Origin of the sequence: Anaerotignum sp., assembly GCF_051877975.1 — a bacterium.
Taxonomy (GTDB): domain Bacteria; phylum Bacillota; class Clostridia; order Lachnospirales; family Anaerotignaceae; genus Anaerotignum_A.
The window spans coordinates 1-55567 of record NZ_JBJEJK010000039.1 but is presented as its reverse complement, the minus strand read 5'-3'; the positions used below and the strand labels follow the sequence as shown (position 1 = coordinate 55567).

Here is a 55567-nt window from a genome sequence, read left to right as displayed (position 1 = left end):
ATCATAGAAGGCCTTGTTATTTATGTTTTTACAGAGTTTTTTTCACAGGCTCAATGATTCAGGAATACCAGGAAATTGATAATAATAATAAATACAAAATCCTTATTCCACAGTTTTACTTCGTTTTGCAAAATACTTACCTCCTTGTAAAAGTTTCTGCGGAGAACACCGTTTTTTCTTTCGTTCGGTGCATTTCTCCGTAAAAAGTCAAAAAAGAGCTGAGAAAGAACAAACTCCTTGTCTCTTTTTCTGCTTTTCCTTTTTTCAAAACAAAAAAGTTGCTTACATGCCAACCACAATTGGATTTACGCATGTAAGCAACTCATTGCATCTATTTTTATAACATATTTTTTTGAAGATTGTAAAGTAAAATTTTTTCTTTTTTTGAAAAATACACCTCTGTTTTTACAGAGGCGCATTTTCATAGAGGTATATTTTGACAGACTAAAAAGTCTTAGTCAACCTTTACTGTCCAGCCGAAAGTATCTTCTTTCAGCCCCCACTGTACGCCTGTCAGTTCATCATAGACTTTCTGTGTGATCTCACCGATTTGATTGTGATTTACAACAACCTTTTCTTCCCCGCGAACAAAACCGCCGATGGGTGTAACAACCGCTGCGGTACCACACATGAAGGCTTCCTGTACAGTGCCATCTTTGCAGCCTTCCATCAGTTCATCTACTGTTATCTTGCGTTCCACTGTTTCCATTCCCCAGCTCTTTGCCAGTTCCAGGATGGATTTTCTTGTAACGCCGGGCAGGATAGAGCCATTCAGTTCAGGCGTTACCAGCTTGCCGTTCCAAACGAACATCAGGTTCATGCCGCCGCCTTCTTCAACATATTTTCTTTCTACGCCGTCTACCCATACAACCTGAGAATAGCCCTTCGCTGCTGCTTTTTCGCCGGCTCTTGTTGCTGCCGCATAGTTGCCGCCGCATTTTGCATAGCCTGTGCCGCCGCGAACCGCACGAACGTCGTCCATTTCGATCAGCATATCAACGGGAGCCAGACCGCTCTTATAATAGCTGCCTACTACACAGGCAATTACCATATATGTAGCATGGGAAATGCCATGCAGCGCCAAGTCTGCATCAGTACCAAACATAAAAGGACGCAGATACAGAGAAGTGCCATAGGGCTCAGGTACCCAGTCTTTTTCTACTTCTACAAACTGTCTCAGATATTCTACCGCTTCTGCTACATCCATCTGAGGCAGGCACAGTCTTTCCGCGGAATTGTTCATACGTTTGAAGTTTTCTTCGGGGCGGAACATCTGTACTGTGCCATCGGGTTTGCGGTATGCTTTCAGACCTTCGAATACTTCTGCGCCATAGTGGAACACCAGGGCACCAGGGTTCAGAGAGATGTTGTCAAAAGGAACAATGCGGGCATCATGCCAGCCATTTTCTGTATCCCATTCCATCATAAACATGTGGTCTGTGAAGGCTACGCCAAAGGGCACTGTAGCAGGATCGGGTTTTTTCTTAGGGTTTGTTGTTTTTGTTACTTTTACTTCCATCATAGCTGTTCTCTCCTTTGTTCTTTTTATTCTTTTCTTTCGTATTGTTTTATTTCTTTTCTTCTACAAAGCTGATATTGCCGCGGATGACATCGCAGGCTTTTTTGAATTCCGCTTTTTCCGCTTCATTCAAAGGAAGTTCTACCACTTCCTCCACGCCATTTTTGCCGATGACACAGGGTACGCCGACGAATACGTCTGTTTCGCCATATTCCCCACAAAGCTCCGCGCTGGCAGGCATAATCTGCTTTTCATCATGCAGCACGATCTGCACCATACGGGCTGCCGTGGTGGCAATGCCGTATTCTGTACAGAATTTACCGGAAAATGTGACCCAGCCGCCGCCGATGGATTCCTTTTGCAGCGCCTCTCTGTCAAAGCGAAAGCGTGCATCCGTTTTTGCCCATTCCTCCAGAGATTTGCCCCGGAAGGAAACGCTGCTCCATGCCGCGAACTGCTGATTGCCATGTTCCCCCAGCATATAAGCTGTAATCGATTTATGGTCGATGCCCGTCTGCCTTGCCAATGCAGATAACAAACGGGAGGTATCCAATCCTGTACCAGTGCCGAAAACCCGGCCCCAGGGCAGGCCCAAGCCCTTGGCCAGCTGCTGTGTCACAACATCGCAGGGGTTGGTGATATTGATGACTACCCCATCAAAGCCAGAAGCCTTTATTTTGCCCACATAGCTGTTGACCGCAGGAACGGTAAATTTCATCTCGTCTGTTCTGTCCTGATTTGCCCGCAGGATCTCGATCCTGCCAATGCTGTTGACGATGACATCACAATCGCCCAGATCCTCATAGGAGCCAATATGAACAGTCACTCTGTGGGGCAGATATGCCACACTGTCCCGCAGGTCCTGACATTCACTGTTTACTTTCTTTTCATTGGTATCTACCAACACCAGTTCATCGGCAATGCCCTGCACCGCCAGGCTGTATGCCACATGGGCGCCCACATGCCCCAGGCCGATGATACCAACCTTCCTTGTCTTCATTTGCATTTCCTCCAATCTGTTTGGACGATTTTCTGCAAGGTTTATTTCTCTTCGTAAATTTCTTAAAATGTTTTTTCTTTTGTACTCTCTTTTTTTGTTTTATCTTTTGTTTTTCTTCGTTTTTTGTTATTTTTCTTTTGTACTTTTTAAAATTTTATCTTTTGTAATTTACTGTGTTTTTCTTTTGTACGTATATGCAATGCTCTTTTGCATCAAAGCTGATAACAAAAAAGACCCAAGGCCAAATGCCATGGGTCTGTGAACACAAACATATCATGCAGGTTCTCTGTAAAGAGGCTTTTTATTCTGCACATGACAATTGGCGCTATTCTTCTTTTCACCCAAAATACGAATGACCAGAATAATAACGCTGATTAGCAGGACTTCAAAACCGTCTGCAGTTGTGTTGAATGCTGAACACATCATAATGCATAACCTCTTTTCAAAAACTGTTAAAAAAAAGATATCACTTTATTTTTCGCCCGTCAACGTAAAAAACAGCAAGGATTCTCTTTATTTTGCATGTTTTTTTATACATTTTTCATCATGTTCCAACAAAAATACCAAAAAGACAAATGTCCACGGCGCTCTTTCGCACACAAATAAACAACCCAAGAAAACCAAAAAATCCCCTGATACGGTAATATCAAGGGATTTTTCATTGTCTTACAAAAGTTTTTCCAGTTTTTCCTTCAAATATGCCGCAGGAACCGCCCCTACAACTGCATCGGCAGGCTCGCCATTTTTGAAAAAGATCATATTGGGAACGCTCATGATCTGATATTTCTGCGCCAGATCCATGGATTCATCAATATCTACTTTTACGATCTTCGCCTTGCCTTCATATTCTGCAGACATCTGCTCCAGCACAGGGCCCATCATCTGGCAGGGGCCGCACCATGTAGCAGAAAAATCTACTAAAACAGGAACTTTACTTTCTAAAACTTCCGTACGGAATTCATTGGATTTTACTTGTTTCATCTTCGTTTCCTCCTTCTCTTTTCTCTTCTATCTTAACCCTTTGAAGATTTCTTATGTTTGCATTCAGTATAGCACAAAAAGGAAATAAATTCAATAATTTTTCTTAAATAATAATCATTATTATTATAGAACTGCAAAACTTTTCGATTTACTGAATATTTTTTCCCAAAGGGGCAATACTGTTGACTGAGGATGTTACTCCCCCTTAGAATGGTGATAAACCACTCACCACTCTAATTAACATTCTTTCTACTTCTTCCCCTTAATAGGGTGCCAGACGGCACCCTTCGGAAAAATCAGGATTTTGACACGTTCAGAATCCTTTCTATAAACAAGAAAAGGATAAGCTGCCGGCTTATCCTTTTTGTTTTTCAATATTTCTCAATATCAATGATCTCCGGCTGATAGCCATGCTTCAGCGCCTTCTGGCAAACGAATTTGAAGGTATCCGTGCTGTCGCTGAGATAAAACTGCTTTTCGCCCATGTCTTCCTTTTCATTCAGCATATCTCTTTCTTCCAGAAAATGCTTTACCCGCTTTGCTGTGGCTTTTGCGGGATCCACCAGCTTGATGTCCTCCCCCACCGTGGTGCCGATACAGCGTTTCAGCAGGGGATAATGGGTGCAGCCCAGCACCAGGGAATCGATCCCCGTCGCCACCAGATCTGTCAGATAATTTTTCGCCGCCTGACGGGAAACCTCGTTATCTGTCCAGCCTTCTTCCGCCAAAGGCACAAAAAGAGGGCAGGCTTTCGTGAATACCTGCATTTCACTGTCCTCGGCGCAGATCATTCTTTCATAAGCACCGGAACGCACCGTACCCGGTGTCCCAATAACGCCGATTTTTTTATTTTTTGTAGAGCGCAGAGCCTCCTCCACCCCCGGCACAACAACGCCAAAGATCGGTACATCAAAGGTGGCCCGCAGCTCATCCAAGCTGTTGGAGCTGGCTGTATTGCAGGCAACGATGATGGCTTTTACATCCTTACTCAGCAAAAAGCGCACATTTTGCTTGGAATATTTGGTTACGGCCTCTTTGGATTTTGTACCATAAGGCACCCGGGCCGTATCCCCGAAATAGATGATATTTTCATGGGGCATGACCTTCATGATCTGCTTTACCACAGTCAGGCCGCCCACCCCGGAATCAAATACACCGATAGGTCTTATATCCATATTACTTCTCCTTACCCTCTGATGCCCGAATCTCTGGTCAATGCCAGCTCAATAAAACGATCCATCAGTTCTGTTTCTGTCATACCTGCGTGCACCCAAAGCATAGGATACATACTGATGGGCGTAAAGCCCGGCATGGTATTCAGCTCATTAAAAAGCACTTTTCCTGTTTTTTTATCGATAAAGAAATCTACACGGGCCAGCCCGCTGCCGTCTACGGCACGGAAAATTTTCTTGGCGATGCGGCGCATTTCTTCCACCTTTTCTTCTTCCACTTCCGCAGGGATCACCGTACGGGAATCGCTGTTGTTATACTTTGCGTCATAATCATAGAATTCCGCCGCCGCCAAAACTTCCCCCACGCCACTGACGATGGGTTCTTCGTTGCCCAAAACAGCACATTCAAATTCTCTGGCATCGATGGCTTCTTCAATGATGATCTTTCTGTCATAGCCTGCTGCGTAATCCAAAGCTCTGGAAAGCTGTTCTCTGTTTTTCGCCTTGGAAATCCCCACAGAAGAGCCGGCATTGGAGGGCTTCACAAAGCAGGGATAGCCCAATTTCCGCTCCACCTGATCCAGGATCTTATCTCTTTTCTGCGCCAAATCTGTTTTATGAACCCAAAGATACTTCGCCTGGGGAATGCGGGCAGATTTAGCGATCATCTTGGTATAGACCTTATCCATGGAAACCGCAGAAGCCAACACCCCGCAGCCAACATAGGGAATCTGTGCCATTTCCAAAAGCCCCTGAATCGTACCATCTTCCCCCCATGCGCCATGGAGCACAGGAATGACCACATCCACAGGGATCTCCTTCACGGAGCCATTTACAATCTTCAGGAAGCATTTTTTCGTTGCATCCGGGGAAAGGCACACAGGCGTGCCGTATTTTTCCCATTCGCCTGTTTTCACATGCTCCACAGGGCCGTTATAAATGAGCCACTGTCCTTTTTTCGTAATCCCTACCGGAAGGACCTGATATTTTTCTTTATCCAGTGCATGCAACATCAGCACTGCAGAGGTTCTGGAAACTTCGTGTTCAGAGGACTGTCCTCCGAAAATCACTGCGACTGTTTTCTTGCTGTTCATAGGCATCCTTCCTCTCAAACGGAATGACCGATTTTCACCAATTCTTTTCTATTATATGCACTTCGCTCCCCAATGACAATAAAAACTTGCAGGAAAGAAGAAAAATTCAATATCTTAAACGGACGGTCAGCCCGTCTCCCCGCTCACAAGGGGCTTTTTCCCCAGAAGGCACCCATTGAAAAAGGCTCCTGACGGAGCCTTATCTATCAATGAGAATACTTGCAAATCTCCCGAAATCAATGGCCTTTGATCAGATGGGAGATGGATTTATACAAGAAGAAAGTGATGGTGCAGTTGATCCCTGCTTTCAGCGCGTTGAAAGGAATGATGGCGGGAATCATCATCGCCAGAACCGTTTCCAGGGGTGCCCCCATGAACAGAGGTGTAAAGATCATATTCATCACAACCATAGCTGCCGTCTGCACGATGGCACCGCAGATCAGCGCAATTACCGCTGTTTTTCTTGTTTTATGGCGTTTATAGATATTGCCTGCCACCAAAACACAGGAGCCTGTGGCCAAAATATGCATGATAATACCGATGATGCCGCTCTGGGCGCTGACAGTCATGCCCTGGATAAAGGAAACGACCACAGCCAGCAGAAAGCCCGCCGCAGGGCCATAGGCAAAGGCACAAATGAGGATGGGGATATCCGCAGGGTCATATTCCAGAAAGGCCGCCGCGGGAATCAGGGGAAAATGCACCGCCGCCACCAGCACGATGGAGATGGCCCCCAGCATCGCCATAGATACCAACTGTCTTGTTGAGATTCTTTTATTTCCGTTTTCCATTGTCAGATTACCTCCATTTTTTGTTTCGGCTTTTCGCTCTAAATGCAAAAGAAAAAAGCCTGAACATCTTCAGGCTAAACGAGCAAAAGAAAGGACGATATTTTTCACATAAGCAAAAAAATACCAAACTTTTCTTCTTCCATCCAGACTATACTGTCGGTTTTGGAATCGCACCAAATCCTACGCTTTCGCGCTCGCGGACTTTACCGCCGATCGGGAATTTCACCCTGCCCTGAAGAAACTTCGTACAGCTATACGCCATGCGGATAAAAAGCATTGATGCATTTTTACAGCATGCATGACATCTATTTTTACAGTTCAATTATATCATTTGTTAATATCTTGTCAAGTATATTCCACAGAGTTTCACTGGGAAATTCTTTTATTTCAGGCGTTTGAAGCGGTTGGGGTCGTTTCTTCTGTCCTGTTCTCCTTTTTTTGCTGCATACCGCATAAAAAAGCCTGCAATACCGATACCGCAGATGGTGCCGATGGCAATGGGGATCAAGGTCAAAGCTGCGCCCGGCTCAATGGTTCCTTCCGCTGTCTGGGCCGCTGCATCCAGCAGGAAAGCTGTTGTCTGAAAATCAAGCATCTTCATTCCTCCTCATTGGGTTCTTGTCTCATTATGGCATAAAAAGGGTGTTTTTGCAATCATTACAACAGTTTTCCTATCTTTTTTTGAAAACGAAAAAGCCCCTTATCTGGCGACAAGAGGCTCTCTATTGACAGCAAGGTTTTAAATATCTTTCATGGTCAGGGAAATACGTTTTTTCTGTAAATCCACAGAAAGCACCTTCACCTGCACCACATCCCCCAGCTTCACCGCTTCCAGGGGATGCTTGATGAAGCGATCACAAATTTGGGAAATATGCACCAGACCATCCTGATGGACACCGATATCCACAAACACACCAAAATCAATAACATTCCGCACTGTACCCGTCAGCACCATGCCCTCCTTCAAATCTTCCATGGAAAGGACATCGCTGCGCAGGACGGGGGCAGGGGCTTCGTCCCGGGGGTCACGGCCGGGCTTTTCCAGTTCCCGGATGATATCCTCCAAAGTGGGCACGCCAATGCCCAGCTGTGCCGCTGTTTTTTCGGGAGATTTGATCTTTTTCGCCAAGCCGCTGACTTTTTTCGCTGCCACATCCTCCAAGGTATAGCCGCAAAGCCGCAGCAGCCCTTCCGCCGCCGGATAGCTTTCGGGGTGAACACCGGTTCTGTCCAGTGCCATGGTGCTTTCCGGCAGGCGCAGGAAGCCGGCACACTGCTCATAAGCCTTGGGCCCCAGCTTCGGCACCTTCAAGAGTTCCTTTCTGGTGGAAAATTTGCCATGTTCTTCCCGATATTTCAGAATATTTTTCGCCACAGTGCCATTGATGCCTGCCACATAGGACAGCAGGGCTGGGCTGGCCGTATTCAAATCTACGCCAACGCTGTTGACGCAATCCTCCACCACGCCGCCCAGGGCTTCCCCCAGGCGCTTCTGGTTCATATCATGCTGATACTGCCCCACGCCGATGGATTTGGGGTCGATTTTTACTAGTTCCGCCAAAGGGTCTTGGATACGGCGGCCGATGGAAACGGCACTCCGCAGGGAAACGTCATATTCCGGGAATTCCTCCGCTCCCAGCTTGGATGCGGAATAGACAGACGCCCCCGCTTCGTTGGCGATGATATATTGCACCTTCCGTTTGGTCTTTTTCAGCATTTCCGCCACGAAAAGCTCCGATTCTCGGGAAGCGGTGCCGTTGCCGATGGAAATCAGGTCAACGCCGTATTTTTCAATCAACCCCAACAACTTTTTCTCCGCTTCGGCGGTCTTATTCTGGGGTGGTGTGGGATAGACCACCGCCGTTTCCAAGGGCTTGCCTGTGGCATCGATGACAGCGATTTTGCAGCCGGTACGATAGGCAGGGTCCAAAGCCAGCACCACCTTACCGCTGATGGGCGGCTGCAGCAACAGCTGCTTCAGGTTTTCCCGAAAGACACCAATGGCGGATTCTTCAGCTTTTTCCGTCAAATCATTGCGGATTTCCCGTTCCAGGGAGGGCGCAATGAGCCGCTTGTAGCTGTCGGCAATGACCTCCCGCAAAAGCTCTGTAGTATCGCTGTTTTTGCGGATGATGCTGCGTTCCATGCGCTGCAGCAGCTTTTCTTCCTCCCCTTCTATCTTCACAGAAAGGAATCCCTCCTTTTCCCCACGGTTCACCGCCAAAATACGATGTCCTGCCGCCTTTTTCAGCGGTTCGCTGTAATCATAGTACATTTCATAGACGGAAGGCTCATCCTTGGCCTTTTTCGACAGCAAAACGCCATCTTTCATGGTATCTTCCCGCAAAATCTTCCGCAGATCGGCATCATCAGAAATCTGCTCCGCCAAAATATCCTTTGCCCCTTGGATGGCATCCTCCGCAGAATCCACGCCTTTTTCGCCATCGATGAATGCAGCGGCGTAATCCTCCAAGGTGCCGATGAGTTTCTGTCCCCAAATCATATCTGCCAGGGGCTGCAGGCCTTTTTCCTTGGCAATGGAGGCACGGGTGCGACGTTTGGGGCGGAAGGGACGGTAAAGGTCGTCGATTTCCGTCTGGGTTTCGGCGGCGTCCAGCTTTTTAGCCAGTTCTTCGGTCAGGTTGCCCTGCTCGGCGATGGTGGCTTTCACCTGCTCCCGCTTTTCCTCCAGATTACGCAAAGCAGTCAGCCGTTCGGAAAGCTGGCGGATGATCTGGTCATCCAGAGAGCCTGTCATTTCCTTGCGGTAACGGGCGATGAAGGGGACAGTATTCCCCTCATCCAGCAGTTTGACCGTATTTTCCACCTGACTAATTTTTATCTCAAATTCTTCCTGCAATTTCTTCAATATATCCATTTTATACTCCCTTTCTCGGGGCTTTGCCCCGAACCCCAACAGGGGAATGATTCCCCCCCATTTGCAACAACATGTACATGTTGTTGCGGTATCGGGTTCCAAGGGAGTGACTCCCTTGGCGGGGCGGTGGGGCAGAGCCCCACGGTCTTATCTGTAATTCTTCCAAAGCTCGTCTAATTTATTTTTGCATTCCTCGGCGGAAAGGGTCAGGCGGTAGACTCTGCACTCTCCTTCGTCCTTTCGCATTGCCATCCCCCGCAGCAGCAGATAATCCAAATGGGCCATAGTCTCCCCCACGGCAAACCACCGCTGGGACAAGGGGAACTCTGCCCAAGTCTTACCCCGCATGGACCATTTCAGATGGGCGGCAACCTCCGTTGCATGGCTGTCGGGATGTTCCGCCAGTGCATCCACCGTTTCCTTCAGCCGCACCAGATGATGCTCGATGATCTGGCTGATACGAACATACACATCCATATCATTTTTCCGATGGGCAGGGAAAGCCGTTTCCATCTCAAACCCGCGGATTTTCACCAGACTATCCAGATAATCCCCCAAGGAATCGGCGGCATCCTTCCAATGGGTGATATTGGGGGTGATATCAAAAAGGATATGGTCTGCCGTGAACATCAGCTTCTTTTCCGGGCAATAGAGGCACATCTGCCCGGGGGTATGGCCGGGAACAAAAACACAAACAAATTCCCATTTTCCCACCTTGATGATATCTCCGTCCGCCACATGCTCTGCTTCAAAATATCGGGTAGGCTCCAACCCACGGGCAGGGTTGGAAAGCCGCAGTTCCGCCAACTGTTCTCTGGTGAAGCCCTCCTGGTAGAAAAGCTCATCCGTTTCCTGCCAGCGTTCCCCCTTCATGTGTTCCCATAAAATAGCATGGTCTTTCTCACTGATGAAAATGTTCCCCGGCTTCTTTTCCATAATGGTAGGGGCCAGTCCTGTATGGTCGGAATGGAGATGGGTCAGGAAAAGATTGGTCTTGTTCCAATCGGCATTCAGTTCCGCCAGCCCCGCCAACAAAGCCTCTTTGCACTCGGGGCGGTTGAAGCCCGTATCGATGATAAGGGTTTCTCCCCCATCCTGAATGATATAGCAATTCAGGTTTCGCAAAGGGTTATCGGGCAGGGGTATCTCTATCTGAAAAATACTTGGTTCCTCATAAATTTTTTTGAGCATCCTATTTTCTCCCTTTCTGTTTCGTGGTATGCTTCATTGTAACATAAGAAGATGCACTGCGCCATACGAGAAAAACATCAGGAGGGAAACCCTATGCTTACCATCAGACCTGTAACCGAAACAGACTACACCGCTATCCTCCGCTGGAATGCCGGCAAGGACGAAGCCTATCTTTTCCAATGGGCAGGCTTCACCGCCTATCAGCATCCCCTGACAGCGGAACAGATCGCCAATCAGGCCAAAAAGGATGACGTTACCATCTTTATGATACTGAAAAACAACACTCCCATCGGCACAGCGGAGCTTTGCGATATTGATACCACTGCCAAAACAGGCCGTATCTGCCGTGTGCTTTTCGCCGAGGAAGCCAGAGGAAAAGGCTATGGCGAAAAAGCCCTGCAAGCCCTTTGCCGCATTGCTTTTACAGAAATGGGGCTGGTGTCCCTTTCCCTGCGGGTATACTGCTTTAACATCGGTGCCATCCGTTGCTATGAAAAAGTGGGCTTCCGTGTGGCAGCATATTTTGAAGAAAAAGACCCCCGCTGGAACAATTATTCCATGGAATATAAACGATGACTCTCAGGCATATCGGAAGGTATGCTTTTTCTTTCGCAAAATATTTTAATTAAAATGCAATATATATTTGACATTTGGAATGATATATAGTATAAATAAAATACAGGGAGAAATATCCGGAATTCTCTCTGAACGGATATCCGAAATAAAAACACTTTGGGGAAGTGATGACTTGAAGAATTTGAAATTAAAAGCTGCCCGTGCGGCGAAAGACCTCTCCCAGGAGCAGCTGGCCCAATTGGTGGGCGTCACCCGCCAAACTATCGGCATGATTGAAGCGGGAAAATATAATCCCACCCTAAACCTGTGTATCGCCATCTGCAAGGCACTGGATAAAACGCTGGATGAATTATTCTGGGAGGAATAAGTGCCGTACGCTGGGAAAAAGCCCATTCCAAAAATGAAAAGGAGGAATTTTTATGAAGCAAATTCAGGACGAAAGGACCCTGCAGGCCAAAAACCAGATCTATTCCGAGCTGATGCGGATCCTGCTGTATCTCGTTATCATCTCTTTTTATGTAAAAAGTCTGTATTTCCACATGGATTTAAAGCAGTGCCTGACAGAATATATCATTATGATCTTCGCCCCTCTTTATCAGATGGTGCGCACTCGACAGATGGGCGTGGTGCTGGGAACAGGGCGAGACAGCCGCAGGCGTGCCCTTCCCCTCCTGCTGGCGGTGCTGCTCATCGGCACACTCATCTATCTGGGCAACGCCCAAGCCTCCGCCGAAGCCAGAGGTAGTTCCGCTCTGCTGACCATGGCAATATATCTTGCTTTATTCCTGGTTCTGCAACATATTTTTTCCCGCATGGAAGAAAAAAGAGCAAAAAAACTGGAGGATTCCTTCGATGAGGAGGAAAACTCCTGAAAAAAATCAGGAAAATCCCAAAAAAAGCCTTGCATCCGCAGGGCTTTTGTGGTATTTTAGTTTAGTGTCGGTCATTCTGCCGGCAGATGAAAATATCCTTGTTCTTCCCAAGGAGGAAGAGCCATATGTCCAAAAGGAGGTGTAACCCACATGAACAAATACGAATTGGCGCTGGTTTTAAGTCCCGCACTGGACGAAGAAGGCAGAGCAGCAGAAGTAGCTAAAGTACAGGCTACACTGGAAAGATTCGGTGCAAAAATCGAAAAGGTTGATGATTGGGGCAAAAGAAAGCTTGCTTACGAAATCGCAAAAGTAAACGAAGGTTTCTACAGCTTCACAACATTCGAAGCACCCGCTACTGCACCCGCAGAAATCGAAGCTCGTATGCGTATTATGGAAAACGTTCTGCGTTACCTGATCATCCGTAAGGATGTTTAATCAAGGGGGTAACTCTTATGAACAAAGTGATTTTGATGGGACGACTGACAAGGGACCCCGAGGTAAGATATTCCCAGGGCAATGAACCCCTGGCCGTTGCCAGATACACTTTGGCGGTAAACCGCCGTTTCAAACGCCAAGGCGAGCAGGACGCCGACTTCATCGGATGTGTTGCATTCGGTAAAGCAGGCGAATTTGCGGAAAAATACTTCAAAAAAGGTCAGATGGTCAGCATTGTCGGCCGGCTTCAGGTTAGAAGCTGGGATGATAATGAGGGCAAAAAACGCTGGAGCACAGATGTCGTTGTCGAAGAACAGTACTTTGCGGAAAGCAAGGCTTCCTTCGAAAGCCACAGAGATGCGGCACCCGCTGCACCCGCTCCCAAACAGACAGCCCCTTCCGATGGCTTCTATCCCATTGATGAAAGCATCGAAGATGATGATCTCCCCTTCTAAGCTGAAAGTTGGTTGCTTCGCAACCATCGACGACATTCGTAAGGCTACGCCTTACTCATATCGTCAGATTGTCAAATGTCTAGCCAGATGTGCAAGCAAGCTTGCCTACTGTCTATCCGCTTGACAACACTTTCATAGTAAATTCTAAAAGGAGGACTTAGAATCATGATTAAAAAACGTGGTCGCAGAAAAAAACGCGTTTGCCAGTGCTGTGCAGATAAAGTAACAACAATTGATTACAAAGATATCAGCAAGCTGAGAAGATATGTTTCCGAAAGAGGCAAAATCCTTCCCAGAAGAATCACAGGCAACTGTGCAAAACACCAGAGAGCGCTGACAACAGCAATCAAGAGAGCAAGACACGTATCCCTGATGCCCTATACACAGGACTAATTCGAGATACTTGAAAGGACGGAATTTATTCCGTCCTTTTTTTGCTTTATATTTTGATAAACCACTTATCCTATGGTATCATCAAATGCTTGCAGTTGATAATCATACATCGTTCTATAATCGCAGCAAAGACTGTCTTCTTCATCGGTAATGCGAATCCAGCAGTTGATATAATCCAATTCCCGTTCCAAATCTTTACAGAAAGAAACATTATTGTTATAAAAATGGTATCTTTCCAAAACCGTCTCCAAAGATGCTCTCATACATTCCATAAAATCAACCGGAGACTCGGTATACCAGTTTGTAAGATATACTTTCATATTTTCTCTCGTCATATCAAATATATTTGATTCCTCGATAAATTTCTGAAATTTTTCGTTGTCAATCGGCATCTCAAAATGGTTATTCAATATGATGTCCTCCTCAATCCCAGCTATCCATTATAACAGCTGTATTCCTTCATTATTTCGTTTTATGTACCGCTCATAGATAAAAGACGGCACTTCCGTTAGCCCTCCGGAAGTTCCTTCAGCATTCGAATGGTTCGATAAATTTCACCACACACAGGACACTGCCAGTTACAATCATTTTTTTTCGCCTTCTTATGAAGATACTTCAGCTCCGCACCTCCACATTTAGGACATATTGTTGGCTGTGAAGTCCAAAGTCTTTTCAGCAGCCTTACTTCTTCTTCCCTGCTATTCGTATACATACAATCCCCCCTTATTCTATCCGTACCTCTACTCCCTCCACGTGCAGGAATACCTCCATATCCTCCTCCGTGGGGTTCTGTACGGAAGCGCCAATGCGGAACCAGCCGCCCTTTTCCGCTTCTATTTTTACAGGAACTCCCGGTGTCAGGTATATTCCTTCCTCATAGGTATTCTCCTCCTGCACCTCCACCGGCTTTAAATAGACCGCTGTATCCCCCAATCCTTCTCCTGCGGAAACGGTGAAGCTGCTTTTCGTAGGGGAAATTTGCTCATCCGCATAGACCACCATACTTTCACTGCCTGCGGGAACGGTGATTCCAATGTCAAATTCATTCCTGCCGCTACAGCCCGTCAGCCCCAATATGAAACAAAGTAAAAAGCCCAGTCTTTTCATACTCTCATTCCTCCTTTTTTCCACTATACCATAACAAAAAGAAAAAGGACGCCTTTTCAGACATCCTTAAAAAAATCTTATGAAATTCCCGCAGAAACGTTAGTTTCTGCAAATCGGGTCAAGGGGCTGAGCCCCTTGTGGGGGTATTGGGGGCGACGCCCCCAAGGTCTTACAGCAGATGCTTTCTCAGTTCTTCTCCGGACAGAGGAGACAGGTATGCAGGCGCCACATCAAATACGGTTTTCGCCCCGGTCATGCCTTCCTTCGCCATTTTATAAGCCGCTCTTGCGTAAGCCACGATCACGCTGGAGGTAAATTCAGGGTTAGAGCCCAGTGTCAGCTTATATTCAATCATCTGCTTCGTATCCACTCCTGTTTTGCCTGTTCTGATGACAAAACCGCCATGGGGAATGCCCTTATGATCCCGATCCAGTTCTTCCTGAGAAATGAAATGCACCGTTGTATCATAATCAGCGAAGTAGTTGGGCATGGTTTTGATCTCGTTTTCGATTCTTGCCAGATCTGCCCCTTCTTCCGCCACCACATAACATTCTCTGGTGTGTTTTTCTCTGGTTGTCAGTTCAGGATTTTCCCCGGCTCTGACTCTTTCCAGGGCAGTTTCCACAGGAACGGTATACTGTTTGGCATCTTTCACGCCTTCGATCCTTCTGATGGCATCGGAATGACCCTGGCTGACACCTCTGCCCCAGAAAGTATAATCCTTGCCTTCGGGCAGGATGCAGTTGCCCAGCAATCTCTGCATGCTGAACATACCGGGATCCCAGCCAACGGAAATGAATGCCACATGTCCGCCTTCCTTTGCACTTGCGTCTACATTGGCGAAATGTTCGGGAATTTTTGCGTGGGTGTCAAAGCTGTCTACGATATTGAAGTATTTTGCATATTCGGGGCTCTGCACGGGCAGGTCTGTAGCACTGCCGCCGCAAAGAATCATCACATCAATGTCGTCCTTCTTGCTCACTGCGTCCTTTACGTTGTAAACAGGCACTTCGGGGCTCTGGGTTTTCAGGCTTTCAGGGGCTCTTCTTGTGAAGAATGCCGCCAGCTCCATATCGGGGTTCTGCCGCACTGCCAGTTCTACGCCCTTACCCAGATTGCCGTATCCTAAAATACCGATTCTGATTTTATCTGCCATTTTTATCATTCCTTTTCTTTAGAATAAACTTTGGTTCGTAAATTTGAGTATAGCATAAGAAAGGAAAGATGAAAATATTTTCTCCGCAAAAATATAAATCCATTTCCCGCTGGATCAAATCAACTTTTCAAAGGCGATTTTTTCACTATTGTCAAACCAAATCACGCCGCAATAGGAAAAGCCGTTCTTTTTCAGCACATGCTGCATGATTTGGTTGGCCTCGTCCGTATCCACACGGAAATTGGAAATCCCTTTGGCCTTGGCCTGCTCCGCCACCAAACGAAAGGCCACATCCGCCAGCCCTTTGCCCCGACTTTCCTTGGAAAATGCCATCCGATGCACTACCACATAAGGGGCATCGGCGCCGCTGAGCCATTGTCCTTTCAGTTCCTGATAGGCCGGTTCTCCTTCGTAATCGACACAGGCATAGCCGAAAATCCTGTCATCCTCTAGGATAAAGTAGCCTCTCTGCTTTTCGATATCTCCCAAAATGGCTTCCATGTTGGGATAGCCTGTCTGCCACTGGTCGATGCCCTGCTCCTTGAGGTATGCCTTCGCCTGATTGATGATATCCATAGCGAGGGTTTCCTCGCCTGCCTGCACATTTCTCAACTGATACATTTCAAATTCCTCCCTGTTCCTTTTCCTCCACGGGCTGTCCCATGATTTCCTCTATTTTTTCCATGGCATCCAGCAAAGCCCGAAATGCTTCCCCGTCCACGCCTTGTATCTGGCGGAGAATCCGCTGGTCTGCCTTTTCCTCCAAAATATCGTTCAACCTTTCGCCTTCTTCCGTCAGGCGCAGATGCTTTTCTCTGGCGTCCTTTTCCGATTTTTCCCGCCAAATCAGTCCCTGCTTCTCCAAGTTTTGCAGCATACGGCTCATATAGCCTTTATCCACAGAAAGATAGGACCCTAAATCCTTCGCCATCAGCTTAGGGTTTCTGCCAATCTCGCCAATGATGCGCACCTCCGTTACAGAAAAATCCATACCTAGAAATTTTTTATCAAAGATACCCAGAATTCTGGCGTAATATCGGTTAAAGCTTCTGATTTTTTGCACATCCATCACGCCGCCCCTCCTTTTCTCTCCTTTGTAAGAACAGGATAGCGTATATAGTTGCTTTTGTCAACCATAATCTCCAAAGAAAGAGCTGCTTATAAAAACAGCTCTTCTTCGTCATAATTCTTGCAAGCCTTACCTTCCTCTCACCACTCTGCTCAACTGAATCAGAAGGGTCGGCAAAAAGGCAAAGCCCACGATTTTCAAAATATACATTCCTGTCAGGGCATTGCTGATATCAAACAACCGATGGAGCCCCGTGATACTCAGTACCGCCATCAAAAGCACCGTACCAATGGCAAAGGCACCCCAGCTATAGGGATTGGAGGGCAGGCGGAAAATGGAGCGTGTGCCGCGGCAGTTAAAGCCATGGAACAGACGGGCCAGACACAGGGTCGCAAAGGCCATGGTGCAAGCCATCCCATTGCTTACCGCCAAGCCGCTGTAAAAGGCCATCATGGTCACAATGGCAATCAAGCCCCCCTGTACCGCCAGCTTTTTCATAAAATCCTTTGTCAGAATCCCCTCCTTGGGGTCTCTGGGCTTCTGGTTCAGCAGGTCGCCTGTGGGCTGTTCCATATTTACCGCCAGGGCAGGCAGGCTGTCTGTCAGCAGGTTGATGAACAAAAGCTGAACCGCCGTAAAGGGCAGAGGCAGCCCCAGCAGGGAGGTGAAAACCACCACCAGAATCCCCGCCAGATTGCCGCTCAGCAGGAACTGGATGGAATTTTTGATATTGGTATATACATTTCTGCCGTTGGCAACGGCTTTTACGATGGTGGCAAAGTTATCGTCGGTCAAAATCATGGCCGCCGCATCCTTAGAAACTTCTGTCCCTGTGATACCCATGGCGATACCGATATCCGCCTGTTTCAGAGCAGGGGCATCATTGACGCCATCCCCCGTCATGGCGGCGATACAGCCATTTTCCTGCCAAGCCCGCACGATACGGATTTTATGTTCTGGAGATACTCTGGCATAAACGGAAATCTCCTTCACTTCTTCCTTCAGCTGTTCGTCGGTCATATGTTCCAGTTCAGAGCCTTCAACGGCACGGTCACCCTCCTGCAAAATACCAATCTCTTTGGCAATGGCCGATGCGGTCACCTTATGGTCGCCGGTAATCATCACAGGGCGAATGCCTGCCCGGCGGCAATCTGCCACAGCCGCCGCCGATTCCGGACGGGGAGGATCCATCATAGCAATCAGCCCCACAAAGGTTAAGTCCTTTTCATCCTCCAAGGTCAGGGCTTTGTCCTCCGGCAGGATTTTTTCCCCAAAGGCCAGCACCCGCAGCCCCTGAGAAGAAAAAGCTGCATTCTGCTGATGAATTTCCTGAGAAAGCTCTGCTGTCATGGGAACGATACCCTCAGAAGTCTTGGCAGAGATACAGCGGGCCAGCAGTACATCCGGCGTCCCCTTTGTCAGCAATGTATATTCCCCATGGATTTGATGAAGGGTGGACATCAATTTTCTGTCGGAATCGAAGGGCAGTTCCTTTAAACGGGGATATTTCAGGCGCACTTCTGTTTCATTACTGCCTGCTTTTCTGCAAAAGGCCAGCAGGGCCGTTTCCGTGGGGTCGCCCACATGGCTTTCCTCATGGATAGCCCCATCATTGCAAAGGACACTGCTCTCAATCAATTCCTTCAGGGGAGATTCCTCGGCATCTGCCCCCTCCGCATCCCACACTCTGCCGATGGTAAAGGCTTTCTGCACAGTCATGCGGTTCTGGGTCAAAGTCCCGGTTTTATCGGAACAGATGACAGAAACAGAACCGAGAGATTCCACTGCCCGCAGTTTTTTGATGATAGCGTTTTCCTTTGCCATCTTCTGGGTGCCAATGGCAAGGCCAATGGTAACGATGGAACTGAGGGCTTCTGGAATGGCAGCCACTGCCAGGGCCACTGCAAACATCAAGGCATCCCCAATGCCCATATTTCTCCAAACGCCCAAGGCAAATACCACGGCACAAATCGCAAGAATGATGACGGACAGCTTTTTAGAAAAATCATCCAGACTCCGCTGCAGGGGCGTTGTTTTTTCCTGGGCGGATTCCATCAGATGGGCTATCTTCCCCATTTCTGTATCCATTCCCGTGGCAGTAACCAAAACCACAGCACGACCATAGGAAACCAAAGAGCCGCTATAGACCATATTCAGGCGGTCACCCAAGGGCAGCTCCTCTTTTTCAATGGCTTCATCGATTTTATTGACATTTTCCGATTCCCCGGTCAATGCGCTTTCATTGACCTGCAGGGAATAATTTTCCAGAATACGGCCATCGGCCGCCGCAACGTCCCCCGCCTCTAAAAGCAGAATATCGCCGGGTACGATATCAATAGAAGAAATCTCCATCTTATCCCCGCCGCGGATGACTCTGGCATGGGGTGCACTCATGGCTTTCAGGCTGTCCAGGGATTTCTGCGCCTTGAAATGCTGCACTGTGCCTAAAATGGCATTCATAACCAATACGGCAATGATAACAATAGTACCTTCCAAGCCCCCGGTCAATGCGGAAATGATGGCAGCAATGATAAGGATGACCACCAGCAGATCGGCAAACTGCTCCGCAAAGACCTGCAATACGCCCTTCTGCTTGCCTTCCTTCAATTTATTTTCCCCGTATTTTTCCAAGCGGGATGCGGCCTCACTGCCGCTCAGGCCATGTTCACCGGTGGCAAAGCCCGCAAATAATTCCTCTTTCTTCTTCCGCCAAAGCTGTTCCATAAACATTCTCCTTTCGATACATCCGGTGCTGAGTCTCCTTTTCCATAAAAGCCTGCCATCCGCAGGGCCTCTCCCCACAGAAATTTCTGCTGGTTCCCATCGGCGGTGCTTTCACAGCAAATAAAAAAGACTTTCATTGCACCAAAATAACAGTGCAATAAAAGTCTTGCTTCTCAGACGACCGCATGGCCTTTCTATCGGACAGCGTCCGGATCTTTGCAGACCGGGATGACGAACGCTGGCAACGGTTTCCCGCAAGCTACTCCCTTTCATTATTGAATGATTCTACCACACTGTTTCGCCAAAAGCAAGTAAAAATTTCTTTACAGGATACTATAGCCCGGTTCCCTCCCAATTATACAAAGCAGTATTTTTCCCGTTTCTCTCTTTTTTTTCCGCGGTTTTTTTGGTATGATAAAAAAAAGAGAAAGAAAATTCCCCCGAAGGAGGTCAAAAATATGAGACATGATAAATACAGATATACCAATACCGAGGAAATCGTTTACTATCTGAAAAAATACCGCCGGGTACAGGAAGACTGGCAGGCAGATTTCTACGATGAATACGGCAGACACATGCTGACCTTTGAAAGCAGTGATGAAGATACTATGGATGCCCTGGATGATGAGGATAAGCTGTTCGCCCTGGTGGCAGAATGGCTGGATTTCGCTCTGATGATTTCCCCCGAAGAATAATGGGAAAAACCCGTTAAAAAAGCGATAAGACGCTGGTCTTATCGCTTTTTTCTTTCTATTCCCTTCTTCTTTTTTAAGCTTCTGCCGCTTCCTTTGCCCCTTGGGCTTCAAACATAGGCTTGATTTCTTTTCCATAGATTTTCTGCAGACAGAAGGCAGTAAAAAGCATTGCCACCACTTCGGAGATGGGGAATGCCAGCCAGGTAGCCTGCAGGCCCCAGATTTTAGAGAAGATAAATGCCACCGGCAGAATAACGATCATCTGACGCAAAATAGAGATGAACAGGCTGATCACACCATGGCCCAAGGCCTGGAAGGTGGAAGAGCAAATGATATTGAACCCGGCCATCAGCCAGCTCAGGGAAATCGTCCGCAAAGCAGGAATACCGATTTCCAGCATCGTTTCAGATGCATTGAAAATCCCCAGCAGCTGCTCTGTAAGCAGCCAAATGGCAATGCAGCCCACTGTCATGATGGCTGTAGCATAGAAAATACTCAGCTTCATGGTGCGGGTGATTCGCTCCGGTTTTCTTGCGCCGTAGTTGAAGCCAATGATGGGCACCATCCCATTGTTCAAGCCAAATACAGGCATGAAGATGAAGCTCTGCAGCTTGAAATATACACCAAAAACCGCCGTTGCCGTAGAGGTAAACGCAATCAGAATCTTATTCATGCCAAAGGTCATCACAGAGCTGATGGATGCCATACAGATGGAAGGAACCCCAATGGCGTAGATATTTTTCACAGCAGCCCCATTCAAGCGATACCGGAACGGATTGATGACAATATCATCATTTTTCTTTTTATTGAAAACAAAGGCCAAAAAGGCTGCTACAAACTGCCCCGTGATGGTGGCCAAGGCCGCCCCCTTTACCCCCAGCGCAGGCATGCCAAACAGACCAAAGATCAAGATCGGGTCCAGCACAATATTGATAATCGCACCAATCCCCTGGGTACACATAGTAAAGATGGTACGGCCCGTTGCCTGCAGGATACGTTCAAAGGCGAACTGCAGGAACGTCCCCATGGATAACCCCAAAACAATCCGGAGATAATCTACCCCCAGCTGTACGATCTCTGCATCATTGGTTTGGGCACGGAAATAAAACCCGCTGCCGAAGATAGCCAGCACCGCAAATACCAAAGAACTGATAAACAGCAGCATCATACCATTATTGGCAATCAGATTGGCCCGTTCCCGGTTCTTTTCCCCCAAGGAACGGGAAACCAGCGCATTGATACCAACGCCGGTACCGGTCCCCACAGCAATCATCAGATTCTGCGCAGGAAAGGCCAAAGAAACCGCCGTCAGGGCATTTTCGCTCAGCTGGGCAACAAACATACTGTCCACGATATTATAGAGCGCCTGCACCAGCATGGATGCCATCATAGGCAGTGCCATGGAAAGCAGGAGCCGATTGACGGGCATAACGCCCATTTTATTGTTTTCCATTTTCCAAATTCCTCCTTATCATATTTTTTCACCTTACAATATATAAAAATCGGTCATTTTTCAACGACCGCCGCCCTTCACATGCCGGAACTTTCCCCAGCAAAAAAAGAAGTTTGCCTATGGAGCGATTTCCCCGGGGAAACGCTTCTGCAAACTACTCCTTTAAATTTTATGCTCTATCTATTTATCTGTCAAGAGATTTCAGCAAATTACGGCAATATATCATAAAAACCCCGAATCTTCTCAGATTCGGGGCAATTTTTTTGATTCTTATTTGATCTGTGCGCTGTCTTTCAGCAATACGTCGTGGGCACCGCCTTCTACCAGGGATGTGGTGGAAATTACAGTGATCTTTGCTTTTTCCTGCAGTTCAGGAATAGAAAGCACACCACAGTTGCACATAGTGGATTTTACCTTCTTCAGGGACAGGCCAACATTATCGTGCAGGCTGCCTGCGTAGGGAACATAGGAGTCAACGCCTTCTTCAAAGGAAAGCTTTGCGTCGCCGCCCATATCATATCTCTGCCAGTTTCTTGCTCTTGCAGAGCCTTCGCCCCAGTATTCCTTCATATAGGAGCCGTTGATGTTTACTTTATTAGTAGGGGATTCATCGAAACGAGCGAAGTATCTGCCCAGCATGATGAAATCTGCACCCATGGCCAAGGCCAGTGTCATGTGATAATCGTATACGATACCGCCATCGGAACAGATGGGAACATAAACCCCTGTTTCTTCAAAGTATTCATCTCTTGCCTTTGCCACTTCGATGACTGCGGAAGCCTGTCCGCGGCCGATGCCCTTCTGCTCACGGGTGATACAGATAGAACCGCCGCCGATGCCGACCTTTACAAAGTCTGCGCCGCAGTCTGCCAGGAAACGGAAGCCTTCTGCGTCTACTACGTTGCCGGCACCGATCTTAACTGTATCGCCGTAGGTTTCTCTGATCCAGTCCAGTGTATCTTTCTGCCATTCGCTGTAGCCTTCGGAAGAGTCGATGCACAGGATATCTACACCTGCTTCCACCAGGGCAGGAACTCTTTCCTTAAAGTCTCTTGTGTTGATACCGGCGCCGATTACATAACGCTTGTCCGCATCCAGCAGTTCGTTGGAATTTACTTTATGGCTGTCATAGTCTTTGCGGAATACCAGATATTCCAATCTGCCTTCTGCATCTACGATAGGCAGCTGATTGATCTTGTTATCCCAAATGATATTGTTTGCTTCTTTTAAAGTTGTGCCGGAGGGCGCCCAGATCAGCTGATCCATGGGTGTCATAAAATCCTTTACCAGCTCTGTGCCTTCCATACGGCTGACACGGTAATCTCTGCTGGTTACCAGGCCTACCAGCTTGCCCTGGGCTGTGCCGTCTGTGGTTACGGCTACTGTGGAATGGCCTGTTCTTGCTTTCAGCTTCAGAATATCATTCAATGTGCTTTCAGGGCTCACATTGGAATCGCTGATAACAAAACCAGCCTTATATGCCTTCGCCTTTGCCACCATTGCCGCCTGGCTTTCGATGGGCTGAGAGCCAAAAATAAAGGAAATGCCGCCTTCTTTCGCCAGAGCCACTGCCATTCTATCATCGGAAACCGCCTGCATGACTGCGGATACCAGAGGGATATTCATTTCCAATGCGGGCTTTTCACCTTTTTTGAATTTTACAACAGGTGTTTTCAAACTGACATTGTCCACCATACATTCTTTAGAAGAATAGCCGGGTACCAGCAAAAATTCGCTGAAGGTTCTGGATGGTTCTGTGAAATAAGTTGCCATTTTTCTTTCTCCTCCTATAATCTTTTTGATTTTAATATATAGCACGCCATTTTGATTACATTTAAGTGTGACAATGATTTTAACACTAAAAAGCCCCCCATTCAAGGGGGGGTTTTCGAATTTTTGTCTTTTTGTAGGTTTCGTCAATTTTCGCAGGGTTTTTCCGCTATTTTCGTGCGTTTGTATGCAGTATGGTCATCGTTTCAGATACCCCAGTGCTGTCTTTGCCACAACGCCGATCAGCAGCCCTGTCACCACGCCGGAAACCAGAAGAAAAGGCAGATAATAGGCCATCCGCACATTTTCCACCGCCAGAGCCGCTACGATGATCTGCCCCACATTATGGAACACCCCGCCGGCGATGGAGACCCCCACAATGCTGAATTGATCCGTCTTTTTCAAAAGAGCCATCACAAGGAAGCTGAGCATTGCCCCCGCCAGGCTGTAGAGGAGCCCCGCAAAGCCCGCAAATAAAAGCCCCGACAGGATCACACGGATCAAGGAAACGAAAAACGCACTTTTCGTATCCATAAAATACATCATAATAACAATAATGACATTTGCTAGGCCCAGCTTTACCCCGGGAATGGGAACCGGGATGGGAATGAGCATTTCCACATAGCCCATCAAGATCGCCAAGGCGGCAAACAGGCCATAATATGGAATTTTTTTATGATCCAATTTACATCACCACCGCATCAAAATCCCCCGGTTCATCCCCCGTGATCGTTACAACCAGCTTATGGGGCAGACAAACGATGGTCTCCCCTGTTTTTCTGATTTTTTTATGCTCCACGCAGATCTGGTCACGGCAATCGGCTTCTGTCACCATCACTTCGCCATTGCGAACCGTCACAATATTATAGCCATCCTCTGTATCGATGCGGATGCTGTCATCCTGATCCAGCGGAAGGAAAGCCTTGCTTTCGCCGTCCACAGTAACCTCTACACCTTTGCCCTTTTCTGCCCCTGCGGAATAGAAAAGATAAATGCCCGCCGCCGCGATCAGCGCCAGCACAACAAGGAGCAGGTCTGTTTTTTTCATATCCGCACCGCCTTTCCGGGGCATCTCTGCCCTCCTGCGAAAAAAACTCAGGTGTTTTATACCTTTCAGCTTTTTTCATGATTGCAATAAAAGAAAAAGTCAGATCGTTTCGTGCAAGATGCCCTTTACAAATTATGCTGACTTTTACATTTCCGAATCCTCCCACTTCTGCATATAGGAAAAAAGGAAGCGAACTGCTTCCTTTTTTAGAGTAGTAGGATTTTAATGTGTACTGCAAAAAAAATGCCCAGAACCGGAATCGAACCAGTGACACGCGGATTTTCAGTCCGCTGCTCTACCAACTGAGCTATCTGGGCATAGGCTGCATCTGTCTGACGCATGAGTTATAATAACATACAAAATCTGACCTGTCAACACTTTTTTAAGACCTTTTTCTTTAGGGCTCTGCCCCAAACCCCGCCAAGGGAATGATTCCCTCGGAACCCCATTTGCAGCAGCATATACATGCTGCTGCGGTATAGGGGGCCGAGGGGTATGTGCACCGCCAAGATAAAGGCGGCGGCGCAGCCGTCTTCCCGCAGGGAAGATGCTTGACCAATTCCCCTCGCAGGGGTATTGGGGACAGCGTCCCCAAGGTCTTTATTTTCCCTGCTGCATCACGTCGATAATGGTGGCATCCATGGGCACCATGCCTTCATCGGAAATTCTGCCCAGATTTTTTTCCGTCTGCTCTGCGGACGAGCCAACCACGCCAAAATTATGGGGGATCGCAATCCCTTCCATGGCCAGCATGGCGGAAAGATACGCAGAATATACCCCCGCAGACGCTTTCAGGGAACAGCCGGGGCTGCCGCCATCGCAAATCATGCCCGTCAGGTTCGCCGCCATGTGGTCCATCGCCGCACAGGCTTCTTTCGCTGTGCCGCCCATCAGATAAACAATACCAGCCGCCGCACCGCTGCCGCCGCCCAATACGCAGCCGCAAAGGGCGGACAATCTGCCGGTGTAATGTTTGCTGTAAATCGTCACCAGACCGCTCAATGTCACCGCACGGATGATTTCTTCTTCCGTTTTGCCCATGTGTCTGCCATACGCCACAACCGGCATGGAGCATACAATGGCATGAGAGCCGCTGCCAACAATACTCATCGCAGGATAGGGCATCCCGCCCATACGGGCATCCATGGCAGAGCAGGTCATCCGCTGCGCATCATAAATCACATCTTTGCCGCCCAGCTCACCTTTCTGCTGGAACGCGGACAATGTTTTCCAAATTTTCAGCCCTGCGCCTTTTTCGCCCTCTGCCGCCAAATCGCAGTTCATCTGAATCAAGCCTTTGATGCAGTCCAGATGTTCGAGGGGTGCTTCCTTTGCGTAGTCAAACAAATCCGCAATCGTCACATCCGTAAAGTCAAAGGATTCGCCGGTTTCTTCCGCTTCTGCTTTTTCCGCTTCAAACAGCACTTCGTCATCCTTCGCCACAAAAACAATATTCGCATGAAAATCCTCAATGCGGCAAATACCAACGCCTTTTGTCGTGGTCACTTCCGCCAGAATATAGATGTTTTCCTTCGTTTCATCTACTGCGATCTCTACCGGAATCTGCATTTCTCTTAGCTGTGCCACATGGGCATCCGTAACGCCTTCCAGCACTTCCAGCCCCAGCTCCCAGTTGCCGGCATATGCCCCCAGGGCTGCCGCCAGTTCGCAGCCATATTCCACCGTGCCGGGAATGGCGCAGGAAAAGGCATTCTTATACATCCCGCCATTCATTGTCATCTGGATATGCAGCAGCGTACCGCCTACCGCAGCATAAGCCCTTGCCGCCGCCAAAGCCACAGCCCCTACCTCGGTGCAGCCCAGCGCGGGTCTGATTTCATTTTGCAATAAAGCTGTAAAATCGAATTTCATCGAATCATCCTCCTTTTTTCCTCTTGTATCTTTCAGTATACTTTGTTTCCCTTTTAATTTCCACCCTTTTCCATTCCAACGCCTTGCATCAACAGAATATAATCTTTCGATTGTTCCCATTGAATTTTTCGATACATATTGTTTTCTTGCTGGAATTTTTTTATAATCAAAGTAATTTGTCAGACATTTGAACCCATTCCCACAACATATTTGACATTGCATTGTTTACTAGGAGGATTCATTTATGGAACAACAAAGAGAAAAATTCTCATCCCGCCTGGGTTTTCTTCTCATTTCCGCCGGCTGTGCCATCGGCCTGGGCAATGTATGGAAATTCCCTTATATCGCCGGAAAATACGGCGGTGCCGCATTTGTACTGATCTATTTTCTTTTCCTGCTCATTCTGGGCATTCCTGTGCTGACAGCAGAGCTTGCCGTAGGCCGTGCCAGCCAGAAGAGCGTCGCCATGTCTATGGATATTCTGGAGCCAAAGGGCAGCAAATGGCACTGGTTCAAATATCCCGCTATGGCCGGGAATTATCTTTTGATGATGTTTTACACCACCGTAGCCGGGTGGATGGTCTATTATTTCTTTAAAATGGCCTCCGGCGGCTTCGTCGGGCTGGATGCCGATGGGATTGGCGCCGCCTTTGGCAGCACATTGGCAAGCCCCTCTATCAATGTCGGGTTTATGATCGCCGTTGTCATCGGCTGTATGCTCATCGTCGGCAAAGGTCTGCAAAACGGCGTAGAAAAGATTACAAAGGTCATGATGCTGGCTCTGCTGGCATTGATGGTAGTGTTGGCTGTCCGTTCCTTCTTTCTGGCAGGGGGCGAGGAAGGCCTGCGTTTCTATCTCTACCCCGATTTTTCCAAGCTGATGGAATATGGGCTGACAGAAGTGCTTTTTGCCGCCATGAGCCAGGCTTTCTTCACACTGAGCATTGGCATGGGCGCCATGGCAATCTTCGGCAGTTTTATCGACCGCAGCCGTTCCCTGACAGGGGAAGCTATCTGTATCACCCTTCTGGATACCTCGGTGGCTTTGATGGCCGGTCTGATCATTTTCCCTGCCTGCTTTGCCTATGGCGTTGACCCCGGCCAAGGCCCCGGGCTGATTTTCGTAACCCTGCCTAATGTATTCAACGCCATGCCCGGCGGACGCCTGTGGGGCACATTGTTCTTCTTGTTCATGTGCTTTGCAGCTTTCTCCACCGTCATCGGCGTATTCCAGAACCTCATCACCTTCTGGACAGATCTGACAGATGCACCCAAAAAGAAGATTGTTGCCATCCATATAGCCGTTTTGATTCTGCTTTGCCTGCCCTGTGCTTTGGGCTTCAATCTGCTGAGCTTCCTGCAGCCCCTGGGGGAAGGCTCCTCCGTGCTGGATCTGGAGGATTTCATTGTATCCAATAATATCCTGCCTTTGGGCAGTATCGTTTATGTCCTGTTCTGCTCTTGGAAAATAGGCTGGGGCTGGGATAACTTCATGGCAGAGGCCAATGCCGGCAGCGGCATCAGATTCCCCAATGCCATCCGTCTGTATATCAAATATATCCTGCCTCTCATCATCCTGTTCGTATTTGTCATGGGCTATCTTTCCATGTTCGCCAAATAAGCAGAAAACAAGCCTTGGCTCTTGCCAAGGCTTGTTTTCTGCTCTCAGATAAGGATGCCGCTGCAGTGGTCGATCTCATGCTGGATGATCTCCGCTACCCATCCGGAAAATTTGTGCCGCTGCTGCCTCCAGGAAGCATCCAGATATTCCACCTCAATTTCCTGATATCTGGTAGTTTTGCGGGTGCCTGCCAGGGAAAGGCAGCCCTCCTCCGCTTCATAGGGGCCGCTTTTTGCCACAATGACAGGGTTAATCATAGCTACATTCATAAACCCCATATTTACCGCAATGATACATTTTTTCACACCGATCATATTGGCAGCAAGGCCGACACACCCGGCTTCATTGGCTTTCAGCGTATCCAGCAGATCCTGCATCACCTGCTGATCGGCTTTTGTAGCAGGCAGAGATTTCTGCTTCAAGAAAAATTCATCTTTTACAATCGATTTTACCATTTCAACTCTCCTTTTGAATCCATGACAGCGGAAGGTTCCACAAAAAAAGTTTGCACCTTCCGATGCAAACTTTTTTACGCAAGAGCGTTTAGAATTCAGCGTTTTTCACAGTTCTGGGGTAAGGCAGTACGTCACGGATATTGCCGACACCTGTCAGATACATAACCGCACGTTCAAAGCCCAGGCCGAAGCCGGCGTGTCTGGTGCCGCCGTATTTCCGCAGATCCAGATACCACCAGTAATCCTCTTTTTTCAGCCCCAGTTCGTTCATACGGGCTTCCAGAACCTCCAGTCTTTCTTCTCTCTGGCTGCCGCCGATGATTTCGCCGACGCCGGGCACCAGCAGGTCCATAGCCGCTACAGTCTTGCCGTCATCATTCAGGCGCATATAGAAAGCTTTGATTTCTACAGGATAATCTGTTACGAATACGGGTTTCTTAAAGATCTCTTCTGTCAGGTAGCGTTCATGCTCTGTCTGCAGATCGATGCCCCATTCTACGGGGTATTCAAACTTATGACCGGATTTTTTCAGCAGTTCCACAGCTTCTGTATAAGTCACTCTGCCAAATTCATTGTTCAGGATATTATCCAGTCTTTCCAGCAGGCCTTTATCCACAAAGCTGTTGAAGAATTCCATTTCTTCGGGAGCATTGTCCAGCACATACTGGATAATGTATTTCAGCATTTCTTCGGCGATTTCCATGTTATCATTCAGATCGGCAAAGGCCATTTCGGGCTCAATCATCCAAAATTCCGCCGCATGTCTTGTGGTATTGGAATTTTCCGCACGGAAAGTAGGGCCGAAGGTATAAACATTGCGGAAGGCCATGGCAAAAGTTTCTGCGGAAAGCTGACCGGATACTGTCAGGTTTGTTTCTTTGCCGAAGAAGTCTTTGGAATAGTCTACCTTGCCGTCCTCTGTACGGGGCAGGTTTTCCAGATCCAGTGTGGTCACACGGAACATTTCACCGGCACCTTCACAGTCAGAGCCTGTGATGATGGGGGTGTGGGCATAAACGAAGCCCTTGCCCTGGAAAAATTCATGAATCGCCATGGCGATCAAGCTGCGTACACGGAAGGTTGCGGAGAACAGGTTTGTTCTGGGGCGCAGATAAGCAATTTCCCGCAGGAATTCCACAGAGTGGCGTTTTTTCTGCAGAGGGTAATCGGGTGTAGAGGTTCCTTCCACGGCGATTTCCGTGGCTTTGATCTCAAAGGGCTGCTTTGCTTCGGGGGTTTCCACCAAGAGACCTTTTACGATCAGGGCTGCGCCAACGTTCTGTTTGGAAATTTCTTCGTAGTTGGAGAGCTTTTCCGCTTCAAATACAATCTGGATGTTCTTAAAGAAAGAGCCATCGTTCAGTTCGATGAAGCCGAAGTTTTTGGAGACACGCATGGTGCGGATCCAGCCGCCCAGGGTCACTTCTTTATTGGCATACTCCGCTGTGTTGCGGTAGATAGATTTTACGGTTGTCAAATCCATAGTTTTTCTTCCTTTCCAAGATATTTTTCACATTATCCCTATTGTAGCCGTTTTGGGGCAAAAAGACAACCTCTTTTCTCAGAGAAAGCGCAGAAATTCCCCATATCCTTCCTGTTCCATCTCCTCTTTGGGGATAAAACGAAGGGATGCACTGTTGATACAATAGCGCAAGCCTCCCAACTGGGCAGGGCCATCCGCAAAAACATGCCCCAGGTGGGCATTGCCCACACGACTGCGTACCTCTGTTCGGATCATATCGAAGGAAAGGTCATCGTATTCCGTGATGGTATTAGGGTCTATCGGCTTGGCAAAGGCAGGCCAGCCGCAGGCAGAAGGGAATTTATCCCAAGAGGAAAACAGGGGCTCCCCGGTGGTGATATCCACATAAATGCCCTCCCCCTTGGTATTCCAGTATTCATTTTCAAAGGGGGGCTCTGTGGCATTCTGTTGGGTCACGGCGTACTGCATGGGGGTCAGGATTTCTTTCAGTTCTACCGCAGATTTTTTGGCATATCGCTTGGGGTCTACCACCTGCTGTTTCCGCTTGGCGATCTTGGCAAAATTGATATGGCAGTAGCCGCCGGGGTTTTTCTCCAGATAATCCTGATGATATTCCTCAGCGGGGATAAACTGCAGCAAAGGCAGGTTTTCCACCATAATGGGCGCATCATATTCCTTCTGCAATTCCCCAAGGAAAGCAGCGGCAATCTGACGCTGTTCCTCTGTCAGGGAATAGATACCTGTACGGTACTGGATACCGAAATCCGCCCCCTGTCTGCCCAAAGAGGTAGGATCAATGGTATAGGCGTATTCTTTTAATACCTCTTGCAGGGGAATAACGTCGGCATCGAATACCACTTCCACCGTTTCCGCATGACCGCTGTGGCTGCAGACCTCTTCATAGGTAACAGTTTCCGGCAGTTCCGGGTTCCAGCCCTCTTTTTTCCCGAAGGCATAGCCCACACGGGTGGAAAGGACGCCCTCAATGGTTTTCATATAATGCTCGGTGCCCCAAAAACAGCCCCCAGCCAAATAAATGGTTTCTTTTTTCAAAGGAATCCCTCCTTTATTTCAACAGTTATAAACCTTTTGTCACAACATCGTACAGGTCTATACGGCGATGCTTCAGCAAAGGAAGCTGTTCTCTTACTTTCTCCACTTTCTCAAAATCCAATTCCACTGTCAGGATACCTTCTGTTTCATCCAGTTGTTCCACCACACTGCCCCAAGGGTCGGTAACGATGGAATGTCCCCAAGCGTGGTAAGAGGAATTCATATCCCTTGCAGGGGCGCAGCCTACCATGAAAACCTGCTGATCCAAGGCCCGCATTCGGAAGGAGATTTCCCAATGGGCAGGGCCAGTGGTCATGTTGAAGGCGGCGGGCACGATGATGGCCTGTACTCCTTCCAAAGCCAGCAGACGGGAAAGCTCCGGAAAACGGATATCATAGCAGATGATAAGCCCGAACTTCCCCCAAGGAGTTTGGAAAGTGGTCACATCCTTCCCTGCGGTAAAGGTATCCGATTCCATGAAATACTGCCCGCCGGGGACGTTGATATCGAACAGGTGGGTTTTTCTGTGCTTGGCAATACATTTCCCCTCGGCATCATATACGAAGGAGGCATTGTAAATTTTCCCCCCGGATGCCAGAGGAACAGAGCCTGCCACCAAATAAATGCCCAGCTCCTTTGCTGTTTCCGCCAGTTCTTTCAAAAAAGGAGCATCGGCTGGCATGGCATATTTCACAAAGGCGCTGTTTTCATAGGGGCAGCAGCACATTTCCGGCAGGACAGCCAGATCCGCCCCCTCCTTCTTTGCCTTTTGCAGCATAGCCTTGATCTTCCCGATATTTTCTTCCGGCGTTGCCATGGTTTTCAGTTGCAATAAAGATATTTTCATGGAACAGACCTCCTTCTGGTTCGTTTTTTCTGCCCCCATCATAGCATATCTGAGAAAAAAGAAAAAGAGGATTTGCACTCTGCATAGAATAGAAAGAGCATCTATTTTAAAGGAGTTTACCCATGTATCCTTATTTTCAAAAAAAACGAGAACAAACCCTTGAGACCAGAGAAATGATCTCTGCTGACCCTCTGCGGGATTTCCTGACCCAAAACCCCAATTTCGGCACCCTTTTGTTTCAGGTGACCAGCGGGCAGGGGGCGTTCCCTGTTGCAGGGGCAACGGTGGTCATCACCAAAAACCTGACCGACGGGCATTCCCTTTCCATCACTACCACCACCGATGAAAGCGGCAAGACAGAGGAATTTTCCCTGCCCGCCCCCAGCCGAAGCCTTTCCCAGACCCCTGGGGGAAGGGATGTTTTCGCCACCTACGATGCAGTTATCACCGCCCCGGGGCATGTGACGGTCATCGTCCATGATATTCCCATTTTTGACGGCATCACCACCATACAGCCTGTGAACCTTGCCCCCGACCTGAACGGGAATATCGCAAACGAGACAGAAACCATCACAGACACGGAACCCAATTTATAAGGTTCCATTCCATCAACCAGAAAGGAGCAGCGCCATGGCTTTACAGCAAGTACCGACCATACCGGAAACCATCACCGTCCATCTGGGTCTTCCCGACCAGCCGGCGGAAAATATCACCGTTCCCTTCCCTGACTATATCAAAAATGTGGCCTCCAGCGAGATTTACCCCACCTGGCCGGAAGCGGCCATCCGGGCAAACATCTACGCCCAGATCACCTATGCCCTGAACCGGGTGTATAATGAATTTTACCGCAGCCAGGGCTACGATTTTGATATTACCAATACCACCCAGTACGACCAGAAATTTATCAAGGGCAGGGATATTTATGAAAACATCAGCCAGATCGTAGATGAAATCTTCAACAACTATGTGGTGCAGCAGGGGCGGGTAGACCCCTTCTTCACCGCCTACTGCAACGGCACTACCACCGTCTGCGCCGGGCTTTCCCAATGGGGCACCGTAGCCCTGGCGGAACAGGGCTTGACTCCCTATCAGATTTTGCAGGAATTTTACGGGCCCAATATCGGCATTATAGAAAACGCCCCTATCTCTGCCAATGTGGCCTCCTACCCCGGGGTGCCCCTGCGGCTGGGGGATGCCAGAAATGAAGTAAAGACCATACAGCTTGAACTGAACCGCATCGCGGATAATTACCCTGCTATCCCGAAAATCGAAAACCCCAATGGGGTCTTTGATGTAGCCACAGAAAACGCCGTGCGGGAATTTCAGCGCATCTTCAACCTGACCCCCGATGGCATTGTGGGCAAAGCCACATGGTATCAATTGAAATATATCTATAACGGAGTAAAACGCCTCAATGAGCTGACCTCCGAAGGGCTGACTCTGGAAGAAGTGACCCGTCCCTTCCCCGCCGTTCTAAAGGAAGGAGACACAGGTATCGATGTCCGCTCTTTGCAGTATTGTCTGGATGTCATTGCCTATTTTACCGATGCCGTACCCGATATCCAGCAGGATGGCATCTTCGGCCCATCTACCACCGCCGCTGTAAAGGCCTTCCAGACCTTGGCAGGGCTGCCTGCCGACGGCATCGTAGGGCAGCAGACATGGCTGCGCATCCAGCAGGCCTATCGGATGATTCTGGATATGCTCCCCCCGGGCATCGAGGAAAACAACGCCGGCATCTATCCCGGCTATTTTCTTTCCTTGGGGATGGAAAATCAGGATGTACGGAATCTGCAGACCTATCTTAGGGGCATTGCCGATTATACAGGGGTCATTCCTCCCATCGAGGTGACAGGGGTGTTCGATGAACCTACCCGGGACGTGGTAGCAGCTTTGCAGGCGCAGAATGGCTTCCCCGCCACGGGAAATGTGGGCCCTGCCACATGGAACCTCATCCGACGGCTGTATAACTCCCGATAAAAGGCAAAAAAATTGCCGCAGGCTTTGGCCTGCGGCTTGATTGCTTTGGTTTAGTTTTCTTCTTTCTTTTCTTCTGCGTTCTCTTCCTCTTCGTCATCTTCCCAATCTTCAGGGTTGAATTCGCCGAAGGCAGACACCAGGAAGCTTTCCATATCGTTCAGTTCTTCCATGCGGTTATCCATTTCATCCAGAACATCTTCCACTTTATTCAAGTATTTGTTCATTTCAGGAGAGATGGGCTCATTTTCCTCCTCTGCGGGAATCTGTTCCGCTGCGTCAGCTTCTTTGGAAACGCCTTCTTCGGAAACCAGTTCTTCTGCTGCCGCTTCTGCCGCAACAGCTGCTGCTTCCTCTGCATCCATTTCTTCCAGGTCGATATCATCCCACTCTTCCGCTTCGTCCCGGTTCTTTCTTTCTTTCAGTTTTTCACGGTAGGTGGCCATATCTTCCTTCAGTTCGCTGGCTTTTTCCGCCATACGGAAAGCTGCGGAGCGTACGGCAGGCTGCAGGTCATCGGCTTTATCTGCCAGCTTTTCTTTCATACGGAAAGCCGCGGAGCTTACCCGGGGCTGCAGGTCATCGGCTTTATCTGCCACCTTATCTGCGGCATTTTTCACTGCGGGGTTTTCTTTTACCTTTTCCGCCACAGTATTCAGGGCGGCGCCAGCCTTGCCCAGCATGCCGCCAACCACCTTTGTGATCCCGTCTTTTTCCGTTCCCATGCCATGATGCAGGGCTGTCAGCAGACGTTCTGCTTCATCTACAGTGATGATGCCTTTTTCCAGCATATTCAGAATGGCCATTCTTTCTTCTTTCATCGATTTTCCCTCCTTGGGTTCATTTTCTTGATCTCTGTGAAGTACATATTCATCAGGTCTGTCTTCTTTTTTACCAAAAGCATACAGGATACTTTCCACGATCCGGCGGCTGGCCTGCCCATCGCCGAAGGGATTTTTCGCCTGTGCCATTTTTTCATATTCTTCTTTATCATCCAGCAGTTCCTTGGCCATGCGGTAAATCACATCTTCCTCTGTGCCTGCCAGCTTCAGCGTGCCCGCTTCCACCCCTTCGGGGCGTTCTGTCACATTTCTGAGCACCAGCACGGGCTTGCCCATGGAAGGCACTTCCTCCTGCAGGCCGCCGCTGTCCGTCATGACAAAGAAGGAACGGCACATCAGGTTGTGCATATCCTTCAAATCCAGAGGGTCTGTCAGGTGGATGCGGTCATTGCCGCCCAAAATTTCATGGACAGGCTCTACTACCGCAGGGTTTTTATGCACCGCATAAACCACTTCCACATCGGGGTATTCCTCCACCAAACGCTTTACGGCATGGCAGATATTCCGCAGGGGTTCCCCCAGGTTTTCCCTTCTGTGGGCAGTCATGGCAATGACACGTTTATTTTTGAAATCGATATGATTCAATTCTTCTACTGTAAAGGTATAGTCCTCTTCGATGGTATGAGCCAGAGCATCAATGACCGTATTGCCTGTGATGAAGATGCCGTCCTCCCCGATATTTTCCTTCAAAAGATGCTCCTTCGCCAAGAGGGTAGGGGCAAAATGCAGATCAGTCAAAGCCCCGGTCAGTCTGCGGTTCATTTCTTCGGGGAAAGGCTGATATTTATCGTAGGTACGCAGGCCCGCCTCTACATGGCCTACCTTTACCTGATTATAATAGGCCGCCAATGCGCCGGCAAAGGTGGTGGAGGTATCGCCGTGTACCAGAACGATATCGGGTTTTTCCTTGCCCATGACTTCCTCCAGCCCGGTCAGGGCGCGGGTAGTGATGCCTGCCAATGTCTGACGGCTCTGCATGATATTCAGGTCATACTGGGGGTGCAGATCAAAAATTTCCAAAACCTGATCCAGCATTTCCCTATGCTGTGCTGTGACGCAGACGATGCTTTCGATTTCCGGTGTTTTTTCCAGCTCCTTCACCAGAGGGGCCATTTTGATGGCCTCCGGGCGGGTGCCGAACACACTCATTACTTTTATTTTATTCATACTATATGCTCCTTTTTTCTTGAGGGTTTCCTATTCAAGCAGGATTTGCTTCGCAAACCTTACTCCTTCGGAGTAACCGCCGCATCTGTTCGGCAGTGCGTACCTCAAACTCCTACCAAGGGGGGCACCCCTTGGAACCCGATACCGCAGAACCATGTACATGTTTCTGCAAATAGGGGTCTGGGGTATTATACCCCAACGGGGAGGTGGGGCGGCGCCCCACGGTCTTAATTATTTTATCTCATTTGTCATGGTGCCGATGCCTTCAATCTCGCATTTCACCACGTCACCCTTTTTCAGGAACTTGGGCGGCTGGAAGCCCATGCCAACGCCGGCGGGCGTCCCCATGGCGATGATGGTGCCTGCCTGCAGGGTCATGCCCTGAGAAAGTTCGCAAATAACTCTTTCAATGCCGTTGATCATCAACTCTGTATTGCTGTCCTGCCGCAGCTCACCGTTGACATAGGAACGGATGGGCAATGCGGGGGGATTTGTAAATTCATCCTTTGTCACGATCCAAGGGCCAATGGGTGTGAACTCATCCAGGCTCTTGCCGAAATACCACTGCTTATGGGCAGTCTGCAGATTTCTGGCACTCATATCATTTAAAATGGTATAACCGAATACATAATCAAATACTTCTTCGGGCTTTACATTTTTCGCATCCTTACCAATAATAACCGCCAGCTCCACTTCATAATCCAAGCTGTCTACGATATCCAGATGCCCGTCAATGGGTTCTCCATCGGCCAAGGCACGGTTGACTCTCTTTGCAAAATAAATCGGCACGGGGCGTTCGCCGCCGAAAGCCTCATCATGGAAACGGGCAGCTTCCTCCGCATGGGCGTAATAATTGATACCAAGGCAGACCACATCCTGCTTGGGATGGGGAATAGGAGAAAGGATCTCCACCTCCTCCAAAGGGATGCCCTTCATCAATTCTTTATTCTTATCCAGTTTTTCCAGTTTTTTTTCATCCTGCACCTCTAAAAACCCATTCATATCCAGCGCAGAGCAGCCCAGATAATTCACAGGCACTACTTCAGAGCCATCGTTTTTCAAAACGCCTACTGCAGTTTCTCCGCCATGCTTATATGTCAAAATTTTCATCTATCAATTCCTCCTCGGTTTCGGTTTTCGTTTCCAAGTTTCTTTTGTATGCTATTTTTGCTGTTTTCAAAAATGAAAGGATATATCCGAAAAATATACCATTTTCATCATATCACAAAACTACAGATTCGCAAAGGGAAAAAGCGTTTTCCCATTCATGTATACATGATACTGTAGTTCTATTCGCTTATTCACTTGGAAATGAATATTTATTCATTATTTTTTGCATCATGCAGAGAAATATGCCAAAAAACCGCCGATTCTTTTCCACTTTTTTCAAGATTATACACAAAATCATGTATTTTTATAATTTTCTATTGCATTTTTCTGCTCTGCTATGTATAATCCATTTATAAAATTCATTTTGAACAAACGCCCATCAAACGGCTTATGTATTTTTTGAAGGAGGAAATCATCATGGCAAAAGAAAAAATCGTATTGGCATATTCCGGCGGTCTGGATACATCCGCAATCATCCCTTGGCTGAAAGAAAACTACGACTGTGAAGTTATCTGCGTATGCGGCGATGTTGGCCAGGGCAAAGAAACAGAAGGTCTGGAAGAAAAAGCACTGAAAACAGGCGCAAGCAAGCTGTATATTGAAGACCTGACAGAAGAATTCATCACAGATGCTGTTTACCCCTGCGTGAAGGCAAATGCTGTTTATGAAGGCAAATATCTGATCGGTACTTCCATGGCCCGCCCCATCATCGCAAAAAGACTGGTAGAGATCGCCAAAAAAGAAGGCGCAACAGCTATCTGCCACGGCGCAACCGGCAAAGGCAACGACCAAGTTCGTTTTGAACTGACCATCAAAGCACTGGCACCTGAAATGAAGATCATCGCTCCTTGGAGACTGGATACATGGAAAATGCAGAGCCGTGAAGATGAAATTCAGTATTTGGCAGACCATGGCATTCCCTTTGAAGCAGGCCATGACAATTCCTACAGCCGCGACAGAAACCTGTGGCACCTGAGCCATGAAGGGCTGGAACTGGAAGACCCTGCAAATGAACCCAATTACGACCACATCCTGCAGATGAGCGTAACACCCGAAAAGGCGCCCGATAAACCCGAATATGTGACACTGGATTTTGAAAAGGGCATTCCCGTTGCTGTCAACGGCGAAAAACTGGGCCCCGTTGCACTACTGACAAAGCTGAATGAAATCGGCGGCAGAAACGGCATTGGTATCGCTGATATCTGCGAAAACCGTGTGGTTGGTATGAAATCCCGTGGTGTATATGAAACCCCCGGCGGCACCATCATGTACTATGCTCACCGTGAACTGGAATACCTGTGCTCCGATAAGAAAACACAGGCCTTCAACGAAGTGGCAAGCAATAAATTCACAGAACTGGTTTACAGCGGCGAATGGTACACACCTCTGCGGGAAGCACTGAGCGCATACTTCGATAAAGTAAACGAAACAGTAACAGGTACTGTAAAACTGAAACTGTATAAAGGCAATATCATCCCTGCAGGCTCCACATCTCCTTACAGCCTGTACAATGAATCCATCGCTTCCTTCACCACAGGTGAACTGTACAACCATAAGGATGCAGACGGTTTCATCAACCTGTTTGGCCTGTCCATGAAGGTTCGTGCAATGATGATGGAAAACAACAAGTAAAACCTTCTCAGGGCTCTGCCCTGAAACCCGCCAAGGGGATCATCCCCTTGGAACCCGAATCGCAAAAACTCCGTTTTTGCAAAGAGGGAATCGATATCATACATAAGACAAAAAAATACTCCTGTCATACTGTGATGGGAGTATTTCTCATTATAGCCAACCCACGAGCAGAAGTATTTCTGCTCGCAGTACCTGGGTCAAGGGGGCGGTGCCTCCTTGCAGGAGCGCGAGGACAGCGTCCTCGCAAAAAAAGAAAGGATTGAAAAAACATGGCAAAACTTTGGGGCGGACGTTTCACCCAGTCCACAGATAGCTTCACCGACCACTTCCATTCCTCCATCTCCTTCGACAGCCGTATGTATCAGGAAGATATCACAGGCAGCATGGCCCACGCCGCTATGCTGGGCAGACAGGGCATCATCCCCGCTGCCGATGCGGAGCTGATCATCAAAACTTTAAAAGAAATCCTGGCAGATATCGAAGCCGGCAAGGTGACCTTCGATGAAAAAGCCGAAGATATCCACATGAACGTGGAAACTATCCTCATCAGCCGCATCGGCGATGTGGGCAAGCGCCTGCATACCGGCCGCAGCCGCAACGACCAGGTGGCGCTGGATATCCGTATGTATACCAAAAAAGAAATCACAGAAATCAAATCTTTAGTGAAAACCCTAATGGTGACCCTGAACGATTTCGCCGCAGACCATACCGAAACTATCCTGCCCGGCTATACCCACCTGCAGCGGGCACAGCCTGTCACACTGGCTCACCATCTGCTGGCCTATGTGGAAATGTTCAAACGGGACTATGACCGCCTTTGCGATACCTATAAACGCACCGATGTGATGCCATTGGGCAGCGGCGCCCTGGCAACCACCACTTACCCTCTGGACCGCTATTCCGTAGCGGCAGAGCTGGGCTTCGCCGATATCACCATGAACAGCATGGACGGCGTTTCCGACCGGGATTTCTGCATCGAACTGGCCTCCACTCTTTCCATCCTGATGATGCACCTGAGCCGTTTCTGCGAAGAAATCATCCTTTGGAGCAGCCATGAATTCCATTTCGTGGAACTGAGCGACGCCTACTCCACCGGCTCCAGCATCATGCCCCAGAAAAAGAACCCCGATATGGCAGAGCTGATCCGCGGGAAGACTGGCCGTGTCTATGGCCACCTGATGGGGCTTCTGACCACCATGAAGGGGCTGCCTCTGGCCTACAACAAAGATATGCAGGAGGATAAGGAAGGTCTCTTCGACGCCATCGATACCGTAAAAATGTGCCTGCCCGTATTCACCAATATGATCGCCACCATGACTGTGAAAAAAGACGCTATGCTGAACGCTGCCAAGGGCGGCTTCACCAACGCCACCGATGCGGCGGACTGGCTGGTAAAACAGGGCGTGCCCTTCCGGGATGCTCATGCCATCATCGGCAAGCTGGTGCTGTATTGCATTGAACATAACACCAATCTGGACGACCTTTCTCTGGAGGAATACAAGGCGATTTCCCCCGTATTCAATGAAAGCGTATATGCAGCCATCAATGTAAACGAATGTGCCCAGGCGAGAAAGGTAGTTGGCGGCCCCGCCAAGGAGGTCACCACCGCCGCCATCGCCAACAACAAAGCATTTTTTGAAACATTATAAGACCGTGGGGCGCCGCCCCACCACCCCGCTGGGGCATGATGCCCCAGACCCTCATACGCAAAAGCATCCGCTTTTGCAGAGTATAAAAAAAGAAAGGCTTTCTCTTATGTAGAGAGAGCCTTTCTTTAATTTTCCCATCAAACGCAGTTTGATGGCTATCGGGTTCTAAGGGGATGAGCACCGCCAAGATTAAGGCGACGGCGAAGCCGTCTTCCCGCAGGGAAGATGCTTGACCAATTCCCTGCCGGGGGTCAAAGGGGCAGAGCCACCTTGCTGTTTTAATTTCTTTAAAATCTCTTCATCTGCTGGACAGAAGGCAAACTTGTCAATTTCCTTCGTGGTAATCCATTGAATATCATTATGCTCCAATTTCTGGGGCACCCCTTCCACAATACGGGCGTGGAACAGTGTCAGATGCACCGTCAGATCGGGATACACATGTTCCACCTCCATGAATACCTCCCCCACGGCGATGGTCACGCCCAATTCTTCCCGGCATTCCCGCACAAGGGCTTCTGCCTTCGTTTCCCCCGGTTCCACCTTTCCGCCCACAAATTCCCATAAAAGCCCCCTAGCCTTATGGGCAGGTCTCTGACAGGCCATAAATCTGTCTCCATCCCAAATGAGGGCTGCTACTACCTCCGTCATTCTTTTTCGCCTCCTGTTTCAAAATCATTCCTCTTTGACCGTTATTATAGACGGCTGGGGCACGAAAATCAATCGAACCATAGCTCCGGCTTCAGAATTACGCCGTCTTTTATCGTTCTGAATGCCCCTCCTCCTTCATAGGATGAAAAAAGGAAGGGAGGCGGCTGCGGTGCAAAAAAAGAACAAAGGAGCCCTGAATCTGGTGGGTCTGGTGCTTTTTCTGCTGGCAATGCCCCTTTTCTTTCGTATGGGCGGCGGTCAGTTTGCCATGGCAGAGGTCTTGCCGGGGCAAGTCCCTTCGGACAAGTTATCCTTTTCTTTTCTGCAGCAGGAAGAAAAAGAAGTCCTTTCTGCCAATGTTCTTGGCAAAGAGGATATTACATTTTCCAAAACACCGGCCATCAGCGCCGGCGGCCGCCCGCTGAACATCACAGCGGAACAGCTGGCAAAGATGCAGGACTTTTCTTATCTCAAAAGCAATTATTATATCGTCGATTCCCGCACCCCCCTCCTCCCGGAGGATATTGACCCGGAACAGGCATTAGGCCTGGACCTGACTATAGAAAAGACCAATAAAGAACCTAAAATCCTCATTTTCCACACCCATTCCCACGAAGGCTTCGCTGACAGCGATATGTCCAAGGGGCTGCAGGAAGGCATCTGGGGCGCAGGAGAAAAATTGAAAACTATTTTAGAAGAGGAATACGGCATTGGCGTCATCCATGATGACGGGCAATACGATGTAGTAAACGGGAAGGGGCAGATCACCGGGGCTTACGAACGGATGGAACCCGCCATCCGGGAAATCCTGAAAAAATATCCTTCCATTGAGGTCTGCATCGACCTGCATCGGGACGGCGTGGCTGAAGGCACGCGCCTAGTGACAGAAATCGACGGAAAACCCTGCGCCCAGGTGATGTTTTTCAACGGCCTTTGCCGCCTGAACAAAGACGGTACGCCCCAATCCATCAGCGGCTTGGAAAATCCTTATCTGAAAGAAAATCTGGCTTTCAGCCTGCAGATGAAAACTGCCGCAGACCAGAGATATCCCGGTTTTTCCCGAAAAATCTATGTCAACGCCTACCGCTTCAGTCTGCACATGCTCCCCCGCTCCACCCTCATCGAGGTGGGCGCCCAGACCAACACAAAGGAAGAAGTGTGGAATGCCATGGAACCCTTGGCGGAGATCCTTGCCAGCGTTCTGCTCTCTTGAGGATTTCACCCGCAAACTCCCTCGGAACCCTATCACGCTAACACGGAACCGGTTTCACAGAAACAAAAATGGAATAAATACCATAAATAAATCAAAGTTCTTTTGCCATATTAAAATCATGGCAAAAAGATTTATGATTTTTGGTGTGCTGGGCTGGTGCGCAGAAATCCTTTGGACGGGGCTTCATTCCCTTTTGGCGGGGGACGGCGCACTGACGGCAAAAACATATTTGTGGATGTTCCCGATTTACGGGCTGGCGGCATTGGCACAGCCGCTGTTCCTCGCCCTGCGGAAATATTGTCCCCTGTGGCAGAGGCTAGGCATGTATGTTTTCTCCATTTTTTTCGTGGAATTCATTACCGGCTGGCTGCTGCAGGCCGTGACCGGCGCCTGCCCCTGGGATTACGGGGATGGGCCTTTTTCCGTCATGGGGTTCATCCGCTTAGATTATGCGCCCCTCTGGGCGTTATTGGGGTATTTTTTTGAAGAGGTGAGTGTGTTTCTGGCAAAGGAAGGAGAGATGGGATAAAAATTTGCAGTTCCCGGTGATTTCGTGTACAATGCTATAAAAGCGTTGTCAATGAACGCAAAAATGACAGCTTGCAGACATTTTTGCGGGCATGAGACAACCTGCCCCATGAGCAGGGCACAGCCCTGCGAATGCAGTAAAAGCGTTATCAATGAACGAAAAATGGCGGCTTGCAGATATTTTTTGCGAAACAGCCAGCTTTTATGACTGATATCATTGTAAGGAGAATCACCATGGAAAAACTGAAACAGAACATCATCTTATTCGATCTGGATGGCACATTGACCGATTCCGCAGAAGGTGTGATCAATGCCTGCCAATATATGCAGAAAAAAATGAACATGCCTGTTTGGGAAACGGCTGATCTGAAATTCATCGTTGGCCCGCCTCTGATGAAAACCTTTACAGAGGATTTCGCCATGGACAAAGAAACAGCAGAAAAGGCAATGGTAGTCTACAGAGAATACTACACCACCATCGGGCTGTTTGAAAACAAGGTCTTTCCCGGCATCGAAGAAATGCTGGAAAATCTAAAGGCAAAGGGGAAACGTATGGCCGTTGCCACTTCCAAAAAGGAAGAAATGGCAGTACGTATTTTAAAACATTTTGGCATTTCCGATTATTTTGAAGTCATCGGCGGGGATCACCGTGAAATTGGCAGAGACACAAAGGCCAAAGTCATCGACCATGTGCTTTCCACCATGCGGGCAGAAAAAGAAGATGTCATTATGGTCGGGGACAGAAGGTTTGATATTGAGGGGGCCCATGCCATTGGCATTCCCTGCATCGCTGTGGAATTTGGCTACGGCGACAGAGGGGAATTTGAAAAATATGGTGCTGACTTCATCGCTGCCACAACGGAAGATGTGGCAAATCTGTTCTAAGAAGGTGAAGAAACATTGAAAAAAATGAATATCCTTGTCACCTGCGACAGCGGCTACGCCCAGCAGGCTGCATTGATGCTCTATTCCCTGCAGAAAAACCATGCTGACACATTTTTGGATATTTTCGCAGTGGGCAATTTGCAGGAAGGGGATATCGCCCTGATGGGGAAGGCTCTGGACAACAGAACAAGCCGCATCACCCGCAGGGCCTTTGACGGGGAAATTTTGAAAGATGCACCCACCACAGACCGCTATCCGGTGGAAATGTATTACCGCATCTTTGCGGCACAATATCTGCCGAAAGAAATGGAACGGGTGCTGTACTTAGACCCTGACCTGGTGGTCACAGGGGATTTGACTGGGCTGTACGAAATGGATATGGGCGATGCTTTTTTTGCTGCAGCCAGCCATGTGAAAGAAGAAACCCTTTTGGAAAAGCTGAACCAGAAGCGACTGGATATGGAGGGCATCTATATCAATTCAGGGGTAATGCTGCTGAACCTGGAAGCACTGCGAAGGGAGCAGGAGATACAGGAAGTGGTGGATTACATTGCCGCCCATGAAAAGCTCTTGATCCTGCCGGATCAGGATGTCATCAGCGGGCTGTATCATGATAAGATCTGCCCCATCGATGCCTATGTCTATAACATGACGGAGCGAATGTTTGCACTAGCTCTGCTAAAGGGCATGGGGACAGATTGGGTCTGCCGCAATACCGCCATCATCCATTATTGCGGGCGGAATAAGCCTTGGAAGCCCCTGTATAAGGGGAAGCTGGATGTGTTCTATCTGCTGAATCGGATCGAATGGGAAAAGAAAATGGAGAAATAAACGAAAGGCACTGGATTTTCCAGTGCCTTTTTATTGGACAGAGGGAAGATTGTATTTCACGGGTGTCTATATAAAATGCAATACCTGTCCTTTCATATTTTAGCGAAATTTTCGCTAGAATGCAATAGCGAGTTTTCCGCTACACTATTCTTATTTTGAGGTGATATTATGTACCGCAGGATAAGAGACTTACGAGAAGATAAAGATATGACACAAACCCAGATGGCAGAAATCCTCCATTGCAGCCAGCGCATTTACAGCAACTATGAACGGGGAGAGGTGGATATCCCCACACAAATTTTGATTCGGTTGGCGCAATTCCACAATACCAGCACCGATTATCTGCTGGGGCTGACAGATATCTCCATCCCCTATGAACGAAAAAAGACCCTTTGATGGGTCTTCTTTTCGCTTATAGGCTTATAGGAACAATTCATTTTCTTTTCTGCCTTCCAAGGCCTTTTTCAGCATGGCCCTTGCCCCTGCCAGCAGCACAGGGTTTACGCTCCTTGCCTTTTGGGGACAAACCGCCACGCAGGCCATACAGGTGATACATTTCTCCCCGTCCGTTTCCCTGGGATTATCCTTTGGAATGGCACCCACGGGGCATTTTGCCGCACAGATGCCACAGCCGCCGCAATCCTTCCCCGCCTTGGGGGTCATGGGCAGTGCGCCATATTTCTTATAGGGTCTGTTGCCGGGGAAGGTGATGGGTCCCCCCTGCTCTGCCTTTTCTTTCAGCTTCCGAGACCAGCCTTTCAGCTGTTCCTCATCGGCTGCGTCAGGGCGCCCTGCCGCAAATTCTCGCATAATGGAATGTTCCGCCACCACCGCCGCTCCCGCTACAGGCAGGAAACCACAGGCTTTCAGGATATCCTCCAGCTCTGCCAGGGTATCCTCATAGGCACGATTACCATAAACCGCCACAAGGATAGCTTTCGCGCCGCCGCCCTGCATCCGGCTCAGCCGCTCCGCAGCAATGGCCGGCACACGGCCGCCAAAAGTAGGCACTGCCATCAGGCAGATATCCTCTCCGTTAAAGGTATATTGAGAGAAATCTTCTTCCCGTCTGCAAAGGTCGATTTCCGTTTTTTCGTTCCATGCTGCGGAAAGAAAGTCTGCGGCTTTTTTCGTTCCCCCTGTGGGGCTGAATGTGATTTCGTAAAACATGCCGATTCCCCCTTTAAAACAGCAGATTCAGTTCCGTCTTTGCCTTTTCGATATCCTGCAAAATGGTTTTCTGCTTTTCATCAAAGAGCAGCTCTTCATTATAACGATAATACTTTTCCGAGCCATTTTCGCTGATGAATTTGACACTGTAGAAATTGGTGGTCAGCTCTGTGATAAAGATGACCATTTCCTGCCCTGTGCCGAAGGTTTCTTCCAGGAAGGCAAAGGCATTCTCCAATGCTGCGGAGGCTGTATCGATCGTTTCTTCTCTCTTTTCCGCTTCTGCGGCGAATAATTCCTTCACAAGGGCAAAGGCATCCTCTTTTTCCCGACAGCCCGCCTTTTTCCCTTCCGCCAGGAAGAACTGCAGCCGTTCCAGTTCCCGCATACGGGCCCGTTCCGCTGTTTTTTCCAGCAGGCCAGCCTTCCGTTCTCTTGTAAAAGCTACTTCCCTTTCTTCCAGCAAGCCTGTAAAAAGATTTTCCCAAGGGGTTTCTTTGCAGTAAGGACTGTTGAAGCGTTCCTTCAATTCCAGCAATGCGCCGTGAAGCCCTGTTACCATCAGATCTGCTTCATAGGCCTTCTGGAAGCCTTCCGACAGCTTGCTCAGCAGCAGCCCCATGACGCTCAGGCGTTCATCGAAGGGCGCTTCCTGCAGCTTCGCCACAGCCTGTTTCGTATATTCGCCCCGCAGGATATCATCCACACGATAATCGGAGCGATATTTGCGGTACAAATCAAGGTAGTTGGCAAAATCCTTGGCGATTTTCCGATGCTGTAAATACTGATACACCAGCCCTTCATCCACAGGCAGATTCATATCTTCATAGACCTTCAGGATGGTAGATAAATCCTCCCAGCCACGGGCCGTCACAAAGCGTTTGCCGTCCACAGTGGTTTCCATGGCATAAAAATGGTTCTTTCTGATTTCCAGATAGGAAATGATGGCACCGTGGATGCCCTGTTTATAGGCGTATTCCTTCCAAACGCTGAAATCGGGCTCAACATCGATCTTTTTCACACGGTCCAGGGTTACTACGTCGAATTCCCGTACGCTCTTGTTATATTCGGGAGGGTTGCCCGCTGCGGCGATCAGCCAGCCATCGGGCACCTTATGGGCGCCAAAGGTCTTGCACTGCAAAAATTGCAGCATGGCAGGGGCCAGTGTTTCGGAGGCGCAGTTGATTTCATCGATGAACAAAATGCCCTCTTTCAGCCCGGTTTCTTCCATTTTATCGTAGACAGAAGCGATGATTTCGCTCATGGTGTATTCTGTTACGGCGTATTCCCTGCCGCCATAATTTTTATGGCTGATGAAGGGCAGACCGATGGCGGATTGTCTGGTGTGGTGGGTGATGCTATAGGAAACCAAAGCAACGCCGCATTCCCGTGCCACCTGCTCCATCACGGCGGTCTTACCGATGCCCGGCGCGCCCATCAGCAGGATGGGACGCTGGCGCACGGCGGGGATGCGGTATTCCCCGAACTCGTCCTTTGCCAGGTATGCCTGAATGGAGTTTTTTATCTCATTTTTCGCTCTCTTAATATCCATAATTACACTCCTTTTTTCTTGGGACGCTGTCCCAAACCCTGCTAAGGGGAATCATTCCCTTTAGCACCCTGATACGAAAATCAAATTTCTTTGAAATTTGATTTTCAAATGGGGGTCTGGGGTATCATACCCCAGCGGGGTGGTGGGGTGGAACCCCACGGTCTTTTATCTCTAAGTCGTCTTTTCCTAAAATCAGTTTCATCGCCCAGGGCGGCACATTCACATCCGTGTAGTCCTCGTGATAGAACACAAAGGCCGCATCATAGGCCGGGCGGCGTTTGGGGAACATCCCATACCCATCGGTAAAATAAATGAGCCCCTTCAAGTTCTGGAAGGCCTTTTCCTCAATCAGCCTATCCACATATTGGAACACCGGACGGAAATCTGTTCCGCCGCTGCCCCGCAGCTCAAAATCTTCCATAAAAGCCGCCAATTCCTCGGCAGAGGTGATCTTCTTATCCAGCTGCACCGCCGCATCGCATTGTATGATGTGGATATTCACCTTATGGAAAAAGCTTTCGCTGCTGGAAAGGATGGCATAGGTCTCCTCCAAAAATCGTTTCACCGTCTCCCCTTCGCAGGATTCGGAGGTATCAATGGCAATGACCAATTCCTCTACCTTCTTCACTTCTTTATATTCCAAAGCCTCGATCAGGGGCAGGTTGCCGTAGAGATTCAGCCCATAGGTATAAAAAATAAAATCGAAGGCATCATCATCCATCCGCATATCCTCTTTTAATGTGACAAATTTCTGCAAGAACTGCCGATAATCGTAGCGTTCTCTGTTTTCCACTTTCAAATATTGCAGCAGCTCGCCGGCTTCCTCCCCCATATCCTTGGAGAAGGTCTCCAGATTGGTCTCGGTCTTTTCGCCGATCTCCGTCCATTTTTCCTCCAACTGCTGCTGTTTTTCGTTCTGTTCTTCCTCCTGCTGCTGGTCATCATTCTGGTTATCATTTTGGTTATCCTGATTCTGGTCATCCTCTTTTTTGTGCTCCCAGAAAACATGGTCATCCACCCAATATTCCAGCTGCAATTTGCCGAATTCCTGTATAGATAAGTTTTTCTCTTTCAAAACGCGATAGATGCCCTCGGCGGAAAGGACCTTCAATTCCCGTCGGAGCATATCATAGGTTTCATTTCTCTGATCAGAAACCACCAGATGCACCGCCTTGCTGGGCAGGGAATCGATGATGGATTCCACGGCGATATCGCAGGCCAGGTGCCAAAGCTCCTCATCCCGTTCGTTCAGGTGGAAGGGATGGCGGAACAAGCAATGGAGCACCATATGCAGATAGGCACGGTTGACCAATACACGGTCGCTCAGATATCTTTGCACCAGATAGCGGGGGTTAAACAAAATCTTTTCGCCATCGGTGCCCACATACAGGGAGGACAGATTCATTTCGTATTTCAAGCCGCTCAATGCCAGATCCAGAAAACGCATGGAAAGATACAGCTCGTTCCTCGATGCACTCAGAATATTCGTACCAATCTGTATCAATTTTTGATGTGTCTCGTTCATGCCAACTCACCTCCTTTTTTCTAAGACCGTGGGGCACCGCCCCACTTCCCCGCTGGGGTATGATACCCCAGACCCCCATTTGAAAATCAAATTTCAAAGAAATTTGATTTTCGTATAAAGTTTAGGTCAAGCCTTTTCAAAGGCTTGCAGGGGTATTGGGGACAGCGTCCCCAAGGTATTTAAAGCTCGAATGTTTTCTTTTTCTTTACCCCGCCAAAATTTTTGTGCTGATAATCCATTAGAAAGCTGAGCACCGCCGTCTGCCCCTTGCCCTGGGCAAGGTCGATGAGAGCAGGCAGATTTTCCGCTGTCAGCAGCCCCCAATCGGCAAAAAGCTTAATTTTCTCCCCTTCTTTTCGGTTCATAAAATATTCCGCCGCCCAAAGAAAATGATCCCGGATATATTCCAAATATACCTGCCGATGTTTCTCCTGCAAACGATAGGGATATTCCAGCCGTGCCATGGCCAAAAGCAGCACCGTATCCGCCGCATCTTCCCTGCGGGTCAGGTAGAAAATCTCATCATATCTGCGGAAATCAATATCAGAATTGCCGATACACTGGCGGAAGATATGCCCTGTACCATAATTCACTTGATGGAACAAGCGGGCAGGGGTATCCTCAATATATTCATATTGGAAATCGGGAATGACCAGCTTGGCCCGCTTCGTCTCGCCGCCCTCGATAGGAAAATCAATAGTCAGGTGCAGTTCATGGTTTAGCCCGGAAGTCAGGTCGGAAATATGTCGGCATCGCCCGAAGGAAAGATAGGTCAGGCTGTCACAATTCAAAAACAGCCCCGTATTCAGGTCTGTAGTCGCCAAAGGAATATTGATCTCCTCCATTTTCCGGCAGTTATAGAAAGCGTATTTTCCAATGCGCTGCACCTCCTCGGGCAAACGCAGCCGTTTCAGGCTGCCGCAGCCATAAAAGGCATAATCCCCGATGGACAGCAGCCCCGCTGGCAAGGTCACCTGTTCCAGCGAACCGCATCCATCAAACATCCTTTGGGAAATGGCCGTCAGGCTTGCAGGCAGATGAATCCGTTCCAAAGCGGAACAGCCAGAAAAGGCATAGTCCCCAATGGTTTCGATGGCATCGGGCAAAAATACCCGCCGCAAGGCCTGCCCCTCCGCCGCGGGCTCTTCTCCTTTTTCCACAAAGGAAAACTCTGCCGCCAATTCATCAGCAGGCTCTGCCAAAGGGGCCTCTTCCTTTACGGCAAAGGCTTTTTCCCCAATGGCAACGACAGGTACACCGTCGATGCTTTCAGGGATGCGTATCTCTGCCGCCCTTCCCAGCACCTTAGTGATGACTGCGCCCTTTTCTTCCAATTTATATTCGATCTGTATGGACAATTTCATTTTCATGTTCCTCTTTTCCGCTCACACTAACTTTTATTATATTCCCGCCGGCATAGGCTGTCAAAATGTTTCGCAGGAAAAAAGGAAAAGCCCTCTAAACTAAGAGGGCTTTGGGTTTGTTTATGTAATTGAGTTGATTTTTTGCCGAGAATTATTCACCCAGTGCTTCTTTCAGAACTGCGCCCATTCTCTTGATCCCTTCCACGATTCTATCTTCTGTCGCGTTGGAATAGTTCAGACGGAAGTGGTTTTCTTTACCGCCGTTGGGGAAGAAGCTGCCGCCGGGAACGAATGCAACATTCTGTTCCAGACATTTGGGAGCGATATCCTTTGCGTTTACGCCTTCGGGCAGAATCACCCATGTGAACAGACCGCCTTCGGGATGTGTCCATTTGCAGCTCTTGGGGAAACATTCTTCCATTGTTTTCAGCATCAGGTCTCTTCTCTGATGGTATACTTCTCTGATCTTTGCAACGTGTGCATCCAGATCATACATATCCAAGAATTTGTTTGCAACCAGCTGGTCCAAAGAAGAACACTGCAGGTCAGCGCCCTGTTTTACAAAGTTGTATTTTGCCAGAACCTTTTCGTTTGCGCAAACCCAGCCGATACGCAGGCCAGGTGCCAGAATCTTGGACATAGTGCCCAGGAAGATTACCAGATCCTTTGTATCCATGGATTTCAGGGAAGGCAAATATTCCCCTTCGAAACGCAGTTCGCCGTAAGGGTTATCTTCGATAACGGGGATTTCATATTTATTTACCAGTTCCATGAATTTTACTCTTCTTTCCATGGTCCATGTTTTACCGGAGGGATTCTGGAAATCGGGGATAACATAAATCATTTTCACGTTATCTGTTGTAGCCAGAATCTTTTCCAGTTCTTCGGGAATCATACCGAAATCATCTGTAGGAACTTCCTTGAAAGTGGGTTCGCAGGCTTTAAATGCGTTTACAGCACCCAGGTAGGAAGGGCTTTCCATCAGAACAACATCGCCGGGGTTCAGGAATACACGAGCGGAGAAATCCAGCCCCTGCTGGGAACCGCTTGTCAGCAGAACATGATCGATGTCTGTTTTGATCTGCAGTTTGTCTTCCATTCTTTTTACGATCTTTTCACGCAGGGGTACCAGGCCTTCTGTAGGGCAGTACTGCAGAGCGCTTCTGCCGGCTTCATCCATAACCTGGATACAAGCTTCTTTTACACCTTCTACAGGGAACAATTCAGGAGCGGGCATCCCGCCAGCGAAAGAAATTACTTCAGGTTTTGCTGTCAGAGCCATCAGTTCTCTGATTTCAGAGCCTTTCAGCAGGTCCATTCTGCTAGAAAATTTATAATTTTCCATTCCATCTTCCTCCTTATAAATATAGAATACATACAGCACGCCAGTGTCAGACAACTTCGGAGATTTTTCATATATTTCAGAAAAAATATTGAAAATCACCTCTTATATTGTTATTAAAACACAAAAAATACACAAAGTCAATTCCTTTTCGCGATTGTACGAAAACAAAAACAACTAAAAATCAGAAAATAAATTAATTTTTTTTCATCAAATCGATGGTATTTTTTCATATATCAAGGTATACTCCGCCTCCGCCTTGTCACACATTTGTATTTTTTTAAGTACAATCTGTCCAAAAAGTTTTCAGAATTAAAATCTTTTTTGTGCTTGATTTTAATATTTTTTTAACAATCTTTTTGAAGATAAATGTTGTATCCCATCTTTTCAGACATCATACATTTTTGTGTTGCTTTCCTTTTCAATAACTTTACATTTTTATCATCTTTTCATAACATTTTGCCGCAGTTTATGTTATAATGATAGAAACTGGGTTTTTGTGCCCATATTGAAAATATGCTGAATGTTTCTATCATAGCATAGTATGGTATGAAAATAAAGTTTAGACAGGATTATTTTTTCTGAAAACAGACAGGGTGTGAACAATGGAAGTCTTTAAAAGCATTTTCGACAACCTGGGGATCACAGAATTTGCAAGGCCTTCTCTTGGCATTACCGATATTCTGGATATCCTCATCGTTGCGTATATCATTTATAAAATCATATTCTGGATCAAAGAAACCCGCGCATGGGTACTGTTTAAGGGGATTCTGGTAATCTTCGCTCTGGCGGCGGTGGCCACCCTGCTGAAGCTGAACACCATTCTCTGGATCCTTTCCAACACCATTTCCGTAGGTATTATCGCCGTCATCGTCGTATTCCAGCCGGAACTGCGAAAGGCCCTGGAACAGTTGGGCAAAGGAAAATTCTTCTCCTATTTCACCCGGAGCGCCGATGAAACCGATGATAAAGCCACTCAGCGTACCGTTGACGAAATTGTTAAGGCCGCAGATAAGATGGGCTCTGTCAAAACAGGCGCCCTCATCCTGATCGAGCAGGAAGTCCCTTTGGGGGATCTGGAACGCACCGGCATCCCCATCGATGCTATCGTTTCCAGCCAGCTGCTCATCAATATTTTTGAACATAATACACCGCTGCATGATGGCGCTGTGATCGTGCGCCGCAACCGTGTGGCTGCTGCTACCTGCTTCCTCCCCCTGACCGACAGCAACGAAATCAGCATGGAACTGGGTACCCGCCACAGAGCCGCCATTGGCGCCAGCGAGGTTTCCGATGCCTATGTGATCGTCGTTTCCGAAGAAACCGGGGCCATTTCCCTGGCAAGGGGCGGCGTGCTGTACCGGAATCTGACCCCGGAACAGCTCCGCAGTATGATTTCCCAATCTCAGAAGAACAGCGGAAAAAAAACACTGGCTACGATTTGGAAAGGACGGCAGGATAAAGAATGAAAAGATTTCAGGAATTACTGATGAAAGATATCGGCTGGAAGCTTCTTTCCGTTGCCATTGCCGCCATCATGTGGTTCATGGTCATCAATATTACCCAGCCGGTAGATACCCGCAGCTACAGCAGGCCCCTGATGCTGGAAAATCTGGAGGCGCTGACCTCCCGGGGGCTGACCATCGGCAATGCAGAAGAATTGAAAAATACGAAAATCACTGTAAAAGTAAAAGCCCAGCGGACCACTTTGGACAGACTGAGCCAAAACCCGGACTGGATCACAGCTTCTGTCGATCTGGCTGAGTTGGCCTATGCTGTCAACGGGGATACTGTGGCGCTGGCGGTAGATATCACCGTGCAAGGCGGCAGCAGTTATGATATCAACAGCAAATCCCCCGCAGTGGTGGAAGCAAAGGTAGAAACGCTTTCCTCCAGGGAAATGCCCGTAAAAGTAGAAATGACCGGCGAACTGGAAACCGGCACCTATCTTTCTGAGCCCACTCTCAGCAATGAAACTGTCATTGTTTCGGGTCCCGCTTCTTTGGTGAACCGCGTGGTCATCGTCAAGGCGGAGATCGATGCGGCAGCACTGAAGGAAACCTCTCAAGTGCAGGCAAAACTCATCTGTTACGACGCAAAGGGCAATGTGGTAAAGGGTGTTTCCACAAATATACCGGAAATTACCGTTTCCTATGCTCTCCATGATATCAAACAGGTGCCCATCCAGATCGATATCACCGGTACCCCCGGCAATGGATATCAGGTAGGTGAGATCACCTGTACCCCGAAATATGCAGAAGTGACCGGTTCTGCGGAAGATTTGGAAAAACTGCTTTATCTGCAGCTGGGCAGCATCGATATTTCCGGCCGCACCTCTTCCGCAACGAGAGTATTCTCTTTGACAGACTATCTGCCGGAAGGCATCTCTTTAAAGGAAGGCAGTGCCAATAACGTGCAGGTTGTTGTTACCATCGAAGCCCAGCACGGCAAGCAATTCACACTGGATGCATCCAACCTCACCCTCATCGGGGAGGAAGACGGAAAAACATATACCCTCGGTACAGCCCATGTCACCGTTTCCGGCGACAGCAGCACGCTGAATGCCCTCCATGCGGAAGATCTGGACGGCACCGTTCATGTCAGCGGGCTGACCGAAGGCACCCACCGGACACTGATCCATCTGGATCTGCCGAACGGACTGAATGCAGGCCCTGTTTATATTGATGTCACAGTTACCGGCGACACAGATCTGCCGGAAAATGAATACTAATTTTGGAGGAACATAAAATGGCAAGATTATTTGGTACAGATGGCGTTCGAGGCGTTGCCAATACGGAATTGACAGGCGATTTAGCCTTCCGTTTGGGCAGAGCCGGCGCATACGTGCTGACAAAAGAAACGAAACACTCCCCTCGCATTTTAGTGGCAATGGATACCCGCATCAGCGGCGATATGCTAGAAAGCGCATTGGTAGCAGGCATCTGCTCCGTAGGCGCCCATGCAGTGGTAGCCGGAGTCATCCCCACTCCCGCTGTGGCTTATCTGGTAAGGAAATACAGACTGGATGCCGGGGTCATGATCTCCGCATCCCATAACCCTGTGGAATACAACGGCATCAAATTCTTCAATAACCAGGGCTACAAACTGAGTGATGAACTGGAGGATGAAATTGAAAATATCATCATGAGCCGCCCCGAAATTGTCCCCAGCCCTACCGGTATGGGCCTTGGTACAAAAGGCTATGCAGAAGAAGCGTTGGACGACTATATCGCTTTCCTGACAAAGACAACAGCAGAAAAATTTGACGGCATCAAGGTGGCTCTGGATTGTGCCAATGGTGCATCCTATAAAGCAGCGCCCATCGCTATGCTGGATCTGGGCGCAAGCCTTTGTATCATCCACAATGAACCCGATGGCACAAACATCAACGATAAATGCGGCTCCACCCACATGGAAGATCTGAAAGCTCTGGTAGTGGAAAACGGCGCAGATATCGGCTTTGCCTTTGATGGTGATGCCGACCGTTGCCTGGCGGTGGATGAAAACGGTGAACTGATCGATGGGGATAAAATCCTGGCCATCTGCGGTCTGGATATGAAGCGGAGAAATGCACTGGCGAAGGATACCATTGTTGGCACAGTCATGTCCAACTTGGGGCTGACCATGATGGGCAGAGAACATAACATCAACATCCTGCAAACCTCCGTTGGTGACAGATATGTATTGGAACGTATGCTGGCAGATGGCTACAATATTGGCGGCGAACAAAGCGGTCATGTCATCTTCTTGGATCACAACACCACAGGGGATGGTATCCTGACAGCGATCCAGCTGCTTTCCGTGCTGAAACGCAGCGGCAAAAAAGCATCCGAGCTGGCTTCTATCATGCAGACCATGCCGCAGGTGCTGGTCAATGCCCGGGTAAATAACGCAAAAAAGAACAAATATATGGAAGATGATGTGGTGAAAAAAGCCATCGAAGAATTGGAAGCAGTATTCTCTCAGGATGGCCGGGTGCTGATCCGCACTTCCGGCACAGAACCACTGGTACGTGTCATGATCGAAGGAACCGATATCGAAAAGATGGATAAAGAAGCCAGAAAACTGGCATCCTTGATCGAAGAAAGATTGCAATAAGAAAAGATTACAAATATAATAATATAAATAAAGCGGAGGCATATAAAAATCTGCCTGCCGCTGTCATTTTGAAACAGCGGAACAAGCACCTTCCTTGGTTCCTTGCTCTGCTGTCACTCCGTCTCCGTAGCTCAGTAGGATAGAGCGACCGCCTCCTAAGGTTGCGTTACAACGGTCACCTTGGAAAAACTTCATATAGGATTCAAGTTCGAGTTTCTTCGGGCTTAGTCATAAAACCAGCCATGTCTCAGTAGCTCAGTTGGATAGAGCACACGCCTCCTAAGCGTGGGGTCGGAGGTTCAAATCCTCTCTGGGACGCCA

At 48.5% G+C, this 55567-nt stretch carries 53 protein-coding genes, 2 tRNA genes and 1 riboswitch; of the genes, 21 read left to right on the top strand and 34 right to left on the bottom strand.

What is annotated here, in order from left to right; all coding sequences use genetic code 11:
• Positions 1 to 454 precede the first annotated feature (454 nt).
• The 10 genes from ACI39P_RS06790 to ACI39P_RS06745 form a co-directional block, all read right to left on the bottom strand.
• On the bottom strand, positions 455 to 1522 hold the full coding sequence (locus tag ACI39P_RS06790; protein WP_439719914.1) for a branched-chain amino acid aminotransferase: 1068 nt from the start codon (positions 1520 to 1522) through the stop codon (positions 455 to 457).
• 46 nt (positions 1523 to 1568) lie between these two features.
• A complete protein-coding gene (locus ACI39P_RS06785; protein ID WP_439719913.1) occupies positions 1569 to 2519 on the bottom strand; it encodes an L-lactate dehydrogenase in 951 nt (316 codons plus the stop codon).
• Positions 2520 to 2792: 273 nt separating this feature from the next.
• On the bottom strand, positions 2793 to 2945 hold the full coding sequence (locus ACI39P_RS06780) for a hypothetical protein (RefSeq protein ID WP_439719912.1): 153 nt from the start codon (positions 2943 to 2945) through the stop codon (positions 2793 to 2795).
• A gap of 240 nt (positions 2946 to 3185) precedes the next feature.
• Entirely contained in the window at positions 3186 to 3500 is a 315-nt protein-coding gene (gene trxA / locus ACI39P_RS06775; RefSeq protein ID WP_439719911.1) for a thioredoxin, read from the bottom strand.
• 371 nt (positions 3501 to 3871) lie between these two features.
• Complete coding sequence (murI, locus tag ACI39P_RS06770; protein ID WP_439719910.1) at positions 3872 to 4675, bottom strand: glutamate racemase; 804 nt, start codon at positions 4673 to 4675, stop codon at positions 3872 to 3874.
• An 11-nt stretch (positions 4676 to 4686) separates the two neighbouring features.
• The gene (locus tag ACI39P_RS06765) at positions 4687 to 5766 is read right to left on the bottom strand and encodes a D-alanine--D-alanine ligase (protein WP_439719909.1); all 1080 of its coding nucleotides are present in this window, start codon (positions 5764 to 5766) and stop codon (positions 4687 to 4689) included.
• Positions 5767 to 6002: 236 nt separating this feature from the next.
• The gene (locus ACI39P_RS06760; protein ID WP_439719908.1) at positions 6003 to 6557 is read right to left on the bottom strand and encodes an ECF transporter S component; all 555 of its coding nucleotides are present in this window, start codon (positions 6555 to 6557) and stop codon (positions 6003 to 6005) included.
• A 127-nt stretch (positions 6558 to 6684) separates the two neighbouring features.
• A riboswitch (FMN riboswitch) is annotated at positions 6685 to 6801 on the bottom strand.
• Positions 6802 to 6939: 138 nt separating this feature from the next.
• Positions 6940 to 7152 carry a hypothetical protein gene (locus ACI39P_RS06755; RefSeq protein ID WP_439719907.1) on the bottom strand — a complete coding sequence of 71 codons (213 nt, stop codon included), beginning with the start codon at positions 7150 to 7152 and terminating at the stop codon, positions 6940 to 6942.
• Positions 7153 to 7296: 144 nt separating this feature from the next.
• Complete coding sequence (locus ACI39P_RS06750) at positions 7297 to 9435, bottom strand: helix-hairpin-helix domain-containing protein (protein ID WP_439719906.1); 2139 nt, start codon at positions 9433 to 9435, stop codon at positions 7297 to 7299.
• 147 nt (positions 9436 to 9582) lie between these two features.
• The gene (locus ACI39P_RS06745; protein WP_439719905.1) at positions 9583 to 10626 is read right to left on the bottom strand and encodes an MBL fold metallo-hydrolase; all 1044 of its coding nucleotides are present in this window, start codon (positions 10624 to 10626) and stop codon (positions 9583 to 9585) included.
• Positions 10627 to 10719: 93 nt separating this feature from the next.
• On the opposite strand from ACI39P_RS06745, the gene ACI39P_RS06740 reads away from it, so the two are divergent.
• The 6 genes from ACI39P_RS06740 to rpsR all read left to right on the top strand — a co-directional run bounded on the left by ACI39P_RS06740 (position 10720) and on the right by rpsR (position 13360).
• Positions 10720 to 11202: a GNAT family N-acetyltransferase gene (locus ACI39P_RS06740; protein WP_439719904.1), complete on the top strand. Its 483-nt coding sequence runs from the start codon at positions 10720 to 10722 to the stop codon at positions 11200 to 11202.
• Positions 11203 to 11374: 172 nt separating this feature from the next.
• Positions 11375 to 11569, top strand: a complete 195-nt coding sequence (locus ACI39P_RS06735) for a helix-turn-helix domain-containing protein (RefSeq protein WP_439719903.1) — start codon at positions 11375 to 11377, stop codon at positions 11567 to 11569.
• A gap of 52 nt (positions 11570 to 11621) precedes the next feature.
• Positions 11622 to 12074 (top strand): DUF6773 family protein, encoded by a 453-nt coding sequence (locus ACI39P_RS06730; protein ID WP_439719902.1) that lies wholly within the window; start codon positions 11622 to 11624, stop codon positions 12072 to 12074.
• Between the two features lie 150 nt (positions 12075 to 12224).
• Positions 12225 to 12512 carry a 30S ribosomal protein S6 gene (gene rpsF / locus ACI39P_RS06725; protein ID WP_439719901.1) on the top strand — a complete coding sequence of 96 codons (288 nt, stop codon included), beginning with the start codon at positions 12225 to 12227 and terminating at the stop codon, positions 12510 to 12512.
• Between the two features lie 17 nt (positions 12513 to 12529).
• The gene (locus tag ACI39P_RS06720) at positions 12530 to 12967 is read left to right on the top strand and encodes a single-stranded DNA-binding protein (protein WP_439715963.1); all 438 of its coding nucleotides are present in this window, start codon (positions 12530 to 12532) and stop codon (positions 12965 to 12967) included.
• A 165-nt stretch (positions 12968 to 13132) separates the two neighbouring features.
• A complete protein-coding gene (gene rpsR, locus ACI39P_RS06715; RefSeq protein WP_439719900.1) occupies positions 13133 to 13360 on the top strand; it encodes a 30S ribosomal protein S18 in 228 nt (75 codons plus the stop codon).
• Between the two features lie 65 nt (positions 13361 to 13425).
• Here the strand turns inward: rpsR and ACI39P_RS06710 are convergent, their stop codons facing one another.
• The 6 genes from ACI39P_RS06710 to ACI39P_RS06685 all read right to left on the bottom strand — a co-directional run bounded on the left by ACI39P_RS06710 (position 13426) and on the right by ACI39P_RS06685 (position 19416).
• The gene (locus ACI39P_RS06710) at positions 13426 to 13680 is read right to left on the bottom strand and encodes a hypothetical protein (RefSeq protein WP_439719899.1); all 255 of its coding nucleotides are present in this window, start codon (positions 13678 to 13680) and stop codon (positions 13426 to 13428) included.
• A 403-nt stretch (positions 13681 to 14083) separates the two neighbouring features.
• Positions 14084 to 14467 (bottom strand): hypothetical protein, encoded by a 384-nt coding sequence (locus ACI39P_RS06705; RefSeq protein ID WP_439719898.1) that lies wholly within the window; start codon positions 14465 to 14467, stop codon positions 14084 to 14086.
• A gap of 169 nt (positions 14468 to 14636) precedes the next feature.
• Positions 14637 to 15623 (bottom strand): diaminopimelate dehydrogenase, encoded by a 987-nt coding sequence (locus ACI39P_RS06700; RefSeq protein ID WP_439719897.1) that lies wholly within the window; start codon positions 15621 to 15623, stop codon positions 14637 to 14639.
• Positions 15624 to 15737: 114 nt separating this feature from the next.
• Positions 15738 to 16244 (bottom strand): GNAT family N-acetyltransferase, encoded by a 507-nt coding sequence (locus ACI39P_RS06695; protein WP_439719896.1) that lies wholly within the window; start codon positions 16242 to 16244, stop codon positions 15738 to 15740.
• Position 16245: 1 nt separating this feature from the next.
• Positions 16246 to 16692 (bottom strand): MarR family transcriptional regulator, encoded by a 447-nt coding sequence (locus tag ACI39P_RS06690; RefSeq protein ID WP_439719895.1) that lies wholly within the window; start codon positions 16690 to 16692, stop codon positions 16246 to 16248.
• A 129-nt stretch (positions 16693 to 16821) separates the two neighbouring features.
• On the bottom strand, positions 16822 to 19416 hold the full coding sequence (locus ACI39P_RS06685) for an HAD-IC family P-type ATPase (RefSeq protein ID WP_439719894.1): 2595 nt from the start codon (positions 19414 to 19416) through the stop codon (positions 16822 to 16824).
• 458 nt (positions 19417 to 19874) lie between these two features.
• Here ACI39P_RS06685 and ACI39P_RS06680 point away from each other — a divergent pair, with 458 nt between their 5' ends.
• Complete coding sequence (locus ACI39P_RS06680) at positions 19875 to 20111, top strand: hypothetical protein (protein ID WP_439719893.1); 237 nt, start codon at positions 19875 to 19877, stop codon at positions 20109 to 20111.
• 73 nt (positions 20112 to 20184) lie between these two features.
• Here the strand turns inward: ACI39P_RS06680 and ACI39P_RS06675 are convergent, their stop codons facing one another.
• The 6 genes from ACI39P_RS06675 to ACI39P_RS06650 all read right to left on the bottom strand — a co-directional run bounded on the left by ACI39P_RS06675 (position 20185) and on the right by ACI39P_RS06650 (position 26254).
• Positions 20185 to 21564 carry an MATE family efflux transporter gene (locus tag ACI39P_RS06675; RefSeq protein WP_439719892.1) on the bottom strand — a complete coding sequence of 460 codons (1380 nt, stop codon included), beginning with the start codon at positions 21562 to 21564 and terminating at the stop codon, positions 20185 to 20187.
• A gap of 270 nt (positions 21565 to 21834) precedes the next feature.
• Positions 21835 to 23337 carry an IMP dehydrogenase gene (locus tag ACI39P_RS06670; RefSeq protein WP_439719891.1) on the bottom strand — a complete coding sequence of 501 codons (1503 nt, stop codon included), beginning with the start codon at positions 23335 to 23337 and terminating at the stop codon, positions 21835 to 21837.
• Between the two features lie 195 nt (positions 23338 to 23532).
• Positions 23533 to 24018: a Gx transporter family protein gene (locus ACI39P_RS06665; protein ID WP_439719890.1), complete on the bottom strand. Its 486-nt coding sequence runs from the start codon at positions 24016 to 24018 to the stop codon at positions 23533 to 23535.
• A gap of 1 nt (position 24019) precedes the next feature.
• Entirely contained in the window at positions 24020 to 24406 is a 387-nt protein-coding gene (locus ACI39P_RS06660) for a NusG domain II-containing protein (RefSeq protein ID WP_439719889.1), read from the bottom strand.
• Positions 24407 to 24626: 220 nt separating this feature from the next.
• Positions 24627 to 24699: transfer RNA gene (locus ACI39P_RS06655), tRNA-Phe, on the bottom strand.
• A gap of 283 nt (positions 24700 to 24982) precedes the next feature.
• A complete protein-coding gene (locus ACI39P_RS06650) occupies positions 24983 to 26254 on the bottom strand; it encodes an L-serine ammonia-lyase, iron-sulfur-dependent, subunit alpha (protein ID WP_439719888.1) in 1272 nt (423 codons plus the stop codon).
• A gap of 244 nt (positions 26255 to 26498) precedes the next feature.
• On the opposite strand from ACI39P_RS06650, the gene ACI39P_RS06645 reads away from it, so the two are divergent.
• Positions 26499 to 27875: a sodium-dependent transporter gene (locus ACI39P_RS06645; RefSeq protein ID WP_439719887.1), complete on the top strand. Its 1377-nt coding sequence runs from the start codon at positions 26499 to 26501 to the stop codon at positions 27873 to 27875.
• A gap of 44 nt (positions 27876 to 27919) precedes the next feature.
• Here ACI39P_RS06645 and ACI39P_RS06640 read toward each other — a convergent pair whose 3' ends face one another.
• The 4 genes from ACI39P_RS06640 to ACI39P_RS06625 all read right to left on the bottom strand — a co-directional run bounded on the left by ACI39P_RS06640 (position 27920) and on the right by ACI39P_RS06625 (position 31713).
• Positions 27920 to 28330: a peptide deformylase gene (locus tag ACI39P_RS06640; RefSeq protein WP_439719886.1), complete on the bottom strand. Its 411-nt coding sequence runs from the start codon at positions 28328 to 28330 to the stop codon at positions 27920 to 27922.
• Positions 28331 to 28418: 88 nt separating this feature from the next.
• Positions 28419 to 29813 (bottom strand): asparagine--tRNA ligase, encoded by a 1395-nt coding sequence (gene asnS, locus ACI39P_RS06635; protein ID WP_439719885.1) that lies wholly within the window; start codon positions 29811 to 29813, stop codon positions 28419 to 28421.
• A gap of 78 nt (positions 29814 to 29891) precedes the next feature.
• Positions 29892 to 30866, bottom strand: a complete 975-nt coding sequence (gene msrB / locus ACI39P_RS06630) for a peptide-methionine (R)-S-oxide reductase MsrB (RefSeq protein WP_439719884.1) — start codon at positions 30864 to 30866, stop codon at positions 29892 to 29894.
• Between the two features lie 25 nt (positions 30867 to 30891).
• Positions 30892 to 31713: a nitrilase-related carbon-nitrogen hydrolase gene (locus tag ACI39P_RS06625; protein WP_439719883.1), complete on the bottom strand. Its 822-nt coding sequence runs from the start codon at positions 31711 to 31713 to the stop codon at positions 30892 to 30894.
• A 122-nt stretch (positions 31714 to 31835) separates the two neighbouring features.
• Between ACI39P_RS06625 and ACI39P_RS06620 the strand changes: the two genes are divergently transcribed.
• Entirely contained in the window at positions 31836 to 32309 is a 474-nt protein-coding gene (locus ACI39P_RS06620) for a hypothetical protein (protein ID WP_439719882.1), read from the top strand.
• A gap of 34 nt (positions 32310 to 32343) precedes the next feature.
• On the top strand, positions 32344 to 33693 hold the full coding sequence (locus ACI39P_RS06615) for a peptidoglycan-binding protein (RefSeq protein ID WP_439719881.1): 1350 nt from the start codon (positions 32344 to 32346) through the stop codon (positions 33691 to 33693).
• Between the two features lie 50 nt (positions 33694 to 33743).
• Here ACI39P_RS06615 and wecB read toward each other — a convergent pair whose 3' ends face one another.
• Positions 33744 to 35699, bottom strand: a complete 1956-nt coding sequence (wecB, locus tag ACI39P_RS06610; RefSeq protein WP_439719880.1) for a non-hydrolyzing UDP-N-acetylglucosamine 2-epimerase — start codon at positions 35697 to 35699, stop codon at positions 33744 to 33746.
• Between the two features lie 231 nt (positions 35700 to 35930).
• Positions 35931 to 36809, bottom strand: coding sequence for a fumarylacetoacetate hydrolase family protein (locus tag ACI39P_RS06605; protein WP_439719879.1), 879 nt, complete (start codon positions 36807 to 36809; stop codon positions 35931 to 35933).
• Between the two features lie 417 nt (positions 36810 to 37226).
• Here ACI39P_RS06605 and ACI39P_RS06600 point away from each other — a divergent pair, with 417 nt between their 5' ends.
• Together ACI39P_RS06600 and argH are read left to right on the top strand one after the other, a co-directional pair.
• On the top strand, positions 37227 to 38441 hold the full coding sequence (locus tag ACI39P_RS06600; protein ID WP_439719878.1) for an argininosuccinate synthase: 1215 nt from the start codon (positions 37227 to 37229) through the stop codon (positions 38439 to 38441).
• A gap of 269 nt (positions 38442 to 38710) precedes the next feature.
• Positions 38711 to 40090: an argininosuccinate lyase gene (argH, locus tag ACI39P_RS06595; RefSeq protein WP_439719877.1), complete on the top strand. Its 1380-nt coding sequence runs from the start codon at positions 38711 to 38713 to the stop codon at positions 40088 to 40090.
• Between the two features lie 189 nt (positions 40091 to 40279).
• Here the strand turns inward: argH and ACI39P_RS06590 are convergent, their stop codons facing one another.
• Complete coding sequence (locus tag ACI39P_RS06590; protein WP_439719876.1) at positions 40280 to 40738, bottom strand: NUDIX domain-containing protein; 459 nt, start codon at positions 40736 to 40738, stop codon at positions 40280 to 40282.
• Positions 40739 to 40907: 169 nt separating this feature from the next.
• On the opposite strand from ACI39P_RS06590, the gene ACI39P_RS06585 reads away from it, so the two are divergent.
• The 5 genes from ACI39P_RS06585 to ACI39P_RS06565 all read left to right on the top strand — a co-directional run bounded on the left by ACI39P_RS06585 (position 40908) and on the right by ACI39P_RS06565 (position 44591).
• A complete protein-coding gene (locus ACI39P_RS06585) occupies positions 40908 to 41951 on the top strand; it encodes a stage II sporulation protein P (protein WP_439719875.1) in 1044 nt (347 codons plus the stop codon).
• A gap of 118 nt (positions 41952 to 42069) precedes the next feature.
• Complete coding sequence (locus ACI39P_RS06580; protein WP_439719874.1) at positions 42070 to 42480, top strand: putative ABC transporter permease; 411 nt, start codon at positions 42070 to 42072, stop codon at positions 42478 to 42480.
• 233 nt (positions 42481 to 42713) lie between these two features.
• A complete protein-coding gene (locus ACI39P_RS06575) occupies positions 42714 to 43364 on the top strand; it encodes an HAD-IA family hydrolase (protein ID WP_439719873.1) in 651 nt (216 codons plus the stop codon).
• Positions 43365 to 43388: 24 nt separating this feature from the next.
• Entirely contained in the window at positions 43389 to 44195 is an 807-nt protein-coding gene (locus ACI39P_RS06570) for a glycosyltransferase (protein ID WP_439719915.1), read from the top strand.
• Positions 44196 to 44363: 168 nt separating this feature from the next.
• A complete protein-coding gene (locus tag ACI39P_RS06565; RefSeq protein WP_439719872.1) occupies positions 44364 to 44591 on the top strand; it encodes a helix-turn-helix domain-containing protein in 228 nt (75 codons plus the stop codon).
• A 24-nt stretch (positions 44592 to 44615) separates the two neighbouring features.
• Here ACI39P_RS06565 and ACI39P_RS06560 read toward each other — a convergent pair whose 3' ends face one another.
• The 5 genes from ACI39P_RS06560 to ACI39P_RS06540 form a co-directional block, all read right to left on the bottom strand.
• Positions 44616 to 45365 carry a 4Fe-4S binding protein gene (locus ACI39P_RS06560; protein ID WP_439719871.1) on the bottom strand — a complete coding sequence of 250 codons (750 nt, stop codon included), beginning with the start codon at positions 45363 to 45365 and terminating at the stop codon, positions 44616 to 44618.
• A gap of 13 nt (positions 45366 to 45378) precedes the next feature.
• Positions 45379 to 46917: an AAA family ATPase gene (locus ACI39P_RS06555; RefSeq protein WP_439719870.1), complete on the bottom strand. Its 1539-nt coding sequence runs from the start codon at positions 46915 to 46917 to the stop codon at positions 45379 to 45381.
• A gap of 124 nt (positions 46918 to 47041) precedes the next feature.
• Positions 47042 to 48442, bottom strand: coding sequence for a vWA domain-containing protein (locus ACI39P_RS06550; RefSeq protein WP_439719869.1), 1401 nt, complete (start codon positions 48440 to 48442; stop codon positions 47042 to 47044).
• Positions 48443 to 48621: 179 nt separating this feature from the next.
• A complete protein-coding gene (locus ACI39P_RS06545) occupies positions 48622 to 49812 on the bottom strand; it encodes a leucine-rich repeat protein (RefSeq protein WP_439719868.1) in 1191 nt (396 codons plus the stop codon).
• A 145-nt stretch (positions 49813 to 49957) separates the two neighbouring features.
• Positions 49958 to 51151 (bottom strand): aminotransferase class I/II-fold pyridoxal phosphate-dependent enzyme, encoded by a 1194-nt coding sequence (locus ACI39P_RS06540; RefSeq protein WP_439719867.1) that lies wholly within the window; start codon positions 51149 to 51151, stop codon positions 49958 to 49960.
• Positions 51152 to 51753: 602 nt separating this feature from the next.
• On the opposite strand from ACI39P_RS06540, the gene cdaA reads away from it, so the two are divergent.
• From cdaA to ACI39P_RS06520, 4 genes are all read left to right on the top strand, one after another.
• Positions 51754 to 52617, top strand: coding sequence for a diadenylate cyclase CdaA (gene cdaA, locus ACI39P_RS06535; protein ID WP_439719866.1), 864 nt, complete (start codon positions 51754 to 51756; stop codon positions 52615 to 52617).
• Complete coding sequence (locus ACI39P_RS06530; RefSeq protein WP_439719865.1) at positions 52614 to 53879, top strand: CdaR family protein; 1266 nt, start codon at positions 52614 to 52616, stop codon at positions 53877 to 53879. The genes cdaA and ACI39P_RS06530 overlap by 4 nt, the downstream gene beginning before the upstream one ends.
• Before the next feature lie 17 nt (positions 53880 to 53896).
• Positions 53897 to 55246, top strand: coding sequence for a phosphoglucosamine mutase (gene glmM / locus ACI39P_RS06525; RefSeq protein WP_439719864.1), 1350 nt, complete (start codon positions 53897 to 53899; stop codon positions 55244 to 55246).
• A gap of 244 nt (positions 55247 to 55490) precedes the next feature.
• Positions 55491 to 55567, top strand: a tRNA-Arg gene (locus ACI39P_RS06520).

Excerpts from the sequence above, each read along its gene's own strand:
- trxA (WP_439719911.1), bottom strand. The coding sequence starts at position 3,500 with ATGAAACAAGTAAAATCCAATGAATTCCGTACGGAAGTTTTAGAAAGT.
- wecB (WP_439719880.1), bottom strand. The coding sequence starts at position 35,699 with ATGAATAAAATAAAAGTAATGAGTGTGTTCGGCACCCGCCCGGAGGCC.
- ACI39P_RS06745 (WP_439719905.1), bottom strand. The coding sequence starts at position 10,626 with ATGCTCAAAAAAATTTATGAGGAACCAAGTATTTTTCAGATAGAGATA.
- ACI39P_RS06760 (WP_439719908.1), bottom strand. The coding sequence starts at position 6,557 with ATGGAAAACGGAAATAAAAGAATCTCAACAAGACAGTTGGTATCTATG.
- ACI39P_RS06730 (WP_439719902.1), top strand. The coding sequence starts at position 11,622 with ATGAAGCAAATTCAGGACGAAAGGACCCTGCAGGCCAAAAACCAGATC.
- ACI39P_RS06685 (WP_439719894.1), bottom strand. The coding sequence starts at position 19,416 with ATGGAACAGCTTTGGCGGAAGAAGAAAGAGGAATTATTTGCGGGCTTT.
- ACI39P_RS06680 (WP_439719893.1), top strand. The coding sequence starts at position 19,875 with ATGAGACATGATAAATACAGATATACCAATACCGAGGAAATCGTTTAC.
- ACI39P_RS06765 (WP_439719909.1), bottom strand. The coding sequence starts at position 5,766 with ATGAACAGCAAGAAAACAGTCGCAGTGATTTTCGGAGGACAGTCCTCT.
- ACI39P_RS06540 (WP_439719867.1), bottom strand. The coding sequence starts at position 51,151 with ATGGAAAATTATAAATTTTCTAGCAGAATGGACCTGCTGAAAGGCTCT.
- ACI39P_RS06605 (WP_439719879.1), bottom strand. The coding sequence starts at position 36,809 with ATGAAAATTTTGACATATAAGCATGGCGGAGAAACTGCAGTAGGCGTT.
- argH (WP_439719877.1), top strand. The coding sequence starts at position 38,711 with ATGGCAAAACTTTGGGGCGGACGTTTCACCCAGTCCACAGATAGCTTC.
- ACI39P_RS06700 (WP_439719897.1), bottom strand. The coding sequence starts at position 15,623 with ATGGCAGATAAAATCAGAATCGGTATTTTAGGATACGGCAATCTGGGT.
- ACI39P_RS06790 (WP_439719914.1), bottom strand. The coding sequence starts at position 1,522 with ATGATGGAAGTAAAAGTAACAAAAACAACAAACCCTAAGAAAAAACCC.
- ACI39P_RS06580 (WP_439719874.1), top strand. The coding sequence starts at position 42,070 with ATGGCAAAAAGATTTATGATTTTTGGTGTGCTGGGCTGGTGCGCAGAA.
- ACI39P_RS06690 (WP_439719895.1), bottom strand. The coding sequence starts at position 16,692 with ATGGATGTGCAAAAAATCAGAAGCTTTAACCGATATTACGCCAGAATT.
- ACI39P_RS06555 (WP_439719870.1), bottom strand. The coding sequence starts at position 46,917 with ATGGATATTAAGAGAGCGAAAAATGAGATAAAAAACTCCATTCAGGCA.
- ACI39P_RS06600 (WP_439719878.1), top strand. The coding sequence starts at position 37,227 with ATGGCAAAAGAAAAAATCGTATTGGCATATTCCGGCGGTCTGGATACA.
- ACI39P_RS06565 (WP_439719872.1), top strand. The coding sequence starts at position 44,364 with ATGTACCGCAGGATAAGAGACTTACGAGAAGATAAAGATATGACACAA.
- ACI39P_RS06615 (WP_439719881.1), top strand. The coding sequence starts at position 32,344 with ATGGCTTTACAGCAAGTACCGACCATACCGGAAACCATCACCGTCCAT.
- ACI39P_RS06640 (WP_439719886.1), bottom strand. The coding sequence starts at position 28,330 with ATGGTAAAATCGATTGTAAAAGATGAATTTTTCTTGAAGCAGAAATCT.
- ACI39P_RS06545 (WP_439719868.1), bottom strand. The coding sequence starts at position 49,812 with ATGAAAATGAAATTGTCCATACAGATCGAATATAAATTGGAAGAAAAG.
- ACI39P_RS06660 (WP_439719889.1), bottom strand. The coding sequence starts at position 24,406 with ATGCCCCGGAAAGGCGGTGCGGATATGAAAAAAACAGACCTGCTCCTT.
- murI (WP_439719910.1), bottom strand. The coding sequence starts at position 4,675 with ATGGATATAAGACCTATCGGTGTATTTGATTCCGGGGTGGGCGGCCTG.
- ACI39P_RS06710 (WP_439719899.1), bottom strand. The coding sequence starts at position 13,680 with ATGAAAGTATATCTTACAAACTGGTATACCGAGTCTCCGGTTGATTTT.
- ACI39P_RS06590 (WP_439719876.1), bottom strand. The coding sequence starts at position 40,738 with ATGACGGAGGTAGTAGCAGCCCTCATTTGGGATGGAGACAGATTTATG.
- ACI39P_RS06625 (WP_439719883.1), bottom strand. The coding sequence starts at position 31,713 with ATGAAAATATCTTTATTGCAACTGAAAACCATGGCAACGCCGGAAGAA.
- asnS (WP_439719885.1), bottom strand. The coding sequence starts at position 29,813 with ATGGATTTGACAACCGTAAAATCTATCTACCGCAACACAGCGGAGTAT.
- glmM (WP_439719864.1), top strand. The coding sequence starts at position 53,897 with ATGGCAAGATTATTTGGTACAGATGGCGTTCGAGGCGTTGCCAATACG.
- ACI39P_RS06720 (WP_439715963.1), top strand. The coding sequence starts at position 12,530 with ATGAACAAAGTGATTTTGATGGGACGACTGACAAGGGACCCCGAGGTA.
- ACI39P_RS06650 (WP_439719888.1), bottom strand. The coding sequence starts at position 26,254 with ATGAAATTCGATTTTACAGCTTTATTGCAAAATGAAATCAGACCCGCG.
- ACI39P_RS06550 (WP_439719869.1), bottom strand. The coding sequence starts at position 48,442 with ATGAACGAGACACATCAAAAATTGATACAGATTGGTACGAATATTCTG.
- ACI39P_RS06750 (WP_439719906.1), bottom strand. The coding sequence starts at position 9,435 with ATGGATATATTGAAGAAATTGCAGGAAGAATTTGAGATAAAAATTAGT.
- ACI39P_RS06785 (WP_439719913.1), bottom strand. The coding sequence starts at position 2,519 with ATGAAGACAAGGAAGGTTGGTATCATCGGCCTGGGGCATGTGGGCGCC.
- ACI39P_RS06695 (WP_439719896.1), bottom strand. The coding sequence starts at position 16,244 with ATGTATCAGTTGAGAAATGTGCAGGCAGGCGAGGAAACCCTCGCTATG.
- ACI39P_RS06620 (WP_439719882.1), top strand. The coding sequence starts at position 31,836 with ATGTATCCTTATTTTCAAAAAAAACGAGAACAAACCCTTGAGACCAGA.
- ACI39P_RS06530 (WP_439719865.1), top strand. The coding sequence starts at position 52,614 with ATGAAAAGATTTCAGGAATTACTGATGAAAGATATCGGCTGGAAGCTT.
- ACI39P_RS06675 (WP_439719892.1), bottom strand. The coding sequence starts at position 21,564 with ATGGAAAACAATAAAATGGGCGTTATGCCCGTCAATCGGCTCCTGCTT.
- ACI39P_RS06575 (WP_439719873.1), top strand. The coding sequence starts at position 42,714 with ATGGAAAAACTGAAACAGAACATCATCTTATTCGATCTGGATGGCACA.
- rpsF (WP_439719901.1), top strand. The coding sequence starts at position 12,225 with ATGAACAAATACGAATTGGCGCTGGTTTTAAGTCCCGCACTGGACGAA.
- ACI39P_RS06740 (WP_439719904.1), top strand. The coding sequence starts at position 10,720 with ATGCTTACCATCAGACCTGTAACCGAAACAGACTACACCGCTATCCTC.
- ACI39P_RS06560 (WP_439719871.1), bottom strand. The coding sequence starts at position 45,365 with ATGTTTTACGAAATCACATTCAGCCCCACAGGGGGAACGAAAAAAGCC.
- ACI39P_RS06755 (WP_439719907.1), bottom strand. The coding sequence starts at position 7,152 with ATGCTTGATTTTCAGACAACAGCTTTCCTGCTGGATGCAGCGGCCCAG.
- cdaA (WP_439719866.1), top strand. The coding sequence starts at position 51,754 with ATGGAAGTCTTTAAAAGCATTTTCGACAACCTGGGGATCACAGAATTT.
- ACI39P_RS06645 (WP_439719887.1), top strand. The coding sequence starts at position 26,499 with ATGGAACAACAAAGAGAAAAATTCTCATCCCGCCTGGGTTTTCTTCTC.
- ACI39P_RS06780 (WP_439719912.1), bottom strand. The coding sequence starts at position 2,945 with ATGATGTGTTCAGCATTCAACACAACTGCAGACGGTTTTGAAGTCCTG.
- ACI39P_RS06570 (WP_439719915.1), top strand. The coding sequence starts at position 43,389 with ATGAATATCCTTGTCACCTGCGACAGCGGCTACGCCCAGCAGGCTGCA.
- ACI39P_RS06670 (WP_439719891.1), bottom strand. The coding sequence starts at position 23,337 with ATGGCAACTTATTTCACAGAACCATCCAGAACCTTCAGCGAATTTTTG.
- rpsR (WP_439719900.1), top strand. The coding sequence starts at position 13,133 with ATGATTAAAAAACGTGGTCGCAGAAAAAAACGCGTTTGCCAGTGCTGT.
- ACI39P_RS06705 (WP_439719898.1), bottom strand. The coding sequence starts at position 14,467 with ATGAAAAGACTGGGCTTTTTACTTTGTTTCATATTGGGGCTGACGGGC.